The organism is Aeromonas sp. 603404 (assembly GCF_049171775.1).
Lineage (GTDB): Bacteria > Pseudomonadota > Gammaproteobacteria > Enterobacterales > Aeromonadaceae > Aeromonas > Aeromonas veronii_A.
On sequence record NZ_JAAKPE010000006.1, the window covers coordinates 114,001 to 171,671 of the forward strand.

Annotated in this window: 52 protein-coding genes (1 of these 52 running past the window's edge); 35 read left to right on the forward strand and 17 right to left on the reverse strand. The window is 60.2% G+C overall.

Features of this window, described 5'->3' with window-relative positions; all coding sequences use genetic code 11:
* The 4 genes in view from hutI to hutH are tightly spaced (at most 54 nt apart) and all read left to right on the forward strand, a layout consistent with a single transcriptional unit that may run on beyond the window.
* On the forward strand, positions 1-384 hold the 3' end of the coding sequence (gene hutI / locus G5306_RS10545; protein ID WP_421312838.1) for an imidazolonepropionase. The gene continues 852 nt to the left of window position 1, outside the view; only the last 384 of its 1,236 coding nucleotides appear in the window; its start codon lies beyond the left edge, outside the window; the stop codon is at positions 382-384.
* Positions 377-1,321 carry a formimidoylglutamase gene (gene hutG, locus G5306_RS10550; RefSeq protein ID WP_421312839.1) on the forward strand — a complete coding sequence of 315 codons (945 nt, stop codon included), beginning with the start codon at positions 377-379 and terminating at the stop codon, positions 1,319-1,321. The genes hutI and hutG overlap by 8 nt, the downstream gene beginning before the upstream one ends.
* Before the next feature lie 54 nt (positions 1,322-1,375).
* Complete coding sequence (hutU, locus tag G5306_RS10555; RefSeq protein ID WP_421312840.1) at positions 1,376-3,085, forward strand: urocanate hydratase; 1,710 nt, start codon at positions 1,376-1,378, stop codon at positions 3,083-3,085.
* 4 nt (positions 3,086-3,089) lie between these two features.
* Positions 3,090-4,622, forward strand: coding sequence for a histidine ammonia-lyase (hutH, locus tag G5306_RS10560; RefSeq protein WP_421312841.1), 1,533 nt, complete (start codon positions 3,090-3,092; stop codon positions 4,620-4,622).
* A 145-nt stretch (positions 4,623-4,767) separates the two neighbouring features.
* On the opposite strand, the gene G5306_RS10565 is transcribed toward hutH, so the two are convergent.
* Positions 4,768-5,865 carry a calcium:proton antiporter gene (locus G5306_RS10565; protein WP_266134562.1) on the reverse strand — a complete coding sequence of 366 codons (1,098 nt, stop codon included), beginning with the start codon at positions 5,863-5,865 and terminating at the stop codon, positions 4,768-4,770.
* A gap of 265 nt (positions 5,866-6,130) precedes the next feature.
* Entirely contained in the window at positions 6,131-7,660 is a 1,530-nt protein-coding gene (locus G5306_RS10570) for an EAL domain-containing protein (protein WP_421312842.1), read from the reverse strand.
* Between the two features lie 495 nt (positions 7,661-8,155).
* Between G5306_RS10570 and G5306_RS10575 the strand changes: the two genes are divergently transcribed.
* Entirely contained in the window at positions 8,156-10,084 is a 1,929-nt protein-coding gene (locus G5306_RS10575; RefSeq protein WP_421312843.1) for an EAL domain-containing protein, read from the forward strand.
* Between the two features lie 64 nt (positions 10,085-10,148).
* Here G5306_RS10575 and G5306_RS10580 read toward each other — a convergent pair whose 3' ends face one another.
* Complete coding sequence (locus tag G5306_RS10580) at positions 10,149-11,072, reverse strand: 1-aminocyclopropane-1-carboxylate deaminase/D-cysteine desulfhydrase (RefSeq protein WP_421312844.1); 924 nt, start codon at positions 11,070-11,072, stop codon at positions 10,149-10,151.
* 86 nt (positions 11,073-11,158) lie between these two features.
* On the opposite strand from G5306_RS10580, the gene G5306_RS10585 reads away from it, so the two are divergent.
* From G5306_RS10585 to G5306_RS10715, 27 genes are all read left to right on the forward strand, one after another.
* Positions 11,159-12,022 carry an MSHA biogenesis protein MshI gene (locus G5306_RS10585; protein ID WP_421208890.1) on the forward strand — a complete coding sequence of 288 codons (864 nt, stop codon included), beginning with the start codon at positions 11,159-11,161 and terminating at the stop codon, positions 12,020-12,022.
* Between the two features lie 100 nt (positions 12,023-12,122).
* The gene (locus G5306_RS10590; RefSeq protein WP_128834786.1) at positions 12,123-12,716 is read left to right on the forward strand and encodes a PilN domain-containing protein; all 594 of its coding nucleotides are present in this window, start codon (positions 12,123-12,125) and stop codon (positions 12,714-12,716) included.
* Entirely contained in the window at positions 12,716-13,363 is a 648-nt protein-coding gene (pilO, locus tag G5306_RS10595; RefSeq protein ID WP_106844135.1) for a type 4a pilus biogenesis protein PilO, read from the forward strand. The genes G5306_RS10590 and pilO overlap by 1 nt, the downstream gene beginning before the upstream one ends.
* Positions 13,356-13,685 (forward strand): SctD/MshK family protein, encoded by a 330-nt coding sequence (locus G5306_RS10600; RefSeq protein WP_421312845.1) that lies wholly within the window; start codon positions 13,356-13,358, stop codon positions 13,683-13,685. The genes pilO and G5306_RS10600 overlap by 8 nt, the downstream gene beginning before the upstream one ends.
* Positions 13,686-13,755: 70 nt before the next feature.
* Positions 13,756-15,432: a pilus (MSHA type) biogenesis protein MshL gene (gene mshL, locus G5306_RS10605; protein WP_216952745.1), complete on the forward strand. Its 1,677-nt coding sequence runs from the start codon at positions 13,756-13,758 to the stop codon at positions 15,430-15,432.
* Between the two features lie 92 nt (positions 15,433-15,524).
* Positions 15,525-16,421: an ExeA family protein gene (locus tag G5306_RS10610; protein WP_421312846.1), complete on the forward strand. Its 897-nt coding sequence runs from the start codon at positions 15,525-15,527 to the stop codon at positions 16,419-16,421.
* Positions 16,418-17,500, forward strand: coding sequence for a tetratricopeptide repeat protein (locus G5306_RS10615; RefSeq protein WP_266134568.1), 1,083 nt, complete (start codon positions 16,418-16,420; stop codon positions 17,498-17,500). The genes G5306_RS10610 and G5306_RS10615 overlap by 4 nt, the downstream gene beginning before the upstream one ends.
* Positions 17,501-17,573: 73 nt before the next feature.
* Positions 17,574-19,283 (forward strand): MSHA fimbrial ATPase MshE, encoded by a 1,710-nt coding sequence (gene mshE, locus G5306_RS10620; RefSeq protein ID WP_106844139.1) that lies wholly within the window; start codon positions 17,574-17,576, stop codon positions 19,281-19,283.
* A gap of 3 nt (positions 19,284-19,286) precedes the next feature.
* Complete coding sequence (locus tag G5306_RS10625; protein ID WP_005340027.1) at positions 19,287-20,507, forward strand: type II secretion system F family protein; 1,221 nt, start codon at positions 19,287-19,289, stop codon at positions 20,505-20,507.
* A gap of 145 nt (positions 20,508-20,652) precedes the next feature.
* Positions 20,653-21,114, forward strand: a complete 462-nt coding sequence (locus tag G5306_RS10630; RefSeq protein WP_128834793.1) for a hypothetical protein — start codon at positions 20,653-20,655, stop codon at positions 21,112-21,114.
* A gap of 77 nt (positions 21,115-21,191) precedes the next feature.
* The gene (locus tag G5306_RS10635) at positions 21,192-21,863 is read left to right on the forward strand and encodes a prepilin-type N-terminal cleavage/methylation domain-containing protein (RefSeq protein WP_106844142.1); all 672 of its coding nucleotides are present in this window, start codon (positions 21,192-21,194) and stop codon (positions 21,861-21,863) included.
* Positions 21,864-21,877: 14 nt separating this feature from the next.
* On the forward strand, positions 21,878-22,309 hold the full coding sequence (locus G5306_RS10640; protein ID WP_106844143.1) for a prepilin-type N-terminal cleavage/methylation domain-containing protein: 432 nt from the start codon (positions 21,878-21,880) through the stop codon (positions 22,307-22,309).
* Between the two features lie 58 nt (positions 22,310-22,367).
* Entirely contained in the window at positions 22,368-22,856 is a 489-nt protein-coding gene (locus G5306_RS10645; protein ID WP_128834795.1) for a type II secretion system protein, read from the forward strand.
* Positions 22,843-23,403, forward strand: coding sequence for a type II secretion system protein (locus tag G5306_RS10650; protein WP_128834797.1), 561 nt, complete (start codon positions 22,843-22,845; stop codon positions 23,401-23,403). The genes G5306_RS10645 and G5306_RS10650 overlap by 14 nt, the downstream gene beginning before the upstream one ends.
* Positions 23,403-24,332, forward strand: a complete 930-nt coding sequence (locus tag G5306_RS10655; protein WP_421205601.1) for a PilW family protein — start codon at positions 23,403-23,405, stop codon at positions 24,330-24,332. Before G5306_RS10650 ends, G5306_RS10655 begins: the two co-directional genes overlap by 1 nt.
* A 37-nt stretch (positions 24,333-24,369) precedes the next feature.
* Positions 24,370-24,795 (forward strand): MSHA biogenesis protein MshP, encoded by a 426-nt coding sequence (locus G5306_RS10660; protein ID WP_216954499.1) that lies wholly within the window; start codon positions 24,370-24,372, stop codon positions 24,793-24,795.
* Positions 24,792-28,448 carry a DUF6701 domain-containing protein gene (locus G5306_RS10665; protein ID WP_421312847.1) on the forward strand — a complete coding sequence of 1,219 codons (3,657 nt, stop codon included), beginning with the start codon at positions 24,792-24,794 and terminating at the stop codon, positions 28,446-28,448. Before G5306_RS10660 ends, G5306_RS10665 begins: the two co-directional genes overlap by 4 nt.
* Before the next feature lie 204 nt (positions 28,449-28,652).
* Positions 28,653-29,693 (forward strand): rod shape-determining protein, encoded by a 1,041-nt coding sequence (locus tag G5306_RS10670; protein WP_005340051.1) that lies wholly within the window; start codon positions 28,653-28,655, stop codon positions 29,691-29,693.
* 42 nt (positions 29,694-29,735) lie between these two features.
* Positions 29,736-30,632, forward strand: coding sequence for a rod shape-determining protein MreC (mreC, locus tag G5306_RS10675; protein WP_216952752.1), 897 nt, complete (start codon positions 29,736-29,738; stop codon positions 30,630-30,632).
* On the forward strand, positions 30,632-31,117 hold the full coding sequence (gene mreD / locus G5306_RS10680; protein WP_033112548.1) for a rod shape-determining protein MreD: 486 nt from the start codon (positions 30,632-30,634) through the stop codon (positions 31,115-31,117). Before mreC ends, mreD begins: the two co-directional genes overlap by 1 nt.
* A gap of 2 nt (positions 31,118-31,119) precedes the next feature.
* A complete protein-coding gene (locus G5306_RS10685; RefSeq protein WP_227341517.1) occupies positions 31,120-31,707 on the forward strand; it encodes a Maf family protein in 588 nt (195 codons plus the stop codon).
* A 95-nt stretch (positions 31,708-31,802) separates the two neighbouring features.
* On the forward strand, positions 31,803-33,272 hold the full coding sequence (gene rng / locus G5306_RS10690; protein ID WP_005340056.1) for a ribonuclease G: 1,470 nt from the start codon (positions 31,803-31,805) through the stop codon (positions 33,270-33,272).
* Complete coding sequence (locus tag G5306_RS10695; RefSeq protein ID WP_421312848.1) at positions 33,273-37,166, forward strand: YhdP family protein; 3,894 nt, start codon at positions 33,273-33,275, stop codon at positions 37,164-37,166.
* Between the two features lie 34 nt (positions 37,167-37,200).
* Entirely contained in the window at positions 37,201-37,521 is a 321-nt protein-coding gene (locus tag G5306_RS10700; RefSeq protein ID WP_266134575.1) for a Dabb family protein, read from the forward strand.
* A gap of 25 nt (positions 37,522-37,546) precedes the next feature.
* Entirely contained in the window at positions 37,547-38,380 is an 834-nt protein-coding gene (locus tag G5306_RS10705; RefSeq protein ID WP_421312849.1) for a carbon-nitrogen hydrolase family protein, read from the forward strand.
* A 133-nt stretch (positions 38,381-38,513) separates the two neighbouring features.
* Positions 38,514-39,962, forward strand: a complete 1,449-nt coding sequence (tldD, locus tag G5306_RS10710; protein WP_421312850.1) for a metalloprotease TldD — start codon at positions 38,514-38,516, stop codon at positions 39,960-39,962.
* Positions 39,963-39,994: 32 nt separating this feature from the next.
* Entirely contained in the window at positions 39,995-40,858 is an 864-nt protein-coding gene (locus G5306_RS10715) for an SIS domain-containing protein (protein ID WP_108588468.1), read from the forward strand.
* A gap of 68 nt (positions 40,859-40,926) precedes the next feature.
* Here G5306_RS10715 and G5306_RS10720 read toward each other — a convergent pair whose 3' ends face one another.
* The 8 genes from G5306_RS10720 to G5306_RS10755 all read right to left on the reverse strand — a co-directional run bounded on the left by G5306_RS10720 (position 40,927) and on the right by G5306_RS10755 (position 48,424).
* Positions 40,927-41,562 (reverse strand): DUF2057 family protein, encoded by a 636-nt coding sequence (locus G5306_RS10720; protein ID WP_421312851.1) that lies wholly within the window; start codon positions 41,560-41,562, stop codon positions 40,927-40,929.
* A gap of 41 nt (positions 41,563-41,603) precedes the next feature.
* Positions 41,604-42,677: a porin gene (locus G5306_RS10725; RefSeq protein ID WP_227341512.1), complete on the reverse strand. Its 1,074-nt coding sequence runs from the start codon at positions 42,675-42,677 to the stop codon at positions 41,604-41,606.
* Between the two features lie 102 nt (positions 42,678-42,779).
* Positions 42,780-44,234 (reverse strand): PTS N-acetylmuramic acid transporter subunit IIBC, encoded by a 1,455-nt coding sequence (murP, locus tag G5306_RS10730; RefSeq protein WP_421312852.1) that lies wholly within the window; start codon positions 44,232-44,234, stop codon positions 42,780-42,782.
* Positions 44,235-44,330: 96 nt separating this feature from the next.
* A complete protein-coding gene (gene murQ / locus G5306_RS10735; protein ID WP_227341511.1) occupies positions 44,331-45,227 on the reverse strand; it encodes an N-acetylmuramic acid 6-phosphate etherase in 897 nt (298 codons plus the stop codon).
* Between the two features lie 262 nt (positions 45,228-45,489).
* Positions 45,490-45,693, reverse strand: a complete 204-nt coding sequence (locus G5306_RS10740) for a hypothetical protein (protein WP_041209699.1) — start codon at positions 45,691-45,693, stop codon at positions 45,490-45,492.
* Positions 45,694-45,874: 181 nt separating this feature from the next.
* Positions 45,875-46,078, reverse strand: coding sequence for a hypothetical protein (locus G5306_RS10745; protein ID WP_216952760.1), 204 nt, complete (start codon positions 46,076-46,078; stop codon positions 45,875-45,877).
* Positions 46,079-46,237: 159 nt separating this feature from the next.
* Entirely contained in the window at positions 46,238-46,960 is a 723-nt protein-coding gene (locus tag G5306_RS10750; protein WP_421312853.1) for a MarC family NAAT transporter, read from the reverse strand.
* Between the two features lie 144 nt (positions 46,961-47,104).
* Entirely contained in the window at positions 47,105-48,424 is a 1,320-nt protein-coding gene (locus G5306_RS10755) for an MFS transporter (protein ID WP_421312854.1), read from the reverse strand.
* A gap of 166 nt (positions 48,425-48,590) precedes the next feature.
* On the opposite strand from G5306_RS10755, the gene G5306_RS10760 reads away from it, so the two are divergent.
* The gene (locus G5306_RS10760) at positions 48,591-49,271 is read left to right on the forward strand and encodes an ATP-binding protein (RefSeq protein ID WP_421172712.1); all 681 of its coding nucleotides are present in this window, start codon (positions 48,591-48,593) and stop codon (positions 49,269-49,271) included.
* On the opposite strand, the gene G5306_RS10765 is transcribed toward G5306_RS10760, so the two are convergent.
* Genes G5306_RS10765 through G5306_RS10785 form a run of 5 tightly spaced genes read right to left on the reverse strand, consistent with a single transcriptional unit; the run spans position 49,268 to position 55,754 of the window.
* Positions 49,268-50,470, reverse strand: a complete 1,203-nt coding sequence (locus G5306_RS10765; protein WP_216952761.1) for an HD-GYP domain-containing protein — start codon at positions 50,468-50,470, stop codon at positions 49,268-49,270. The genes G5306_RS10760 and G5306_RS10765 overlap by 4 nt on opposite strands.
* On the reverse strand, positions 50,409-53,075 hold the full coding sequence (locus G5306_RS10770) for a response regulator (protein ID WP_216952762.1): 2,667 nt from the start codon (positions 53,073-53,075) through the stop codon (positions 50,409-50,411). The genes G5306_RS10765 and G5306_RS10770 overlap by 62 nt, the downstream gene beginning before the upstream one ends.
* The gene (locus G5306_RS10775; RefSeq protein ID WP_216952763.1) at positions 53,076-54,140 is read right to left on the reverse strand and encodes an ATP-binding SpoIIE family protein phosphatase; all 1,065 of its coding nucleotides are present in this window, start codon (positions 54,138-54,140) and stop codon (positions 53,076-53,078) included.
* Between the two features lie 6 nt (positions 54,141-54,146).
* Positions 54,147-54,518: an anti-anti-sigma factor gene (locus G5306_RS10780; RefSeq protein WP_216954502.1), complete on the reverse strand. Its 372-nt coding sequence runs from the start codon at positions 54,516-54,518 to the stop codon at positions 54,147-54,149.
* A gap of 15 nt (positions 54,519-54,533) precedes the next feature.
* On the reverse strand, positions 54,534-55,754 hold the full coding sequence (locus G5306_RS10785; protein ID WP_216952764.1) for a PAS domain-containing protein: 1,221 nt from the start codon (positions 55,752-55,754) through the stop codon (positions 54,534-54,536).
* Positions 55,755-56,044: 290 nt separating this feature from the next.
* Between G5306_RS10785 and G5306_RS10790 the strand changes: the two genes are divergently transcribed.
* Entirely contained in the window at positions 56,045-56,191 is a 147-nt protein-coding gene (locus G5306_RS10790; RefSeq protein ID WP_302055900.1) for a hypothetical protein, read from the forward strand.
* 100 nt (positions 56,192-56,291) lie between these two features.
* Here G5306_RS10790 and G5306_RS10795 read toward each other — a convergent pair whose 3' ends face one another.
* Positions 56,292-56,555: a hypothetical protein gene (locus tag G5306_RS10795; protein WP_042658108.1), complete on the reverse strand. Its 264-nt coding sequence runs from the start codon at positions 56,553-56,555 to the stop codon at positions 56,292-56,294.
* 169 nt (positions 56,556-56,724) lie between these two features.
* On the opposite strand from G5306_RS10795, the gene G5306_RS10800 reads away from it, so the two are divergent.
* Positions 56,725-57,546 (forward strand): HDOD domain-containing protein, encoded by an 822-nt coding sequence (locus tag G5306_RS10800; RefSeq protein WP_201937502.1) that lies wholly within the window; start codon positions 56,725-56,727, stop codon positions 57,544-57,546.
* The last annotated feature ends 125 nt before the right edge of the window (positions 57,547-57,671 follow it).

Below are 57,671 nucleotides of genomic sequence, written 5' to 3' on the forward strand. Positions count from 1 at the left end.
GTGGTCGCCACCCTGCTGCCCACCGCCTTCTACTTCCTCAAAGAGACAAAGCTGCCGCCGGTCGCCGCGCTGCGCAAGGCGGGGGTAGCGATGGCGGTCTCCTCCGATATCAACCCAGGTACGGCCCCTATCGTCTCGCTGCGGATGGCGATGAACATGGCCTGCACCCTGTTTGGCCTGACCCCGCTGGAGGCCATGGTCGGGGTGACCCGTCACGCCGCCAAAGCACTTGGCGAGCAGGATCGTCTTGGTCAGCTCAGGGTCGGCATGGCGGCCGATTTCCTGATCTGGCACTGCGCCCATCCGGCCGAGCTGAGCTACATGGTCGGCGTCGATCAGCTGGCAGGCCGCATCTTCAACGGCGAGGAGACCCTCCATGGATAAGTTCAACCCGATCGACATGTCGCTCTGGCAGGGGCGGCAGGATCCGGAAGATGGCGAACTGGCCCTGCGCTGGCACGACAAGGTGCTGCCCTGGACCGCCGGAGCACAAGACTCTGCCGGTGTAGTACTGCTTGGTTTTGCCTGCGATGAAGGGGTGCGCCGCAACAAGGGGCGCATTGGTGCTGCCGGGGCGCCGCTGGCGGTGCGCAAGCTGCTGGCCAACACTGCCTGGCACCTGAACCGTCCCGTCTACGATGGCGGAGATGTGAGCTGTACCGATGGCAATCTCGACGCCGCCCACGGTCGTCTGGCCGAGCGGGTCGCTGCCGCGCTCGATTTGGGCCACTTCCCGCTGGTGCTGGGGGGCGGTCACGAGGTGGCCTTCGGCAGCTGGAGCGGCCTCAACTTGCATCTGGCGGGTCAGGGGCGAGTCGGCATTATCAATTTTGACGCCCACTTCGACCTGCGCATGAAGCAGGAGCAGGCCAGCTCTGGCACCCCCTTTTTCCAGATTGCCGAGCAGTGCGCCGCTCAGGGCACACCGTTTCACTACGCCTGCCTTGGGGTGGCCGAGACCGCCAATACCCAAGCCCTGTTTGCCCGTGCCAAGGCGCTGGGTGTGTGGCATGTGCTGGACGAGGCAATGACCCAGACCGGGTTGCCAGCCTTGCTAAGCGGGCTGGACGCCTTTATCGCCGATTGTGATCACCTCTATCTGACCATCGATCTCGACGTGCTGCCCGGCGCCGTTATGCCGGGAGTGAGCGCTCCCGCCGCTCGCGGCGTGGAGCTGGCGGTGATCGAACCGCTGATCGCCCATATCCGGGCCAGCGGCAAGCTCAGGCTCGCCGATCTGGCCGAGTACAACCCGACGCTGGATCAGGACAACCGCAGTGCCCGCGTGGCCGCGCGACTGGTTCATCTGTTGACCCGTTAACCCTTTTGGCCGCCCGTCGCCGAAGGCACCCTATTGATACAACAAGGAGTGTGTATGTCTGTGCAACAGCAGGATCCCCGTCATGATCCTAACCGCGTGATCCGTGCCCCGCGCGGCACCGAACTGACCGCCAAGAGCTGGCTCACCGAAGCGCCGCTGCGGATGCTGATGAACAACCTGGACCCCGAGGTGGCCGAGCATCCCCAGTCGCTGGTGGTCTATGGCGGCATCGGTCGCGCCGCGCGCAACTGGGCCTGCTTTGACAAGATCGTCGAGGTGCTGACCCGGCTCGAGGAGGATCAGACCCTGCTGGTGCAATCCGGCAAGCCGGTCGGGGTGTTCCAGACCCACAGGGATGCGCCGCGGGTGCTGATCGCCAACTCCAATCTGGTGCCGCACTGGGCCAACTGGGAGCACTTCAACGAGCTCGATAAGAAGGGCTTGATGATGTACGGCCAGATGACCGCGGGCTCCTGGATCTACATTGGTACCCAGGGGATCGTGCAGGGCACCTACGAGACCTTCTTTGCGGTGGCCAATCAGCACTTCAACGGCTCGCCTGCGGGCCGCTGGATCCTGACCGGTGGTCTCGGCGGCATGGGCGGCGCCCAGCCGCTGGCCGCCACCATGGCCGGCTTCTCGATGATCGCGGTGGAGTGCGACGAGACCCGCATCGATTTTCGTCTGCGCACCCGTTATGTGGACAAGAAGGCTCACAGCCTGGATGAGGCGCTGGCCATGGTCGAGGAGGCCAAGCAGAGCGGTAGCGCCATCTCCGTCGGTCTGCTCGGCAACGCCGCCGACGTGTTCGCCGAACTGGTGGCCCGTGGCATCACCCCGGACGTGGTGACCGACCAGACCTCCGCCCACGACCCGGTGCACGGCTACCTGCCGCAGGGCTGGAGCGTGGCCAAGTGGCGCGAGCTGCAGCAGAGTGCCCCGCAGGAGGTTAATCTGGCCGCTCGTCGCTCCATGGCCCGCCAGGTGGAGGCGATGCTGACCCTGCAGGAGCGCGGCGCGGCGACTCTCGATTACGGTAACAACATCCGCCAGATGGCGCTGGAGGAGGGGGTGGCGAACGCCTTCGACTTCCCCGGCTTCGTCCCCGCCTATATCCGCCCGCTGTTCTGCGAGGGGATAGGCCCGTTCCGCTGGGTGGCCCTTTCCGGCGATCCGGAAGATATCTACAAGACCGATCAGAAGGTGAAAGAGCTGATCCCCGACGATCCTCACCTGCACAACTGGCTCGACATGGCCCGCGAGCGCATCGCGTTTCAGGGGCTACCGGCTCGGATCTGCTGGGTCGGGGTCAAGGATCGGGTACGCCTCGGTCTGGCCTTCAACGAGATGGTGAAAAACGGCGAGCTGAAAGCCCCCATCGTCATCGGCCGCGACCATCTGGATTCCGGCTCGGTGGCGAGCCCGAACCGCGAGACCGAGTCGATGATGGATGGCTCCGATACCGTCTCCGACTGGCCGCTGCTCAACGCCCTGCTCAACACCGCTGGCGGCGCGACCTGGGTGTCGCTGCACCACGGCGGCGGGGTCGGAATGGGCTTCTCCCAGCACTCCGGCGTGGTGATCGTCTGCGATGGTTCCGATGACGCTGCCAAGCGCGTCGGTCGGGTGCTGCGCAACGATCCGGCCACCGGGGTGATGCGCCACGCGGATGCCGGCTACGAGATTGCCATCAACTGTGCCCATGAGGCGAAACTGGATCTGCCGATGATTGACGGCGCCAACGGTGTCAAAGGAAAGGTGTAACACCATGTTTGAATTGACTATTACTCCGGGCGAGCTGGATCTTGCCACCCTGCGCCGCGTCAGCCGCGAGCCGGTACATGTTTCACTGGATCCGGCCGCGCTGCCGGGGATCCACGCCTCAGCTGCTGTGGTTACCAAGGTGATCGAGCAGAACCGGGTGGTGTATGGCATCAACACCGGCTTTGGCCTGTTGGCCAACACCCGCATTCCGGTGGAGCAGCTGGACGAGTTGCAGCGTTCCATCGTGCTTTCCCACGCGGCAGGGATTGGCGAGTACATGGATGACGCCACCGTGCGGCTGATGATGGTGCTCAAGCTCAACTCGTTGGCGCGGGGCTTCTCCGGCATCCGGCTGACGGTGCTTGAGGCCCTGATGACCCTCATCAACGCCGAAGTCTATCCGGTGGTGCCGAAGAAGGGATCCGTCGGTGCCTCCGGCGATCTGGCGCCGCTGGCCCATATGAGCTGCCTGCTGATCGGGGAGGGCAAAGCCCGCCACAAGGGCGAGCTGATCGACGCCGCTACTGCGCTGAAAATTGCCGGGCTCGAGCCTATCGCGCTGGCACCCAAAGAAGGATTGGCCCTGCTCAACGGCACCCAGGCGAGCACCGCCTTTGCGCTGGAAGGGCTGTTCCATGCCGAGGATCTCTACGCCGGTGCCATCACCATAGGTGCCATGAGCGTGGAGGCCGCCCTTGGCAGCCGCCGGCCGTTCGATGCCCGCATCCACGAAGTGCGCGGTCAGCGTGGCCAGATCGATGCGGCCGCCTGCTATCGCCACCTGCTGGTGGATGGCAGCGAGATCGGCATGTCCCATCACAACTGCGAAAAGGTGCAGGATCCCTACTCATTGCGCTGCCAGCCGCAGGTGATGGGGGCCTGCCTGACCCAGATCCGTCAGGCCGCCGAGGTGCTGGTGTGCGAGGCCAACGCGGTCTCCGACAACCCGCTGGTGTTTGCCGATGATGAGGAGATAATCTCCGGCGGCAACTTCCACGCCGAGCCGGTGGCCTTTGCGGCCGATAATCTGGCGCTGGCCATCGCCGAGATAGGTTCCCTCTCCGAGCGGCGAATGGCACTGCTGATCGACTCGCGGATGTCCGGTCTGCCGGCGTTTCTGGTCAACAACGGCGGAGTGAATTCGGGCTTTATGATCGCTCAGGTCACCTCGGCGGCGCTCGCCTCCGAGAACAAGACCCTGGCCCATCCCGCCTCGGTGGATAGTTTGCCCACTTCCGCCAATCAGGAGGATCACGTCTCCATGGCGACCTTCGCCGGTCGTCGATTGGCTGACATGGCCGAGAATACCCGCGGCATTCTGGCAGTCGAACTGCTGGCGGCGGCACAGGGGCTCGATTTCCGCGCGCCGCTGCGCAGTACCGAGCTGATCGAGCTGGCCAAGGGACGACTGCGGGCAGAGGTAAGCTTCTACGACAAGGACAGGTACTTCGCGCCGGATATCGAAGCGGCCGCCGCCCTGCTGGGCCGTGCCAGCTACAACGACCTGATCCCGGTCGGGGTACTGCCCAGCCTGTAAGCCTTGATCCCCCTTCTCTCCTGGCGGGAGAGGGGTTGGGGATGAGGGGGAAGCCGCTTCAGTGGCGCCGGTGACCGCCGGGAGCAGATAACAAAAGACCGCCCAATCGGGCGGTCTTTGCGTTTCTGACGTTGGTTGAACGCGGTTATTCGTGTTCGAACATCAGGAACAGATAGACCACGAACAACACCAGATGGGTCGCACCATGGAGCACATTGGTGCGGCCGCTGCTGAAGGTCACTTTACAGACCATCAGGGTCGTGACCAGCAGCACCATATCGGCGGGGGAGAGGCCGAGGCGTACCTCCTGACCCAGCATGGAGCCGATAAAGAGCACGGCAGGTACGGTGAGGGCGATGGTGGCCAGCACCGAGCCGAAGTAGAGGTTCATTGCTCGCTGCAACTGGTTGTTGAAGGCGGCTTTGATGGCGCCGACTGCTTCGGGAGCCAGCACGATGCAGGCGACGATAAAGCCGCCCAGTGCGGCGGGCGCGTCCATCACATGCACCCCGTAGTTGATGGGGATGGCCAGGGTCTTGGCCAGCAGGATCACTACCAGCAGGTAGGCGAGCAGCAGGATGGTGTGATAGACGTTGCTCTGCAGCGGGCCGTGGTGCTCCTCGTAATCCTCGTGATCGCTGTCGACGAAGAAGTGGCTGTGGCTGCGGGTCTGGATCAGCAGAAAGACCCCGTAGAGCAGGATCGAGATGATGATCAGCATCCACGACATGGCGCGCGACATACTGCCGATTGCACCGCCCTCGGTGAAGTTGGGCAGCACCAGACAGAGCAGGGCCAGCGGGATGATGGCCACCAGATAGGATTTGACCCCGTCCAGATTAAAGCTCTGGGTGTGGTAGCGCCAGCCGCCAAACAGCAGGGTGAAGCCCACCAGACCGGTACTCACCAGCATCACTACTGCAAACATGGTATCGCGGGCCATGGTGGGGTTAGGCTCACCGGTCAGCATCACCGAAGAGATCATCACCACCTCCAGCGAGATGACCGAGAGGGTGAGGATCAGGGTGCCGAAGGGCTCGCCCAGCTTGATGGCGAGGGCATCGGAGTGGCGCACCACCGAGAAGATAGCCCAGGTGACGATGGCCAGTAGTGCTGCCGAAACCGGAAGATAGATCCCGAGCGGAGTTGTCTCTGTCAGCAGGTCGCTCCCGATCGTCTTGAAAAAGAGCAGGGTCAGCAGGCCGACGGGCAGGGCAATCTCTTGCCGGATAAATGTCTTCATTGGCAATGGTTCTCATCTCGGGACGGCGCTGGCCGACAGGGATTGATGGGAGGCGTGCGTGAAGGTGCTCACGGTAGCCGAATGCTTATGATAAGGGTTCCATCCTCTCAGGGGCAGATCATTTTGTTGCTGAATGTAAATGGTGGTTCAAGGGCGATGAGCCAGGTCGTGGCAGAGGCTGTGGGAGTGTCAGCCTCTGTGCAAAAGGGTGCGTGTGCTCCCGGTGGGGGGAGCCCTGCCAGCGCTGGCCTGTGCAATATCGGTGTCAGCTCTCTTGCGAATATTGTGGAGGCCACGTCTGCTGCCAGATGGCAAGATCTGCCAGCGCCATGGGCCTGCCAAAGACGTAACCCTGGATCAGATAGACGCCGTGTTGCCGCAAGTAATCAACCTGTTCCCGCGTCTCAACCCCTTCCGCAATCATCTCCATGCCTGATTCCAGGCCAAACGTGATGATGGCATCCAGCACGCTGCGTTTGAGGTCGTTGGTGCCTATGGTATCGACGAACATCTTGTCGATCTTGATCTGGCGGATCCCGAGGCTCTGCAGGTAGGCAAAACCACCGTAGCCGGTACCGAAATCATCCAGTTTGAAGTGATATCCCATCTGCTGCAACAGGGTGATCTCCTCGGTAGCGGCTTTGATGTCGAGGATCGGCTTGCGTTCTGTCAGCTCGAAGGTAAGGCGCTCGGGCGAAGGGTTATGGTGTTCACTCAACATGTTGCGCAGCAAGGGTTGTTCGATATGGGTGGCCATCAGATTGACACTGATCCACTGCTCTGGTGGCAACAGCGGCAGATCCGTGATCACCTGCTCCAGCAACTGCCTGGTGATAGGCAGGATAAGTCCCTGATCTTCAGCATATTCGATGAAAGCGCTCGGGGGGATCAGCTCGTGTCCACGTTGCCAGCGTAGCAGCGCCTCAAAACCGGCAACCTGCCAGGTTCGAAGATCCACCACGGGTTGATAGAAGGGGATGAACTCCTGGCGCACCAATCCGGCCTGCAATAGCCCCTTGAGCGAGCGGCGATAGTTTCGCAGCGACCAGTAAGCGGTCACCAGCAGCAGGCCCAGGATAGTGCCGCTCCAGAGTGCGATTCGTCTGACTTGCTCGCGAGCATACAGGTCCAGTGCAGAACCGGCCCAGATGGTTTGTCGGGTCAGTTTGTCCTGATCAAAGAAGCTCAGGCTGCGGCTGCCCTCTTCCAGCTTGATGGTCCGGTCACCGCGCGGGAAGCGGGGGGTCATCGCTGCGGGATCCCGCTGGCTGAACTCCAGATAGAAACAGTCACTGCAGGGGAGCTGTAGCAGATCGTGGCTCCAGCTGTTATCGAGCACCCAGTAGGCAATGTTGCCGCCGTTTTTGTAGTAGGCAACCATCTCCTGTTCCGTATTGAAACTGGCCGTTGTAGCAGTCAGCCCCAGTTTGTCGGGGAGGGTGCCATCCTGGTTGGCGTTTTTGATGAGCGAAATACCCACACCCAGGCTTGAGCAGCTTTTCCCTGATGCCAGTTCCAGCCCCTGCAGACGAATATGGGTGTTGTAAAAGCGGGGATCCCGCAGCAGTGCCATGTCGTTGGCACCACAATCGAAATCAAACAGCGTCAGCTGCTCGCTCATGGCCTTGTCCAGCGTGTGATGGCGTATCGCCATGGCTCGCTTTATCTCGGCCACCTTCTGCTCAAGCAGGTGGTTGGCCATCGGTTTTGTTAGCCACAGACCGACGGACTGGCTTGCCAGGATGGGCAAGAGCAGTAGCAGTACAGTGATCCAGAGGGGGGGGATGCGTAACAAGGGCGCCTGCCAGTTTCACGAGACACAAATGGGTCAAGCCATCATAGTGCATTAGTACAATCAATTTGAGATCTACTTGTCACACTTATTGGATGATTTTTTAAATGTATGATTTTAAATGTTTTTATTATTAACCTTGAAAAGATTCAATCGCTGACCTGTCATAAATGACAATTGCTCAACTTATCCGAACTGCTTTAGAGTACCCCTGCGGTTTGACTCACCGTGTGTTCAATACTCCTGTATCTGTTTTTTGTCAGTAGCACAGAGTGTTAGTTTTGATATGAGTGTTCCTTTTGGTCCCTTTTGAGGGACCATTTTTCTGTCTGCTATCTTCCCCTGCTCCACCTGTGTACCTTCCTTGGTATTCTCCCGCTGCTTTGGGTATGCTGCCCCGCTTAAATTACAGAAGCGGGATCCCCGTCCATAGTGATGGCCACAGCGCCACTGCTACCATGAACTCCAATGGATGATGCCGGGCACACGGAAAGGCACATGAAACTCACAACACATCTTGTCTCGTTTATTACCTTGTGCGTGATCGCTGCCATGGCGACCGTGCTGATTGGCGGGGTGTTCAGCTTTCGCGAGCTGGGCATGGAGTTGCAGCAAAAGAAGGTCGATGCGCTGGTCGAGGTGATCGACAAGCAACTCGACGTTGCTCACGGTATGGAGGATATGAGCCGCTGGTTGCCCACCTTGCTGCGGGCGGCTCATGTGGTGGAGCTGGAGGTGCGCCAGAATGACCAGCGGGTCTACTGGTTCCGTGACGTACAGCGTCCGGTTGATGAACCGCTGCTGGTGCCATACAGCCATCCGCTGCCCCATCAGGCTGGCATGCAGGCCAGCTTCAAGCTGGAGCGCCCCTTCAAGGAGGCGGAGTACTCCATCAAGGCGATGTCGGGCATCTCGTTCGGGATCTTCATCGTGGTGTTCGGTCTCTGGTACTCCATCCGCTGGTTGCGTCAGCAGTTGCGCGGCGCCGAGCTGCTGGGCATTCGCGCCCAGCTGATCCTCGATGACAAGCTCTCCAAACTAAGCCATGACCCCGCCGAAGAGTGGCCGGTGGCCGCCAGTCAGGCCCTCGATCATCTGCTCGCCGAGCTGGCGGATGCCCGCAAGGAGCGCAGCCGCTTCGACAACTTCATTCGCAGCAACGCCTTCGTCGACAAGATGACCGGCATCGGCAACCGCCTCTTCTTCGATAACCGGCTCGAGAGCGCTATCATGGAGGCGAGCGTGATGAGTGGCGGTGTCTTGCTGATTGAACTCGCCTGTCTGGAAGAGCTGGAAGCGGAGCAGTTCGAGCTGCAGGGGCATGATCTGCTGCTGGAGGCGAGCGCCGTGATCAGTGCTTTTGTGCGCAAGCATAACGGTGCCTTGCAGGCTCGTTATGCCGGACATGTCTTTGCGGTATTGTTGCCCAACATGTCGGAGAGCGAGATGGTGGACAGTGCCAGCCAGCTGCTCAAGAGTCTGCAACGGCTACACTGGCCGCAGCAGGTCAATCCGGAGACGGCCATCTATATCGGGGCTGTCTGCTACCAGGCGCAAGACACTCTGCTCAAGGTGCAGGAGGAGGCCGAGCTGGCCCTCAAGAGTGCACGTCTGCAGGGGCACAACGGCTGGTTCCTCTACGAGAAGCAGCTGGACGAGGAGCAGAGCAGCAAGGGGACGGTGCGCTGGCGCACCCTCATCAGTCGCCGTCTTGAAGAGCAGGGGATCGATTTTTATACCCAACCGGTCCAGCAGGATCGGGATCAGGTGGTACTGCAGCAGGATCTGCTCACCTATATCCACGATGAGCAGGGGCGGGAACTGCAAGCTGGGATCTTTATGCCAATGGCGGAGAAGGTGGGCCTGCTGCTGCAACTGGATCGGCTGGTGGCGGAGCAAACGCTGGTGTTGCTGCGCCAGCGTTCCGAGCAGAGCTGTCCCATCACTCTGACCCTGAGTGCCCAGAGTCTGCTCAACCGCGAGTTCCAGCGCTGGCTCTTCTTCGCCCTGTTCCAGCTGCCGCGCAGCACCAACGAGCGGTTGATCCTCCAGCTCTCGGAGGCTCAGGTAACACGCCACTTCGAAGCACTCAAGCGGCCGCTGCGCTCCCTGCGGATGCTGGGCTGCCAGCTGGCCATCGATCATGCTGGCCAGGATGTGGTGAGCACCCAGTACATCAAGGAGTTCGAGATCAACTTCCTCAAGCTGCACCCCAGCCTGGTGCGGGAGATTCACGCCCGACAGGTGAACCAGATGGCGGTCCGCAGTCTGGTGGGGGGCTGCGCCAATACCCGTACCCGGGTGCTGGCGGTGGGGGTAGAGAGTGGCGATGAGTGGAAGATGCTGCGCCACCTCGGGGTGCATGCCGGGCAGGGGCCCTGGTTTGCCGAACCACGCCGGTTGGTGCTGGAGCCGGGTGGTGATTGAGATAAATGAGAGAGGGTCGTCGTGGGGCGACCCTCTCTCGTTTTCGGTTGCCGTCAGGCGGGGCTCACAGTCGCCCCTGCTCCCGCAGTCCGGCCAATCCCTGCATGCCGCCGGTATGGATAAAGACAATCTTGCTGCCGGGGGCGATGCGGCCCGCAGCCAGCTCGCGAAACAGCCCCCACATCGCCTTGCCGCTGTAGATGGGCTCCAAAGGCAGACCTGTTTCGGCGCTGAAATCTTGAACCCACTGCCAGAGGGCCGGGCTGAATTTGGCGTAGCCACCATCGTGGTGATCGAGTGCGACCCGCCAGCCGGGGATGCTGGCGGCAGCGGGATGGAGGCGACACACCTCGTCAGCGATAAAGCCGCCTCCTTTCAGTACCGCAATGGCGAGGATCTGCTCCCGGTCCTGTTTGCCAGCGATTAGGCCCACCAGGGTGCCGCCGCTGGCACAGGGCAGTACCCAGAGATCCGGCGAGAAGGGTACCTCGCCGACCAGTTCGGCAACCCCGGGGATAGCCAGCGGGCTGCTGCCCCCTTCCGGCACGATCAGGGTATCGGGTGCATCGAATTGGGCCAGCCAGTCGGGATCCTGGCGACGGCGGTAACTCTGGCGGTCGACGAAAACGAGATCCATACCCCAGCGTCTGGCATCCCTCAGGGTGGTATTGCTGACGGCATCAGATTCGCCCCGTATGATACCGGTAGTTCGAAGGCCAGATTGGCACCCTGCTGCTGCCAGTGCATGGATGTGATTGGAGTAGGCGCCGCCAAACGAGAGTAGATGCCGTTTGCCGTGCTCTCTGGCATGAAGCAGGTGGTATTTGAGCTTGCGCCACTTGTTGCCGGAGATGGTCGGATGGATCAGATCATCCCGCTTGCACCAGAGTTCGACGCCGTAGCGGGTCAGCAACGGGTGGTGGAGGGGGTGCAGGGGGGAGGGCAGGATAGCTGACCCCTCTGGCTCGGCTGGAAGGCTGGCTTGCAATGGTGAGTCCGTCTTTTATATAGAGGCTAATCTGCTGTTTATGTTAATATTTCATACATTTAATCACTATTGATGGGCGGGCTTACATGAAAAAACTGTTCAGACGGTCGACGCCAAGCCGCCAGGTCGGGCTCTTGTTGGCCAATGACAGGATCATGCTGGCTGCAGTGGGCAATCCCCCCGTCTTCGCGATGCGCACCATCAACGGCCCACAGGAGTGGGCTGTGGCCATGAACGAGCTGTTCAGCCGTTATGGGCTGGCCAAGTCTAAAGTGCGGGTAGCCCTCGCCGCCAGCCTTTATCAACAGATCCAGATCGACAAGCCTGCCGTGCCTGACGCCGAGATGGCGGGGGCGCTCCCCTGGGCCATCAAGGACTATGTCAGCGAACCCGTGCTGCAACTGGCGATGGATTATGTGGACTTGCCCACCCCGCCTGCCGGTCGTCCGCGCATCAATGTGATCTGCCTGCCCAAGAGCCGGGTGCAACAGCTGGCCGATGCCATCAACGGCATCGCCACCCTGCAATCCATCATCAGCGACGAGCTGGCGCTCACCTCTCTCTATGAAGCGGATGACACTGTGCGCATGCTGCTGTGGCAGCCCAAGGGGCAGGATCTGCAACTGCTGGTCTTCCATCAGGGGGGGCTCTGCTTCTCCCGCCAGCTGCGCGGTTTCACCAGCCTGACCGGCGAACATGAGCCTGACGCCATGCTGCTCGATTCACTGGCGCTGGAGATCCAGCGCTCCCTCGACTATCTGGCGGGCCAGCTCAAATTGCCCGAGCTGGGGCAGATGCAGTTTGCCGTCGCTTCGCCCTTTATCGGTACCCTGGTGCGTCACATGGAGCAGACCTTCGGCTTTGCCGTCTCCGCCATGGCCAACAAGGCGGTGCTGGCCGGCGTCGAATACCTCTCGGCTTATGCTGCCGCATTGGGGGATGATCAATGAGAGTGTTATTCCCCCTTGCTGCCATGGTCAACAAGACAATGTTGCTGGCTGGCGTCGAATACCTTTCTGCCTACGCAGCCGCCATCGGGGAGGATGCGTGATGAAACGTCAGATAAACCTCTATGGTGCCGAGTTTCGTCCCAAGCGGCAGTGGGCCAGCCTCAATCAGATGGCGTTGGTATGGGGTGTTGCGCTGTTGCTGATCCTGCTGACGGCTATCGGTTACAGCTGGCAGCAGCAACAGGTCAGCCGGGCGCTAGCGCAACGCACCGCCGAGCTGGAGCTCAAGCGCAGCGAGGCCAGACGCCTCGATGCCGAGCTTGCGCGCCATCAGGCGGATCCCCGGCTGCAACAGCAACTGGTCAATAAACGGGATGAGCTGACCGCCAAGCAGGGGCTGATGCGTCAGCTCGGTAGCCTGTCTCTGCAAAAATCCCAGGGCTATGCCAGCGTGATGGCGGATCTCTCCCGCATTCGCAGCAGCAACCTCTCGTTGCAGCGCATCGAGATCAACGAAGGGCGGATCAACCTCTCCGGTTTTGCCGGACGCAGTCAGGATGTGCCGGCCTGGGTCAACCGCTTCAAGCAGACCCCGAGTCTGGTAGGCAAGGAGTTTGGTGAACTGACCCTCGGCCGTGACGAGGAGGGTCGTCTGACCTTCCAGTTGAGCGGCATCGCGCGGGAGAAACCCTGATGAACCTGAAAGCACAATGGCAGGCGTGGGGCCAGCGTATCGCCCGGTTGAGCCAGCGGGAGCGGGTGTTGATCCTGCTTACCGGTCTGGTTTTGCTGGGCGCTGGCAGCATCTACGGTTGGCTCGATGGCGCCGATACCCGCCTGCAGCAGGATCGCATGGCCCTGAGCGCCGCCGAGCGCGACCTCGAAATCATGGAGCTGGAGAACCTCGGCAAACAGGCTCGGCTCAAGCGGGATCCCAATCAGGGCGTTCGCGACCAGCTGGCGCAGGTCGAAGCGGATCTGGCCCGGATCGACGATGAGCTGAAGGCCCAGACCGTCGATCTGATCCCGGCGCACGAGATGCCGCAGGTGCTGGAGGCGCTGCTCTCCCGCTCCGCCAACCTTCACATGCTGGCGCTCAGTTCGCTGGAGCCGACCCCGCTGATGGCGGGAGAACAGAAGGTCAATCTCTACAAACATGGTATCCGGCTTCAGCTTGAAGGCGGCTATTTCGATGTTTATCAATATCTCAAAGCGCTGGAAGCCTTGCCGCGCCACTTCTACTGGAAGCAGTTCGACTACCGGGTCAAATCCTATCCCGGCGCGGTGGTGGAGATGGAGATCTACACCCTGAGTACCAGCAAGGAGTTTATCCGTGGCTAGAGTGCTTGCGTTGTGCTGTTGCCTGTTCAGCGTGCTGGTAAAGGCGGAGCAGGTCGAGGTATTGCAGGATCCCACCGCACCGCTGGCGGATGTGGCGATTGGCGCCCGTGCGACCGGCGAGAGCAACACCGGTTTACCGAAGCTGCAGAGTGTGGTGCTGGGCAATGGCCCGGCGCTGGCGGTGCTCAATGGCAAGAGTTATCGGGTCGGGCAACAGGTGGATGGCTATACGCTGGTGGCCATCACGGCAGATGCCGTGGTGCTGGAAAAGGCGGGCAAACGCCACGCGGTCACACTCTTTGCCAGCAAGATCCGGGTTTGAGTCGTGCTTGCCTTTCGAGAGGTGGAGCGGCTTTATCGAGTTTAATTGCAAGTCAGGGTGCTCTAATTACATGAAAAAACACCGTCTCTGTCTGATCACCATGGCCATGATGGCCGCAGGCTGTACCACGTATCAGCACCCCGAGCCGACCCAGGCCAAGGATGCTCTCAAACAGGCCATGAACGAACAGCAGAAGCAGGCTGCCCCGCTGACCGCCTTGCCCAAATCGGTGCAGAGTGAATTGCTGCAGCTGAACCGGCCGCAGATGCCGGTCGGCATGCCGGAGAAGCGGCTGCGCATCGCGGCTCACGACGTGGAGGCGGTGGAGTTTTTCGGTTCCCTGTTCAAGGGCTCCCGCTACAGCGTGGCGGTTCATCCCGGGGTGGCCGGGCTGGTCTCGGTCGAGCTCAAGGATGTGACCCTGCCGGAGGTGCTGGCGGTGGTAGGTGACATGTATGGCTTCGACGTGCAGCGCAAGGGCAATGTCTTCCACATCTATCCGGCGGGTCTGCGCACCGAAACCATTCCGGTCAACTATCTGATGATGTCCCGCCGTGGCCTATCCCGCACCTCGGTCAGCACCGGCGGGGTGACTGCCAATGACAACAACAATGGCAGCAATAACAGCAGTTTCGACAGCGCGTCCAACAACAGCGGCAGCAACAGCTCCTCCAGCAACAACTCGAGCGGTGACAACAGCAACGGTACCCGGATCGAGACTGACACCAACAGCGACTACTGGACCGATCTGCGCGACTCCCTGCAGACCCTGATTGGCACGGGTGATGGTCGCGCCGTGATTACCAGCCCGCAGGCGGGTCTGGTCACTATTCGCGCCTATCCGAAGGAGCTCAAGGCGGTACGTGAATTCCTCAATCAATCCGAGAGTCACCTCAAGCGCCAGGTGGTGCTGGAGGCGCGGATCATCGAAGTCGCCCTCAACGAAGGGTATGAGCAGGGGGTTGACTGGAGCGGTCTCTCCGCCAGTTGGGATGGCGGCAAGGGTATTACCGGCGGCCAGTCACTTGCCAAGACCCAGCTGCCCACCACCCCCAACCAGATCTTCAGTGCGCTGGGCGGCGGCGCCGGTTTCACGATCTCTGATGGCAACTTCGAGGTGGCGGTCAACCTGCTCAAGACCCAGGGCGATGTGAATACCCTCTCCAGCCCGAGGGTCACTGCGACCAACAACCAGAAGGCGGTGATCAAGGTGGGGACGGACGAATATTTCGTCACCAATGCCTCGACCACTACGGTGACCTCGACCGGCACGGCCGAACCTATCGTGACCCCCAATGTGGAGCTGACCCCCTTCTTCTCCGGTATTGCGCTGGACGTAACGCCGCAAATCGATGAAGAGGGCAAGGTGCTGCTCCATATCCACCCTTCCGTTATCGACACAGAAGAGCAGAAGAAGACCATCAACGTCGGTACCGCCAAACCGCTGGAGCTGCCGCTCGCCAAGAGCTCGATCCGCGAGTCCGATACCGTGGTGCAGGCCAATAACGGCGACATTATCGTCATCGGTGGTCTGATGAAGACCGACAAGCAGGAGATCGTCAGCAAGGTGCCGCTGCTGGGAGATATTCCCTGGGTGGGCGAAGCCTTTACCAATCGTCGCGAGAGCACCAAGAAGGTGGAGCTGGTGATCATGCTCAAACCGACCGTGGTGGAGAAAGATACCTGGCAAAACGAGCTGCAGCGTTCCGCAGATCTGCTCGACAAGTGGTATCCGGCGAAGGGGTAAGCCATGAGCTGGCGATTGGCATCTTTCCATTCCGCCGTACTGCGGGCCGAGGCTCGCGGTCGCAGGTTCCCCGTACTGGCTGGTGAGCGCCCATGTACCTGAGCCACTTCGGCCTGCAGGAGGCGCCGTTCGGCCTCACCCCCAATACCGGCTTCTACTACGGCCTGCCCCCTCACGAGGAGGCGCAACAGGTGCTCAATTGGGCGCTGGCGCAAGGGGAGGGATTTATCAAGGTGACCGGCGAGGTGGGTACCGGCAAGACCCTGCTCTGCCGAAAACTGCTGAGCGAGCTGGGCTCGGAAGAGTTCCCGGTGCGGCTCGCCTGGTTGCCCAATCCCCACCTCAGCCCGGCCGAGCTGCGCACAGCGCTGGCGCTGGAACTGGGGTTGTCGGTGCGGGAGCAGAGTGAGCTGGATCTTACCGATCGCATCCATCGTCACCTGATCAGCCTGCACCAGCAGGGCAGTCGGGTGGTGGTGCTGATCGATGAGGCCCAGGCGCTGCCTGACGAGACTCTGGAGGCGATTCGCCTGTTTGGCAATCTCGAGACCGAATCGAGCAAGCTGCTGCAGATTGTGCTGTTCGGCCAGCCGGAGCTGGATATCAGACTGGCCAGGCCCCACCTGCGCCAACTGCGCCAGCGGATCGGCTTTTCATACTGCCTGCGCCCGCTGCGCTTTGACGAGACCCGCGCCTATCTGGAGCACAGATTGCAGGTCTCCGGCTACCGCGGGGCACCACTGTTTGCCGGCCGCGCCATGCGGATGCTGTGGCGGGCCTCGCGAGGGATCCCGAGACTTATCAACATCCTGGCGCACAAGTGCCTGATGCTGGCCTACGGTCAGGGGAGGCGCCGGATCGATAGCCGTCTGGTGAGGCTCGCCATTCGCGATACCGACGATGCCAGCCGCTTTGCGCCATTGCGCTGGTGGCCCCTGTTACTGTTACTGTTGCTGGGGTGCGCCCTGGCTTATGGAGTCTGGCCATGAGCGTTATCAACCAGATGCTGAAAGATCTGGATCGGCGCCAGCAAGGCGCCGAGGGAACTGCCGTCTATATTGCCCCTGCGCGCCAGCAGGGGTGGTGGATGTTGCTGCTGACCCTGATCTGTGGTCTGGCATTGGGGATCCTCGGTTGGCGCACCTGGATCTACTGGCAGCAGACACACCCTGTCGTCGCCGCCAGCGAAGTGGTGGTTCCCGATGTGGTGACACGGGCCGCCGAGCCAGTCAATCCGCCCGAGCCGGTCGCAGTGGCCGCTGCGCTGCCGTTGCCGGGTGGGGATGAGAGAGTGGCTGATACCGCTGGCGGGCAGGTAGAGGGAGAGATGGCCGATGGTGCCCCCTTTGATGCCTCCAGCGATGTTGACGATTCGGAGCCGACCGATGAAGAGCTGCAGCCCGAGCTCTACGCCGAACTGGCGGCAGAGCAGCAGGCTGTCGCCAGCGCCCCGCGTAAACCGGGCATATTGAAGATCGAGACGGTCGAGCTGTCGGCCAAGGAGCTGGCGGCACTGGCGGAGCGCAAGGCGACGACCGCCATGGCCAAGGGAAGCCTGCGGGATGCGCAGGACAACTACTATCAGGTGCTGGCCCACGACCCCTATAACCAGGGGGCGCGCGAGCAACTGGCGGGGTTGCTCTACGGCGAGGGGCGCCTGACCGAGGCGCGCCAGCTGCTGGAGGAGGGGATCCGGCTCGATCCCCAACAGGCCGATTTTCGTCTGCTGCTGGCCCGTCTTGCCATCAACGAGGGGCAGCAACAGCAGGCGCTTGGCTGGTTGTCCGGTTATCAACCTGATCTTGCCAGCAACCTGGACTATTACGCCACTTGGGCGGGTCTGACCCAGGAGCTGGGTCAAAATGCCGATGCGGCGGCGCTCTATGTGAAGCTGCTGCGCCAGCAGCCGGATCAGGGCCGCTGGTGGCTTGGTCTCGGTGTCGCCGAGGATGGTCAGGGGCACAGCCAGCGGGCACTCGATGCCTATCGCAACGCCCTGCTGCACGGCAATCTCGGCGAGGCGTCGACCAACTGGCTGGAACAACGAATTGGCCAACTAACCCCTTGATAAACGCAGATTCGATGAGCGAAGCCTCATCGGATGCGGCAACGGGTGTGAAGTAACAGATATCGGAGCAAACATGGCACAACCCAGACTGAAAATGCGCCTCGGCGACCTGCTGGTTCAGGAGCAGATCATCTCTGATGATCAGTTGCAGCTTGCCCTGCAGCAGCAGCGTCAGACCGGACGCAAACTGGGCACCACTCTGATTGACCTCGGCTTTATCAGCGAGGTACAGCTGCTGCAGTTCCTCGCTCGCCAGCTGGATGTACCCTTCTTCGATCTCAATAACCTCACCATCGATGCCGCCGCGGTGCCGCTGCTGCCCGAAGTGCAGGCGCGCCGTTATCGGGCGCTGGCGGTCAACCTTACCGACGACAAGGTGACGGTAGCCATGTCGGATCCGGCGGACTTGAGTGCGCTGGATGCCATTGCTGCCTTGCTGAGCCCGCGGGAGATGGTGCTGGCGGTCGCGCGGGAAGGGCAGTTGCTGGACTATTTTGACCGCCTCTATCGCCGCACCCGCGAGATTGAGAGCTTCGCCGAACAGCTGCAGGAGGAGTATCAGGACTCCGGCTTCGAGTTGGGTTCAGGTAATCTGGGGGCCAATGACGAGGGGGAGGCGACGGTGGCCAAGCTGCTGCGCTCCCTGTTCGAGGATGCGGTGCAGGTGGGAGCGTCGGATATCCACATCGAGCCGGACGAGAAGGTGCTGCGCATTCGCCAGCGGATCGACGGCATCCTCCACGAGAATATCCTCAACGAGGTGCGCATCGCCCAGGCGCTGGTGCTGCGTCTCAAGCTGGTGGCCGGGCTCGATATCTCCGAGAAGCGCTTGCCGCAGGATGGCCGTTTCAACATGAAGGTGCGCGGCCGTGATGTGGATGTGCGGATGTCCACCATGCCGGTGCAGTATGGCGAGTCTGTGGTGATGCGTCTGCTGGATCAATCCTCCGGCATCCTGTCGCTGACCGAGACCGGCATGCCGCCGGAGATCCTGACCCGTTTCCGTCGTCAGCTCAAACGCCCGCACGGCATGATCCTGGTGACCGGCCCCACCGGTAGCGGCAAGACCACCACCCTCTATGGCGCTCTCTCCGAGCTCAACCAGTCCAGCAACAAGATCATCACGGTCGAAGATCCGGTGGAGTATCGTTTGCCCCGTATCAGCCAGGTGCAGGTCAATCCCAAGATCGGTCTCACCTTTTCCCACGTGTTGCGTTCTACCCTGCGTCAGGATCCGGACATCCTGCTGGTGGGTGAGATGCGTGACAACGAGACGGTGGAGATCGGCCTGCGTGGCGCCATCACCGGTCACCTGGTGCTGACCACCCTGCACACCAACGATGCGGTGACCAGTGCCTTGCGCCTTATCGACATGGGGGCGCCCGGCTATCTGGTGGCGAGTGCCCTGCGGGCTGTGGTCGCCCAGCGGCTGGTGCGGCGGGTATGTGAGCACTGCGTCGAGGAGAAGGCGCCCGACGAAGGGCAGGCCACCTGGCTCACCGTGCTTTCCGGCGAGGCGCCTGGCCAGCATACCTATCACAAGGGCCGGGGTTGCCAGAGCTGCAACTTTACCGGTTATTCCGGCCGGATCGGGGTCTACGAGCTACTGGAGCTGGATCAGCCGATGATGGATGCCCTGCGCCGCAACGATGCGGAAGGGTTCGCCAAGGCGGCCCGTCAACACGAACACTACCGGCCGCTGGCCCTCACTGCCCTCGATTATGCCCGTCAGGGGATCACCTCGGTGGATGAGGTGTTGCGACTGGCCGAGGATTTGGGGTAAGCGATGGCTAACTTTGCTTACAAGGGGCGTGACAGCCAGGGCAACGCCACCAGTGGCGTGGTCGAAGCGGCCAACGAGATGGCGGCCGCCGAGCAGCTGATGCGCCGTGGTGTGATGCCCACCGAGCTCAAACCGGGCAAGGCCAAGTCCGCCGCCATCGACTGGTCACTGTTGCTGGAAGGTGGCGTCAAGCTGGATGAGCTGGTGATCTTCAGCCGCCAGATGTATGCCCTGACCCGGGCCGGGATCCCGATCCTGCGTGCCATCGCCGGGTTGGAGGAGAGTACCCACAGCAAGCCGCTCAAGCGGGCGCTTCACTCGCTGGGGGAAGATCTTGGCAACGGTCGCCCGCTCTCCAGCTCGATGCAGGCGCACCCCAAGGTATTCAGCAGCCTGTTCGTCGCCATCATCCATGTGGGTGAGAACACAGGTCAGCTGGAAGAGTCCTTTTTGCAGCTCGCCAACTATTTCGAGCTGGAGCTGGAGACTCGCAAGCGGATCAAGACCGCGATGCGCTACCCCAGCTTCGTGATGATCGCCATCGGTATCGCCATGGTGATCCTCAATATCATGGTGATCCCGGTGTTTGCCGGCATGTTCGCCAAATTCGGGGTGGAGTTGCCGCTGGCGACCCGCATTCTGCTCGCCACCTCGCACTTTTTTGTCAACTACTGGTGGCTGCTGCTCGCTATTCTGGCGGGGATGGTGTTCGGTTGGCGCCGCTGGGTCGCCACCACCAAGGGCAAGCTGACCTGGCACCGCTGGCAGCTCAAGTTGCCGATCGTCGGCACCATCATAGAGCGCTCCCTGCTGGCCCGTTTTGCCCGCAGTTTTTCCATGATGCTCAAGGCAGGGGTGCCGCTGAACACCGCGCTGACCCTGGTGGCCGATGCGGTGGATAACGCCTATATGGCGGGGCGGGTACGGGATATGCGCGCCGGTATCGAGCGGGGCGAGAGCCTGCTTCGCACCGCCAGCAGCAGCGGCCTGTTCACCCCGCTGGTGATGCAGATGATCGCCGTGGGTGAGGAGACCGGTCAGGTCGATGACCTGCTGCACGAAGCGGCCGAGTATTACGAGCGCGAGGTGGATTATGACCTCAAGAGTCTCACCGCCCGCATCGAGCCGATCCTGATCGGGATCGTGGCAGTAATGGTGTTGATCCTGGCGCTGGGTATCTTCACGCCTATGTGGGACATGATGAGGGCCGTAAGAGGCAAGTAACCCCGTATCTTCACGCCAGAATGGTGGGACATGATGCGAGCGGGATGTGAGTGGTTCGTAGCAAGTAACTCGGCATCTTCACACCTGAGTGGCTGGGCATGATGAGCGTCGTAAGAGGCAATAGGGCGAGGGAGTCGAGGAGTGGATGAACAGACAGACACAACAGGATGATCGCTGGCTGGCCGGATATCGGCGGATCGCCGTGATAATCCTGCTGATGGTGATCGTCACGACCCTGGTGCGCAGCTATCAGATCAACCGGGAGGAGGCGCAACAGCTTTCGCTCACCCTGCTGGGAGAGCAATTTGCGGAGCGGGCACAGCGTTTGCACGGGATCTGGCTGAATGAACGGCGCCCCGACACCCTGCATAGCGCGGGTCATGGTTGGCAATTTGATGAGCGTGGCTGGCCACTCGGACTGTTGCCCCTGCAATCACCATCAGAAAATTGTCGTCAGTTGTGGCTGGCGTTGGTGGGAGAGACGGAGGGGGGCATGCCACCCTTGCAGTTTCTGGCCCGCCCCGATGGCAGCGGGTGCGAGATGGGGTGGGATGGTTATTGGCTGGTTTATCTGTTTTCCGACGGGCGAGTGATTAAAAAGCCTTGAATGAGGCTAATCATATGACCCAACTACATGATTTTTTTAGGTCTGCATGAAATAATATCGGCCATTACCAAGGGAGCATGAAAATGAAACCAATGGCACCATCAATGCCAAATAACGGGATGACAAGAGTGACCGCCGGCTTCTCCCTGATTGAGCTGGTGATCGTTATCGTGATCCTGGGGATCCTGGCGGTAACAGCATTGCCCCGTTTTCTGGATGTAACCGACGAGGCGAAAAAGGCCAGCGTCGAGGGCGTCTCGGGTGGTTTTGCAACAGGAGTGTCGCTAGTGCGGGCCCAGTGGGAAGCGGAAGGGCGCGCCAAACAGGATAGCCTCAATACCGTGCTCTATGACGGCAGCCGCTTCTATCTGACCACGCCGACCGATGCCCAGATCAGCAACGGCGAGTTGTCTCCCGGCTATCCCATGGATACTGCGGCTAGCGGCAATCCGGATGTGGATCCGGCCAATCTGAGCGCAGAGCGTTGTCTCAAGATTTGGGAGGGGTTGCTGCAAAACCCGCCCAAGGCTACGGCCAACTTCAATGAAGTACGCGGTAGCGGCAATGACCTGAAATACTATGCCACTGTGAGCAGTAATGGACTGGATTCGGTCTGTCGTTACTATCTGGTCAATAGTTTGAGTAAGGGCAGCGATGGCAAGTATCAGGATCCGCAAGGCAGTACTGATGCATTCATGAGTTTCAGTTACCGTCCGGCGTCCGGTCAGGTGACTACCAACATCAATTGACAGAGGAAAGTGAAATGAAAAAACAGGCGGGTTTTACCCTGATCGAACTGGTTATCGTGATCATTATTCTGGGGATTCTGGCGGTCACCGCTGCACCCAAGTTCCTGAATCTGCAGGATGATGCGCGTAAAGCAGCTGCTGATGGGGTCAAAGCATCACTACAGAGTGCGGCTCAGATGATTTACAGTAAGGCGGCTATCCAAGGTATTGAAAACTCTTCTTCGGCAGTCTCTGTTGCTGGCACTACCGTCGATGCCAAGTATGGCTATCCGACAGTAGGTACCATTGCAAACGCCGTTACTTTAGATGGGTGGGATGAAGTATCTGCATCCAAAGGGACCTTCAAGCCCAAGGCGGCTGGCAATAACGCTAATTGCCAAGTTAAATACAATGAGGCCACTTCAGCCGCTGCATTCAGTGTTGATGTGACAGGTTGTAGCAACTGATTGAATTATCAAGCGAGGCTTTGGCCTCGCTTTCTTCTTTCCCCCTATGAGAAAAACCATGCCTGCAACCAAGGGCTTTACCCTGATTGAACTGGTTGTGGTGATCCTGTTACTCGGGATTCTCGCCGCCTTTGTCGTGCCCAAATGGCTGGGCAAAGGCGGCGTTGAAACTCAAACTGTGCGTGATGAACTGCTGACCCGTCTGCGGTTGGTACAGACCGTCAATATGCATGAGCCTGCCAACCGCTGTACCCTGCTGGTGGTCGCCTCTCCCCGTTTTGCCCACCGTACTTATGCGGCGTGTCCCGCCAGCGATGATCTGGGCAGTGGTTGGACCGATAACCTGCGCACCCGTGGTCGGCTGGTGACCGCCTCTGACGGAATCACGCTTTCCCTGAACAGCAACAGAAGCTTCGTACTCCGCTTCGATCAGATGGGCAGACCGCTAGGCAGCTGTGCCAACGGTTGTACCTTGCTGGTGAGTGATGGTCGCGAAACCAGCCGCATCCAGATTGAGTCTGAGGGGTATATCCATGAGATCCCTTAAGCGCGGCTTTACCCTGATTGAGCTGATTGTCGGCATAGTGCTGCTGGCGGTGGCCTTGACCGGCATATTGGGGTTACTCATCAATCAGGCGCCCCGGGCGGTGGATCCGGTACAGCAGGTGCGTGCCGCCCAGCTGGCCCAGCGCCTCTCCGGCGAGATCCTGCAAAAGTCGTTTGATGAACATTCGGATCATAATGGTGGCCGTTATCGTTGTGGCGAGCAGGTGGCGGGGGTGAACATAGCTCCCTGCTCCGGCAGTTATGGCCCCGATGGTGAGCCGGCTCCCTACGCCTATAACGATGTGGATGACTTCGATACTGCGGGAAACTGGCGGGATGCCAGCTGGTTTACCCAGACGGCGGCGGGGATCAGCGGCGAGGAGTATCGCAACTATCAGGTCAGGATTGCGGTCAGCGCCGTCGATTTTAGCGATGGCACCTTCAAGAGTTGTACCGCGCCCTGTTCTGTGGGCAAGCGGATTGATCTGCAGATCAAGCTGCCGGATGAGAGCGTACTCGACTTCTCCTTCTACCGGGGGAACTACTGATGAATCGTTCCGCTGTCGGGTGTTGCCTGCCTGTCCGAAAGTCCGCTCCTGTAACCACTTCCGGCCTCCGATTATGTCTGGCGGCTAGTCGAACTTACCGTAAACCTGGGGGTAACAGTGGCTTTACCCTGGTCGAGCTGGTGATGGTGATCCTGCTGCTGGGCATCATGGCGACATTTACCAGCCAGTTTATCGGCATCGGCAGCCAGATCTATGGTGATGCCAGCAGTCGTGAGCAGTTGATGAGCGATGCCCGCTTCGCCATGGAACGGCTTAATCGCGAACTGCGCGATGCGGTGCCGGGATCGGAGCGGATCGAGACGCTTGATGGTACCTGGGTTGACTCGGGGGCTTGCCTGCGGTTCTGGCCTATCAGCACCTCCAGCCGCTATCTGGCGCTTAACCGTGCCATGTCGGGGAGCACGGCCACCCTTGAGCTGGTGATGGCGACCCCGGCTTCTGCTGCCAGCCCGTCGAGTGCAGATCCGTTAGCCGTCGGCAAAGGTGACTGGATGATCGTTTTCCCGGTACCTGACCCAAGTGCAGGGTCGCTGCTGAGCAATTGTGAATATGGCCGCTGTGTGGCCAGGGTTGCTGATGTGCTGGCGCCCGTCTCCGGCGCACAAACGATCCGCTATACCAATAGCGAGAGTCTGGCTGGCCTCTCTCCCGGTAGCCGTGTCTACTTTGCCAATCAACAGGTACGTTATTGCGTTGATGGGGGCACCCTCACTCGTGCCAGTGCCGCAATCGGTGCTCCTTTACCTGCGCAAGGCGTGCTGATGGCAGAGTCGCTCCGCGCTGGCGGTTTCTATCGGGAAACATCGGCATTCAACGCGGAAGGGGAGTTTGGCATGCGGTTCTTGTTCGAACGCAAGGGGGAGTCGGTCACCTTCAGCCACAAGATCGAGGTGTTCAATGTCCCGTGATGCACTCCCGGCAGGACGGATGCGTGGTAGCGCCCTGATGATCGCCCTGTTTGTGATCGTGGTGATGGCGCTGCTGGCGGCCGCCATGGGCCGTTTTCTGGTCGACAGTAGCGAGAAAAATACCGTGGAGGTACGCAGTGTGCGTGCTCTGCTGGCCGCCCAGAGCGGGCTGGAGATTGCTCTGTATCAGCTGTTTCCGAACCGGCCTGCTGCGCCATCTCCCCAGGATCGTTGTGACTGGATCAGCCCGACCCCCTCGTTCACCGGCGTTACCGGTCTGGTGCAGTGCCAAGTTGCTGTGCGTTGCACTCAGGTTCCGGTGACCTATAACGGTGCCGTGACTAATGGCTATCGTCTCGAGAGTGTCGGAACCTGTGGTTCCTCTGAACTGGATAGTGCGAGTCCCGATTTTGCCGTGAGCAGAACTCTGATGCTTGAAGCGTATGACGGAGGCGGACAATGAAATGGGTATGGGCGCTTGCCCTCTTTACTGGCCATGTCTGGGCCTTCGACCCTATCGACACAGGCACGCTCTTTCCGGATGTGGTGCAAGGGCATCATGGCAACAACAATAACGTTTGCCATCAGATTAGCGGCTACCAGCTTAGCCAACTCAACAACGCCAAGATCAACGGTTCCGGCGGTTTGCCTCTCAACTTCTGCTCCATCCAGCCGGATCAGAACAATACGCCGCGCTGCGATGATGGTACTGGCGGCTACATGGTTTGTAGCGTTACTGGCAAAGATATCCGCGGGCTGTCCCTGAGCGGGAATAATGCTTTTCCCGCCATCACCTCCAATTCGACCCAGCTCTGTTCGTTCGGTGCGCAAACGGCTTCCAGTACCTCTTATGGTGCGATGACGGTAGAAAACTGCACTATGACGTTCCCCAGCCGCAGCACCTACCTGATCAAGACGCTGACAGTGCGCAACAACGCGATCCTGGTGCTGGGGGAGGGGGATTACTTCATCGACAAGCTGATTCTGGACAGCGGTACCATCCGTCTCTCAGGCAGTGGCACCACCCGGATTTTCGTCAATCAGGATGTCAAGCTGGTCAATACGGTCAATATCAATGCCAATAATCAGGGCAGTCTCATCTGGGTTAACTATAACGACATGGTGATCGACAACCGCACCACGTTTTATGGTTATCTCTATGCCGATGGGAAGCTCACCATGAACAATAATGCCACCGTCTATGGCAGGGTGACGGCCCGCTATCTGGCCATGGATGCCCAGTCCAGCATCAATGAAGCGGTACTTCCGCCGATGCTGACCTGTTTTGTCGACGGTTTCGAAAGCAGCCAGATCAACCCCGACAGTTGGGTCGTGGCTCAGCGCAACAACAGCACATTGCCATCGGTGCAGAATGGTCGCCTGCGTCTCACCCAGAACGTCACCAACCAGGCCACGTCGGCCACTTTCCAGCGCCTCTTCCCCGGGGCTGGTAACCTGGTGACGGTCGAGTTCGATCAATACGCCTACAAGACTTCCGGCACAAGCGGGGCGGATGGCATGGCGGTGGTGCTCTCGGATGCCACCCTGACGCCACAACCAGGTGCGTTTGGTGGCCCCCTAGGATACGGTTTCAAGACCGGGATCAGTGGTTTTGCGGGCGGCTGGCTTGGTGTCGGGATCGACGAATACGGCAACTACGCCAATGAGGGGGGGTCTTATAATATCGGCTCCCGACCGCAGGCCGTATCTATTCGCGGATCCGGCTCCGGTACCTCCGGTTACCGCTACCTGGCCGGAACCGCCAGCAATCTCAACCCGACCGTCGACAGCGGTACCAACAGCAATCGCCCCCACCGCTATCGCATTACGGTCGACTCTCGCACGGCGGGCAACTCGGTGGCCACCGTCGAACGGGATAGCGGTGACGGGTTTCGTACGCTCGTTGGTCCAATCAACATGACGAGCCAGACCGGCCAAGCGACAGTACCGGGCAACTTCCTGCTGTCATTGACTGGGTCCACCGGGTCGGTGACCAACTTCCACGAGATCGATAACGTGCGGATCTGTGCGCTGCGTTCCAGTCCAGTGGGCACCCAGATCGATCATTTCGAATTCGATCACAGCGGCAATGCGCTGACCTGCAACCCTGAAACCCTGACCATTCGGGCCTGTGCCAATGCCGACTGCAGCCTGTTGGTGACCGAGCCCGTGACTGCCACCCTGCAACCCGTAACGAGTAGCAGCGGTGGTTGGGTGGGAGGCAATCAAGTGAGCTTCAGCGGAGGAACCACCACGCTGGCGCTGCGACAGAATACCGCCGGTACGGTGACCGTCGGGGTCAGCGGCTCGACGCCCTCGACCAAACCGTTGAGTACCACCCTGTGCCGGGTTGGCGGTGGCGCCAAGAGTGCGGCTGCCTGTACGCTCACCTTTGCCGACAGCGGATTTATCTTCGACGTGCCCGACACCTACTCGAACCAGCCGCAGACGGTGACCATCAAGGCGGTCAAGAAGAGCGACGTGACCAGGCAGTGCGTGCCGGGGTTTGCCAACCAGAGCAAGAGCGTCAAGTTCTGGGGTAGCTATATCACCCCCACCAGTAACCCCTATAACAGCCAGATGAGCGTCAACAGCAGTACGATTGGTGCCAGTCAGGGCGCTGCAACGCCGCTCTCCCTCGCATTCGATGCTCAGGGGCAGTCGACCATAACGGTTAAGTACCCGGACGCGGGCAAGGTGCAACTGGATGCCCGTTATGATGGTACCGGCAGTGAAGCCGGTCTGGTGATGCTCGGCGCGGATCAGTTTGTAGCGCGTCCGGTGGGCTTGTGCATTACCCCTCCGCAAGGGGTATGCGCGGCAGGTGACAGCAGTTGCCCGGTATTCAAAAAAGCGGGGGAGACGTTTCAGGTAGATATCAAGGCGATGGCCTGGGAGTCGGCTAATGATGGGGATATCTGCGCAGGAAATCAGACTACGCCCAACTTTGTGCTGAGTGGCATTGGCTTGGGTAGCACCTTGGTGGCACCAAGCCCCGGCTCCAATGCCGTATTGGGTACTTCTACTTACAACCACGTGGCAGCGACCAACAGTGTCAATAGCCTTAGCCAGACTGTGAGCGAGGTGGGAGTGTTCCGGATGACGGCGACGCCACCAGCCAATGGCTACTTCAATTACACCATCCCATCAGCCCAGAGCCAGCCGGTGGGGCGTTTTATTCCTGCCGACTTCAATCTGGTCAGCGGTGATATCGTGCCGGCCTGCAATGCGTTCTCCTACATGGGCCAGCCCTTTGGCGTTGCGCTGGATGTGCAGGCTCGTAACACGACGGGTGTACAGACCCTGAATTATACGGGGCCCTTTGCCAAGGGAAGTGCTTTTATCTCGGTTGCCAATAACCAGGATGGTAAATCCCTGTCGAACCGCTTGCGCAGTTTGCAGCCGTTGCCATGGCTAAATGGCCGGGCGACTTTGACTGCCGGTAGCAGCGAGTTTGTGCGCCTCTCTGACACGCAACCGGATGGTCCCTACAACTCTTTGCTGTTTGGCCTTTATATGAGGGATAACGATGGCGACAGAACGCTGATTGCCAGCCCGAATTTCAATGATGCCGTAGTGGGTAACTGCAGTGGCCGCGGTTGTAATGCCCGTTTAATCGACAGTGTGCCAATGAAAGCCTATTTCGGCCGCCTGCAGGCGGGCACGGAGGCAGGCCTGGCCTCGGCGCCGCTGGCCATTCCGCAGCAGATGCAATATTACGAAGCGGGCAACTGGTTGTTGAACAAGGAAGATCAATGTACCCAGCTCTCTTTGGCCAATCAGGGGTTCACTTTCCTCAACCCGAGTCACACCTTTGATGGGGCCAGCCGTGACCTGGAGCTGGGGGCGGGTCGCAAGATAAAGCTGGGGTTGGGCAGTTCGGCACCGGGTGGGGAGGCTGCACTGGCGAAAGACGGGGAGATCCTGTTCCACTTTGCCAAGCCGGACATCTCGGTGCGCATCCCCTACAAGGTCGAATTGGCAAAACAGCCGTCGCAGCCACTCTGGTTGTCTGACCCAACGAGTGCCAATGACGGCAACCTGCAAGGTGAGGCCATTTTCGGCTCCAGCCGGGGTAATGACAGAATTATTTATCGGCGCGAAGTATTGCACTGAATGATGTGAAAGGAGGAATGGCTCAACAGCATCCCCCTAAATCCTTGTTTATTAGTGTTTGCAAGCGTGTGCGAGTGAGTGATGACTCGCATTTTTGTCGCGCCTGATTGATTGGCGACAGTTTGAGCGCTTGCCCATTGGGGTGGGCATTGGTAAAGTTAGCCGGTTTTCTGCACCTCCAAATTCTTAGGATTTCCCGTAGCCATGTTCAAAAAGCTCAGAGGCGTCTTTTCCAACGATCTGTCGATCGATTTGGGAACTGCCAACACCCTGATCTATGTAAAAGATCAAGGGATCGTCCTTAACGAACCCTCAGTTGTCGCCATTCGCCAAGAGCGCGGGAACGCCAAATCGGTCGCTGCTGTCGGTCATGCCGCTAAGCAGATGCTGGGCCGAACCCCGGGCAACATTTCCGCAATCCGCCCGATGAAAGATGGCGTGATCGCCGATTTCTACGTGACCGAGAAGATGCTGCAGCACTTCATCAAGCAGGTTCACGACAACAACTATTTCCGCCCCAGCCCGCGCGTGCTGGTGTGTGTACCGTGCGGTTCAACCCAGGTTGAGCGTCGCGCCATCAAGGAATCCGCACTGGGTGCCGGTGCCCGTGAGGTCTACCTGATCGACGAGCCTATGGCCGCTGCCATCGGTGCCGGCCTGCCGGTCTCCGAAGCGACCGGTTCCATGGTCGTGGATATCGGTGGTGGTACCACTGAAGTGGCCATCATCTCCCTGAACGGTGTGGTCTACTCCCAGTCTGTCCGTATCGGTGGCGACAAGTTTGACGAAGCGATCATCAGCTACGTCCGTCGCAACTACGGCAGCCTGATCGGTGAAGCTACTGCCGAGCGCATCAAGCACGAGATCGGCTCCGCCTACCCGGGCGAAGAGGTGCGCGAGATTGAAGTACGTGGTCGCAACCTGGCTGAAGGTGTGCCGCGCAGCTTTACCCTCAACTCCAACGAGATCCTGGAAGCGCTGCAAGAGCCGCTGTCCGGTATCGTGGCTGCCGTGATGGTTGCGCTGGAACAGTCTCCGCCGGAACTGGCATCCGACATCTCCGAGCGCGGCATGGTGCTAACCGGTGGTGGTGCGCTGCTGAAAGATATCGACCGTCTGCTGATGGAAGAGACCGGTATCCCCGTCGTCGTTGCCGAAGATCCCCTCACCTGTGTGGCCCGTGGCGGCGGCAAGGCGCTGGAGCTGATCGATATGCACGGTGGCGATCTGTTCCACTACGAATAAGACCCAAAGCCGGCCAGCGTGCCGGCTCTTTTTTGACGACCCATGAAACCCATTTTTGGTAGAGGCCCTTCGCTTCAGTTACGGTTGTTTCTCGCCGTCATCATCTCCATTGCTGCCATCGTCGCGGATTCTCGCTTCGGTGTGTTTACCCATGTCCGCGTCTACCTCAGTTCGTTAGTCAGTCCGTTGCAGTACATGGCCAATGCGCCCGGCACCCTGCTCGACACCATGTCGACCCAGGTGCAGACCCGCGCCGATCTCATCGAGCAGACCAAGCAGCAGGAGCAGCAACTGTTCACCCTGCGCGCCCGCCTGCTCAAAATGGATCAGCTGGAGCACGAGAACCAGCGGCTGCGTGAGCTGCTCGGTTCGCCGGTGCACAAAGAGTCCCGCAAGATGGTAGCCGAGCTGCTGTCGGTGGACTCCGACCCCTTCAGCCATCAGGTGCTGATCAACAAGGGGGCACTGGATGGCGTCTACAACGGTCAGGCAGTGATCAACGATCAGGGTGTGATTGGTCAGGTGCTCCATGTGGGCTCCACCACCAGTCGCGTCCTGCTGATCACCGATTCCAGCCACGGCATTCCGGTGCGGGTGCTGCGCAACGATTTGCGTGCCATCGCTTCCGGCAGTGGCGAGCTCGACAAGCTGGAGCTGCGCAACCTGCCGCGCAACACCGATATTCAGGTGGGTGATCTGCTGGTCACCTCCGGTCTTGGTGGCCGCTTCCCGGAAGGTTATCCGGTGGCAACCGTGACCCGTTCCGAGTATGTGGAGGGCAAGCCCTTCGCCCAGATCGAGGCCAAACCGCTGGTCGAGCTGGATCGGTTGCGCTATCTGCTGCTGCTGTGGACCGACAAGAAGCCCGAGGTAAATGACAAGGATGGCGAACGCCCGGCCCCCGCTGCCGCTGCGTCCGCCGCAGGAGCCACTCGCTGATGCTGCAACCCGCCAGTGGCAGGATCTGGATCTGGATCTCGATCCTGCTGGCTTTAAGCCTGTCGATCCTGCCGCTTCCCTTTGAATTTGATCCATTCCGTCCGGACTGGCTGGCCATGGTGCTCATTTACTGGGCACTGGCGTTGCCGCACCGGACCAACGTCGGTACCGCCTGGGTGGCCGGTCTGCTGCTGGATGTGCTGCTTGGCAGCACCCTCGGCGTGCGCGCCATGGCGATGGCCATTACCACCTATCTGGCGGCCTTCCAGTTCCAGAAGATCCGCAACTTCTCCCTCTGGCAGCAGGCGCTGATCATCGGCTGCCTCTCGCTGGTGGGCAAACTGACGGTCTTCTGGGCCGAGCACCTGTTTAGCCGGGCCAGCCTCAACTTCGCCTACTTTTGGTCGACGTTGACGACGATGCTAATATGGCCCTGGGTGTTTCTGGTGTTGCGCAAAGTGCGGCGCCGCTTCAATATCAGGTAAATATGAGCAAAAACAACGAACTGCAACTCTATCTCGCCTCGGGTTCTCCCCGTCGTCGCGAACTGCTGACCCAGCTTGGCTATCGTTTTGATGTGCTGAAACTGGATGTACCGGAGCAACGGGAAGAGGGGGAGAAGCCGCAAGATTATGTCTGTCGTCTCGCTCGCGACAAGGCGATGGCGGGTGTGGCGTGTGCGCCGACAGCGTTGCCGGTGCTGGGGGCCGACACCATAGTGGTGCTGGGGGATAGGGTGCTGGAAAAACCGTCCGATCTGCTCGATGCCAAGGATATGCTGGAGGCGCTCTCCGGCAAGGTGCATCAGGTGATGACCGCGGTGGCGCTGGCCAGCCCCGAGCGTTGTGACGTGCGACTGGTCACCACCAACGTGGCGTTTCGCAAGCTGGACGAGGCCGAGATCGAGGCTTACTGGCAAACCGGCGAGCCCTGTGACAAGGCCGGGGCCTACGGCATTCAGGGTATTGCCGGCAAGTTTGTCAGCCGTATCGAAGGGAGCTACAGCGCCGTGGTCGGCCTGCCGCTGCTGGAGACGGATCTATTGATCAAGCAGCATCTGGAACAACACAAGTAATTTTCCGTCAGCTGTGCTCTGCTGCGTTCTTCCTTGCGCGCGTTGTACCGGATTGGCTGTATAAGAATTCAAAACTGGAACAGGCAAGGTTAGTTATGTCGGTAGAACTGCTGGTTAACGTTACCCCCTCCGAAACCCGGGTCGCTCTGGTCGAAAACGGTCTGCTGCAGGAAGTGCATGTAGAGCGTCAGGCCAAACGCGGCATTGTCGGCAACATCTACAAAGGCAAGATAAGCCGGGTGCTCCCTGGCATGCAGGCAGCCTTCGTCGATATCGGCATGGACAAGGCGGCCTTTTTGCACGCCTCCGATATTGTGCCCCATACCGAGTGTGTGGCGGTGAAGGAGAAGGAGCAGTTCCAGGTCGGCAACATCGCCGAGCTGGTGCGTCAGGGGCAGGACATCATGGTGCAGGTGGTGAAAGACCCGCTGGGTACCAAGGGTGCCCGTCTCACCACCGATATCACCTTGCCTTCCCGCTATCTGGTCTTTATGCCGGGCAGCGCTCACGTCGGCGTCTCCCAGCGAATCGAGTCCGAAGCGGAGCGGGAACGCCTCAAGCGCACCGTGGCCGGTTATGTGGATGAGCTGGGTGGCTACATCATCCGCACCGCCGCCGAAGGGGTGGGGGAGCAGGAGCTGGAGCAGGATGCTGCCTTCCTCAAACGGCTGTGGCGCAAGATCCTCGAGCGCAAGCAGAAGTATCCCCCCTGCAAGATCCTCTACGAGGATCCCAGTCTGGCCTTTCGGGTGGTGCGCGACTTCGTCGGTGCCGAGCTCGACAAGATCCGCGTTGATTCCCGCCAGAGCTTCGATCAGCTCAAGCGCTTCACCGAAGAGTACGTGCCTGAGCTGGCCAGCAAGCTGGAGTACTACCCCGGCGAGTCGCCCATCTTCGATCTCTACGACGTGGAGAACGAGATCCAGCGGGCGCTGGAGCGCAAGGTGGAGCTGAAATCCGGCGGCTACCTCATCATCGACCAGACCGAAGCCATGACCACGGTGGATATCAACACCGGCGCCTTTGTCGGCCATCGTAATCTGGAAGAGACCATCTTCAATACCAACGTCGAGGCGACGGCAGCCATCGCTCGTCATCTGCGCCTGCGCAACCTCGGTGGCATCATCATCATCGACTTCATCGACATGCAGTCGGAAGATCACCGCCGCCGGGTGCTGCACAGTCTGGAGCAGGCGCTGTCCAAGGATCGCGCCAAGACCAACGTCAACGGTTTCTCCCAGCTGGGCCTGGTGGAGATGACCCGCAAGCGCACCCGAGAGAGTCTGGAGCATGTGCTCTGCTCCGAGTGCCCCGAGTGCAAGGGACGCGGCCGGGTCAAGACGGTGGAGTCGGTCTGCTTCGAGATCCTGCGGGAGATCATCCGGGTCAACCGTGCCTACGATGCAGATCAGTTCACCGTCTACGCAGCCCCTGCCGTAGCCGACTATCTCCATGGCGAGGAGTCCCACAGTCTTGCGGAGCTGGAAGTGTTTATCGGCAAGCAGGTGCGGGTGGTGAGCGAGCCTCTCTGCGGCCAGGAGCAGTTCGACGTGGTGATGATGTAATTGGTCTATCGCTGGCTGAGTCGGGGCTGGTTAGCCCTGGGGGTCCTGTTCGTACTGCTGGCCATGCTGGTCACCCTGGTGCGGGTCGGGGGCCCTTTGCTGAATCAGTATCGAGAGAGCCTTATCCACACTCTGCTCGGCGATTCGCAAATCAAGGTCAGCGTCGATCAAATTGGACTGAGCTGGACACAGTCAGGCCCGGCCCTCGAACTGCAACAGCTCGCCGTTGCCCCCGACTCCAAACGCTATACCGTCAAGCTCGGCAAGGCCTGGGTGCATCTCGACTTCTGGCGCACTATTAACGAGCTAAAGCCGGTGTTTGGCGAGCTGATCCTCAGCGATGGCGATATCACCCTCGACTTGCGCCAACCGGCTGACGACAGCCCTTCCGGCGATCCCCAGCAGGGCGCCCTGCTGCGCTTTCTGCTGACCCAGCTCTCCACCTTTGACATCCATAACACCCGGCTCAATGTCACCACCGCACTGGGCGACATGCGAGCACTCGATATTGCCCAACTGCGCTGGCAGAATCGTGGCAAGCGCCATCAGGGGGTCGGTAAGGCCTATCTCATCAACGGGGTAGGCGAGAGCACCCTGGACCTGATACTCGATGTAGATACGCCACAAGATCGGCTCGATCGCCTCAAGGGGCAGCTCTATCTGGGTGCCCGCCAGCTCGATATTACCCCGACCCTCGCCAGGATCCATGCGGGCGAACCCAAGGTTGCCGGTCAGCTCGACTTCCAGCTCTGGAGCGAGTTTGACAGTGGCAAGCTGGGCAATACCCTGCTGGCGTTTGGCAACAACTACCTGATCTGGAAGGATCCCAAGAAAGGGGAGATGCACCGCTTCGGTCTCGATGGTGGCAAGATCCAGCTGCGCCGTGACGGCACTGACTGGCAACTGGCTAGCCACAACGTCACCTTCAAGCTGGATGGCAAACCCTGGTTGCAGAGCCGCTTGCAACTGGAACGGATCGGGGATCGGGTGCAGGGCTATCTGCCCAGTATTGAGTTCGACAAGATCACCCAGATCAGTCAGCTGGTCTCGGCGCTCTACCCCACACTCTGCGAGACCCTGCGCCAGACCAATCCGCAGGGGGCGGTGCAGGATCTGACGCTGCTGGCCAATGCCGACTGGCAGGATCTCTCCTTCAGTGGCCGCTTCAGCAAGGTGCGCCTCAAGGCCTGGCAAGATATACCCGGAATGCAGGATCTCAACGGCGAGTTCTGGCTTACCCCGACCGGCGGTAGCGCCAGATTGGCGCTGGCGAATGACAAGGTGGATCCCGCCCGTCACTTCAAGATGCCGATCCCGGTCGACAACTTCTCGGCCCGCCTCGACTGGTGGCGCGAGGAACAGGGCTGGGTGCTCTACGGGCAGGATATCGCGCTGGATAACCCGGATCTGACCCTGGCCAGCCGTTTCCGCCTCGATCTGTTCGAGCACCCTTTCCTCGCCCTGACCGGCCGCATCGATGTGAAGAATGCGGGCCATGCGGATCGCTACTTCCCGCTGCAGGCGATGGACAAGGGGCTGGTGGATTACCTGAGTGGCGCCATCAAGGGAGGCAAGGCCAAGGGGGCCGACCTGCTCTGGTATGGGGAGTTTCGGGATTTCCCCTACGACAATGGCAAGGGCATCTTCCAGGTGGCGGTGCCGCTGGAGCAGGCCACCTACGAGTTCTTCCCCGGTTGGCAACCGCTTACCGATCTGCAGATCGATCTCTTGTTCCAGAATGCCGGTCTCGATATGCGCAGCCGATCCACCAAACTCGGCAAGGCGAGCTCCGACTCGGTGCATGCCTGGATCCCGGATCTCTCCCCCGGCGCCCACCTCTATGTGGATGCCAAGGTGCAGGGGGAGGGCAAGGCCATCAGCGACTACCTGCAGGACTCCCCGCTGGGCAGTTCGGTAGGTCAGGCGCTGCGGGAGATCGAGATCCGCGGCCCGATGGCAGGATCGGTCAAGCTCGATATTCCTCTCGATGGCGAGAGCGAGGTGAAGGCGAGTGGCGATGCCACCTTCAGCAACAACAAGGTGCGGGTCGCCAGTCTGGATCTGCCGCTGGAGAAGGTCGAGGGGCGCCTCGAATATGACAACGAACAGACCCGTTTCAGTAACCTCAAGGCGAGTTTGTGGAACCAGCCGCTGACCCTCGACTATCAGGGGCGCCAGCATCCGGATCACTATCAGGTCGACCTCGATTTCAAGGGGCAGTGGGATAGCCGCCGCCAACCCGCCGCCATCTCCTCGTACGGTATCCTCAACGGCCGCAGCAACTGGGGCGGCAAGCTCGGGTTGACCTTGCCCGAGAGCAAGCCATTCAGCTTCCAGCTGGCGCTCGACTCCAACCTGCAGGGGATGGGGCTGGATCTGCCGCTGCCGCTGGCCAAGAGCAGCGCCAGCCGGCTGCCGCTCAAGGTGATCGCCCGTGGCCGGGATGGCAGCGCCGACATTCGCGCCGTGCTTGGGGCTGATGTGGATATGCAGACCCGACTGGTTTACGGCGAAGGGGTGCCTTATCTCAGCCGGGTGCGGGTCGATGTGGGACAGCCGGGTGCCCGGGTGCTGCGCGATGCCCCCATGCTGCTTGCCATCAACCAGCAGGAGGCTGACGTTGGCAGCTGGCTGGCACGACTCAAGCAGTGGCTGCCAGCGCAGAACCAGACCGGCAATGCGGTGGTTGGACCGGCCTTCTTGCCGCAGGAGTGGTGGGTGGATGGGCAGCTGGCTCGCGCCTATATCGGCAGTGCCACCCTCAAGGCGGTACGTTTCACCGTGGGGCCGACCAATCAGGCGACCGAGGTGATGATCGACAGCCCCGACGTGATGGGGGTGATCCGCCAGCCCGCAGTAGCCAATCGCCCGGTAGACGCCAAGTTTGCCCGCATCTTCTGGTCCGGCAAGAGTTCGGATCTCAGTCCGGATCCCGATGCCAGGCAGGATAACGCCATCATGGCCTCCATCCCCTGGCTGACATTCAGCTGCGTCGATTGCCGCTTTGGCGCATTGCCGCTCGGCGAAGTGAAAGGGGAGCTGGTGCCCGGCGCCAACAAGGTGACCCTCAAGGGACTGGATATGCGGCTGGCAGGTAGTCAGCTCACCGGCAGCGTCGACTGGCTGGCCGATGGCAATCGGATGGAGACCCGCGCCCGTGGCAAGCTGACTAGCAACAACAGCGAGCTGCTGCTCAAGCGGCTCGGCTACACCTCCCCCATCGGCGATGCCCCCGGCTCCCTCGCTTTTGATCTGAACTGGCAGGATGTGCCCTATCGCCCGAGCCTGCCGACTCTGGGGGGCAGTGCCAACTATCAGCTGGAGGGCGGCACCCTGCGCGAGGTCAACGACAAGGGAGCACGGCTGCTCTCCCTGCTCAGTCTCGACTCCCTGCTGCGCAAGCTGCGCCTCGATTTTCGCGATGTGTTCGACAAGGGTTTCTACTTCGAATCCATGTCTGCTTCTGCCACCATCAAGCAGGGGCAGGTCAGCAACAATGATTTCTATATGAAGGGGGCGGCAGGCAATCTGCGCGGCGAGGGGATCGCCGATTTGGTGCGCTGGCGGCTCGACTACGAGCTGAGCTTTTCCCCGAATCTGGGTGGCACCCTGCCGGTGGTGGCGGCCTTTTCCATCACGCCGATCACGGGTCTCTATGTGCTGGCCCTCTCCAAACTGCTGGAGCCGGTGGTGGATGTGGTGACCCGCATCGATTTTCGCATCTCGGGCCCGCTCGACGCACCCAAGCTGATCGAGGCGGGACGAGATCGCGCGCGCATCAAGCTCAACCAGCAGCAGAAAGAGGCGGTTGACGCCGTTGCCCCCGGCCTGCCGACCCAAGAGGTGACCCCTTTCCTGCTGAGCCCTAAACACGCGGGGCCCGCTCAGCGCTGAACGAGCGGCCCGGCACCATCACAAGGAGTGAGCCATGATCCGACATATCCTGCTGATCGCCTTCAAGCCGGGCACCCAGCCTGCCCAGATAGATGCGGTGCGTACCGCCTTTCTCGCCATTCCCCATCAGGTCAGCGGCGTGACCGCCATGGAGTGGGGGGAGAATGACAGCCCGGAGGGGAGGGATGATGGCTTTACCCACAGCGTGCTGATGACCTTCGCCGACGAAGCAGCCCGCCAGCGCTATCTGCCCCATCCGGATCACGATGCCCTCAAGGCCATCTTCCGCCCGGTGCTGGAGCGCATCATAGTGCTGGATTACACCCTGCAGGCGGGGGATGCTGTCACCGTCTGATGGCCCAAGCGACAAGGAGAACGTCATGTGGTTAGCCGCAATACAGCTGGTATCTGGCCGTCACTGGCAGGATAACCGGGAGCAGATCGCCGCCGAGCTGGCAGCCTTGCCAAAAGAGCGGCCGCTGCTGGTGCTGCTGCCGGAGAACTTTGCCCTGTTTGGCGAACGACAGGGCTATCTGGATGGTGCCGAGGCAATCGGCTCCGATCCCAGCGCCACTCTGAGCGGAGCAACGCCCATTCAACAACAACTGGCCGAATGGGCCCGCGATTATGGCATCTGGCTGGTGGCTGGGGCTATGCCGACCACCATCGCAGGTTCTGACCATATCCACACCAGCTCGCTGGTGTTTGACCCAAGTGGTGAGCTTAGGGGCCACTACCACAAGATCCACCTGTTCGACGTGGATGTGGCGGACAATCACGGTCGCTATCGGGAGTCGGAAACTTTCAGTGCTGGTCAGGACTGCGTGCTGGTGGACTCCCCCTTTGGTCCCCTCGGCCTCTCGATCTGTTATGATTTGCGCTTTCCCGAGCTCTACCGCCAGTTGGCCCGTGCCGGTGCCCGCGTGCTGCTGGTGCCTGCCGCCTTTACCGCCGTGACAGGCGAGGCGCACTGGGAGCCGCTGCTGCGGGCTCGCGCCATCGAAAACCAGTGCTACGTAGTCGCGGCCAATCAGGGCGGCACTCACGAAACGGGGCGCCAGACCTGGGGCCACAGCATGGTGATCGACCCCTGGGGCCGGGTGCTGGCCAGCAAAGAGTCCGGGCGCGGCACAGTGCTGGCGAAGATGGAGCCCGGGCTTATCGACGAATTGAAACGCACCATGCCAGTGCTGCAACACGCCCGTTTGCTCTGATGGTGTGGTGAAAAATTGAAACGCAGCCGTTTGCCCGTGCTGGAGCATGCCCGTTTGTTGTGATGGTGTGGCTTGTTGCCAACCCGTCGGCAAGACGATTTAAAACAGCTCGTTACGAGAGTGGAGAAGAAGATTGAGTCTATTGAGCCAGGTTAGTGCCTCCCTGTTGGCCCCGAACGACCTCGACGAAGGGCGCCTGCAGCAGCTGCTCTGCAGCCTGATGAGCCATCAGGTGGAGTTCGGCGATCTCTATTTCCAGCGCAGCTGGCACGAGTCCTGGATGCTGGAAGATGGCATCGTCAAGGATGGCAGCTACAACATCGATCAGGGGGTCGGGGTGCGCGCCGTCAGCGGCGAGAAGACCGGTTTCGCCTACTCGGACGAGCTGAGCCTGCTGGCGTTGCAACAGTCGGTGACTGCCGCTCGCGGCATCGCCGCAGCAGGTGCTCACGGCAAGGTGAAGGCGTGGACTCGCACCGAAGCGAACCTGCTCTATCCGGCCATGGATCCGCTGCAGACCCTCGACAAGCACCAGAAGATCGCCCTACTGGAGCAGATGGACAAGTTCGCCAGAAGTCTGGACCCCGCCATCAATCAGGTGATGGCCTCCATCAGCGGCGTCTACGAAGAGGTGCTGGTTGCTGCGACAGACGGTACCCTGGCTGCCGATATTCGCCCGCTGGTGCGGCTGTCTGTGACCGTGATTGCCGAGAAGGGCGATCGCCGCGAGCGTGGCAGTGCAGGTGGCGGCGGCCGCTTTGGTTACGACTGGTTCCTCGAACTGGACGGACTGGAGAGCCGCGCCTTTGGCTATGTGCGTGAAGCGGTGCGTCAGGCGCTGGTCAATCTGGAAGCCATCGACGCGCCAGCCGGCACCATGCCGGTGGTGTTGGGCTCCGGCTGGCCCGGCGTGCTGCTGCACGAGGCGGTGGGTCATGGTCTGGAGGGGGATTTCAACCGCAAGGGATCTTCCGCATTTGCTGGCCGCATCGGCGAGCAGGTGGCCTCCAAGCACTGCACCATCGTCGATGATGGCACCCTGCCGGGTCGGCGCGGCTCCGTCTCCATTGATGACGAGGGCACACCGGGTGGCTACAACGTGCTGATCGAGAACGGTATCCTCAAGGGGTATTTGCAGGACAAACAGAACGCCCGCCTGATGGGGGTGCCACTCACCGGCAACGGGCGCCGCGAATCCTACGCTGCCATGCCGATGCCGCGCATGACCAACACCTACATGCTGGCGGGCCAGTATGATCCGGCCGAGATCATCGCCTCGGTGAAGAAGGGCATTTATGCCCCCAACTTCGGCGGCGGTCAGGTGGACATCACCTCCGGCAAGTTCGTCTTCTCCGCCTCCGAGGCTTACCTCATCGAGGATGGCAAGATCACCGCTCCCATCAAGGGCGCAACCCTGATCGGCAACGGCCCCGAAGCGATGAGCCAGGTCTCCATGGTGGGCAGCGATCTTGCGCTGGATCGTGGGGTTGGCATCTGCGGCAAGGAGGGGCAGAGCGTACCGGTCGGTGTCGGCCAACCCACCCTCAAACTGGATCAGCTCACCGTGGGTGGCACCCAGTAAGCCTCGACGCAGAACAAGAACAGAGAGAAACCATGCTTACCCTGTCGAAAATATCCAATATCAGGAGCCAGCTCTCCCCCAGCGAGCTCAAGATTGCCGATTACATCCTCTCCTGTCCGGAACAGGTGACCCACTTCTCCTCTCAGGAGCTGGCCCAGCAGGCGGAGGTGAGCCAGTCGAGCATAGTGAAGTTCACCCAGAAGATCGGGTTCAAGGGCTTCACCGCCTTCAAGCTGGCGGTCAGCGAGGATCTGGGGCGCAAGCATGCCATCAAGACCGACAATGTCGGTGATCTCTACAATGGCATCGGGCGAGACGATGATCTGGAGACCATGGCCAAGAAGCTGGCGCAGGAGAAGATCAATTCTATTATCGAGACCACTCAGGCTCTCGACAGTGCTCTGCTGAAGCAGGTACTCGACACCATAGATGGCGCCGGGCGGGTACAGCTGGTGGGGATTGGCGGTTCTGCACTGACCGCCAAGGATCTCTGGTACAAGTTGCTCAAAATTGGCGTAACTACCCTGTTTGCCCAGGATAGCCATGTGCAGATCTCCATCGCCCAGACCCTGGGACCGGGTGATGTGCAGCTGGTCATCTCCTATTCTGGCGCCAGCCGTGATGTGCTGGCGGCGGCCGAGCTGGCCAAGCGCAATGGTGCCACCCTGATTGCCGTGACTTCGTTCCGGCAAACCCAGTTGCGCCAGATGGCCGACATGGTGCTGGATACGGTGGCGGAGGAGAACGAACTGCGTATATCTTCCATCTCCTCCCGTACCGCCCAGAACACCATTACCGACATCCTGTTCCTCGGCCTAGTGCAGCGCAGAGACGAGCGAGCCTGGGCCCTGATTGACGGTACCCGGGATGCCATCGACCGACTCAACAAGGAGTGATGACTGCTCTCCCGCAGCATCATCCGTACAACAAAAAACCACCTGAACAGGTGGTTTTTTGTTGTCTGCTAGAGGTCAAGGGCCCAGCGGATAAAGTCTTTACGCCGCTTGGCATCGGCCGCCAGATAGAGTTCCCGCAGGGTGGCATCCGCCTGCTCCGGCGTAAGTGCCGAAGCTGTATGAGCGGTAGTTGCGGCTTGTGTTGCGAAAATGGGGGCCGGACTCACTGTTGGCGTATGGCTTGCCAGCAGGGCCTGGTAATCGGTGCCCAGACTATCCTGGTTGCGTGGCAGGGCTTGTAGTGCCAGCGGTTGTGAGGTGCCCTTGTCGTCACTCAGCAGCAGGGCCGGGCTGGCGGCAAACTGGCGGATAGCCGAGGAGCTGGTCAGCACCGGGGTGGTCAGTTGCAGCGTCCCTTGTGATGGTGCTGTAAGGGTGAGCAGCAGAGGAGCCGAGGTCACGCGTCCCTGGCTCTCGTTGGTGGAGCGAGGGTCACTTGGGCTGTCAAAGCGGACCAGCAGTCGGGACTCTCCCGCCGGGAGCTCAATGATCCGGGTGAAGGCCGAGGGTTTGCCCTGTGGCGAGGCGAGCAGGGTGAGGGTATCGGCCAGCTCCAGTCGGGCGGCCGTGGCCGGTACGCTGAGCAGCAGGGCAAACAGGGGGGATAATAGTAGGGGAGAGAGCAGGGAGGATCGTGCCATCATAAGACTCCATGAAGGAGCCGGCCCGCAGGCCGGCAACCAGATCAGAATTCGTAGCGCAGGCCGAGGTGGTAGAAGCTCTCGCTGTTGCTGCTGCCACCAAAGCTGGTGATGGTGCTACCAGCCAGACCATCTTCACCATTGCGGATCACATAGGCGCTGTAGAGGGAAGATCGCGGGGTGAGCTTGTATTGCAGCTCCAGCGTAGTATCGCGCAGTGCCATCTGGTCGCCACCCTCGTTGACGAGGTGACGATAGCCTGCGCGGGCCGCCCACTTCTGGTTGATGTCATACACCGCGGTCAGTTCCCACACCTTGTCTTCACTGTCGGCACGGCCATCGCGATAGGTCACCTGATCCTTGCTATAGAGGGCACCCAACATCAGAGGGCCGAGATAGTAGCGGGTACCGATCCCTGCGAAGCGATACTCATCGGCATTGGGATCGACCTTGCTGCCACTGCTCTGGGCTGCTTTGGTCTGCTGATACGCCACGACCGGAGCCAGTTTGCCTGCATTGCCCAGATCGAAGGTGTAGCGCAGGGCGCCGTTGTAACCGTAATCAAGATCCGAGGTGCCGTTACCAAGGATGTAGGCGAGCGAGAGATCCAGATTGCCGAGGGTGTTCTGGTACTGCAGAGTGCCATCCTGACGGAACACCTGCACGGCGGTGGAGTCCACCTTGCTGGCCTGACGGGCCATGGATACATCGGAGGCGGCAAATACATCACCGATATCGGTGAACATGATGAGGCCGGAAGAGACGCGCCCGCCGGTCACCTTGCCCCACTGGCCACCGTCGATCCCGGCCCAGACGTAACGGGCAGTGAGGTCGCTGCTGTTCTTCTGCACGTTGTTGGCGTATTCGGCTGCATTGACCTGATATTGCGCCATGCCGATCACTGCGACATCGTCATTGACGGTCTGACGGGCGGTAAAGCCGATACGGCCATCGAAGTCACCCTGATCATTGCCGCTCTTCTTGTCGGAAATATTGAAGCCAAGACGGCCGTAGAGGTCGACGTTGGAGCCATCGTCAGCCTGATAGATGACGGCCGCATGAGCGGAACCTGTGCCGAGCAGTGCGGGAAGAACCAGAGCAAGCATGGATTTTTTCATTTTTTATCGTTCCTGTACGGGCTCTGTGCCAGAGCCGGGATGAGTTTGGCCATGACCCCGATTGCTCGGGGCCAGACCTTGGCTAGAAATCCGGAGGAGGGATTAACTCAGATCGACGTTCTTGCAGCCGAACATCAGGGTGAAGAGATAGCCGCCGAGGTAGGCGACGGCGAGGCCGACCGCATAGACCATCATGCCGGGGAAGATCCCCTGGGCGGAGGTCATCAGCGGCAGGGCGACGATACCGGATGGTCCAAAGACGGTGTTGAGGCCGACCGGCAGACCCAGCCAGGAGATCAGGCCAACCACGAAGCCCCCCAGCGAACCACCGCAGCAGGCCGTGATAAAGGGTTTGACCCGCGGCAGGGTGACGCCGTAGATGAGCGGCTCACCGACCCCCAGAATGCCCGGAATGATGGTGCCCTTCACCTGAGTGCGCAGTAGGGAATCCTTGCCTGCCCGGCTGTAGAGCGCCAGCGCAGCCCCTACCTGTCCGGCACCGGCCAGCGCCAGGATAGGAAACAGGGAGTTGAAGCCCTGGGCATCCATCAGCGCAAAGTAGACGGGAACGAACCCCTGGTGGATGCCGAACATCACCGAGATGAGGAACAGGCCAGCCAGAATAGCGGTACCGAACGGGTTGCCATTGAGGTTGATGAAGAGCCAGGACATGCCGTTATAGAGCTGCACGCCGAGGGGCATGATCAGGATAAAGGTGACGGCTCCCATGATCAGCAGGGTGATGCAGGAAGTGAGGATCATATCCAGACTGTCCGGCATGTAGCGGCGAACCTGGCGCTCAACTGAGGCGCCTATGATGCAGGCGATCAGCACGCCGATGATGTTGCCGCGGGGATCGATCTGATGGCCGAAGAAGTCGGTGATACCGGAGTAGATGCCGCTGCTGGCCTGAGGGTCATAACCCATGACAAACAGAGAGGCGATGATGGCACCGTTGACGCCGGAGCCACCAAACGCCTTCTGGGCGTTGTAGCCGATCAGTATGCTGAGGAAGCTGAACAATCCCTTGCTGAAGAGCTTCATGTAGCCGACAAATTCGGCCAGCATGCCCCCTGTCTGCTGTCCTTCCAGCAGCAGGGTTTGCTCGATCAGGGTGGCGCAGCCGAGCAGCAGACCCGCAGCGATAAAACCGGGGATCAGCGGTGTGAAAATGGTGGCAAACTTGGCCAGGAAGCGGTGCGCCGCACTGCTCTGTTTCTGCTTCAGCGCCTGTTTGTTGGCGGCGGCGATGTCGACAAGATCCGCTGATTGCGGGCGAGGGGCGGTCAGTGTTTCCGCGTCTGCATTCAGCATGCCATTCATCATTTCGCAGGCGGTCTGGGCTTTGCCCGGACCAAGCACGATCTGGAACTGGTTGTCGCTTTCAATCACCCCCATCACCCCGGCGATCCGTTTGATGGTATCGCGATCGGCATGCAGGCTGTCCGCCAGGCTCAGCCGCAAGCGGGTCATGCAGTGGCCACAGTTGGTGATGTTATCCCGGCCGCCGATGGCCTGGATGATCTGGCCAATCATGGAATCAGTTATTTTTGCCATAAAGAACCCGGTCAGTCTGATGTGAGGGGGCGGATGCCCCCGCTTATGTTGTTATCCTGTCGCCATTGCTGGCGCGGCCAATGTGCGGTCGGCCGATTAATCTGTGCATTTGCTGATAAAGCCGCCGCTGCTTTTCAGCCGCTCTCGTGCTTCGCTGGCGGAGATATTGGCCAGGATCATCACAATGGCGGTCTTGCAATGGTTATCTGCGGCAGCAAGAGCCTGCTCGGCCGTGCCACGATCACATTCGGTTGCTTCCATGACGATGCGCTTCTGGCGCTCCACCAGTTTGGCGTTGGTCGCCTCCACATCCACCATCAGATTGCCGTAGACCTTGCCGGTACGGATCATGGCGCCGGTCGAGAGCATATTGAGGATCAGCTTCTGGGCTGTGCCCGCTTTCATGCGGGAGGAGCCGGTCACAATCTCGGGGCCGACCACGGCGACCATGCTGATGTCGGCCGCTTTGGCGAGCGGGCTGCCCGGGTTGCAGCTGATGCTGCACACTGTGGCACCCAGGCTCCTGGCATATTGCATGGCGCCCAGCACATAGGGGGTTCGCCCGCTGGCTGCGATACCCACCAGCACGTCGTGGGCACTGAAGTGGATATTTTTAAGATCGTTGGCACCGAGTTCTGCATCGTCTTCGGCATTCTCCACCGCCTGCAGTATGGCCTTGTGGCCCCCGGCAATCAGGCCGATGACCAGCTCGGCAGAGACCCCGTAGGTGGGCGGGCATTCGCTGGCGTCCAGGATGCCGAGGCGCCCGGAGGTGCCAGCCCCGATGTAGATCAGGCGGCCGCCTTTGCCAAATGCGGCTGCAATAGCATCGACCGCCTTGGCGATCTCGGGCAGCAGTTGGCCTACAGCCACTGCAACGTGTTGATCTTCTTGATTGATGATCCGCAGCATATCCAGCGTCGGGAGCTGATCGATCTCGATGCTGGCTGGATTGCGGGTTTCGGTAATCATGCTTGATAGGTCAATGGTCATCGCTTCCTCTACTTCAGGTCGTCGCCATTCCCGGCGTAAATCATTCTTCTCGATGCGGGTCATCATGCTCGATTTTTGATTTTTATTATGAGACTGGTGTCGCATAATTAATTATTCCAATTATTTTCTTTTTAAAGGAGGTAAAATTCCATCAGAGGAGCATAGAGAGAAGAGGGGGTGACAGGGGGATTGGCTAGCCTGCTTGATGGGCATGCAACAAAAAGCCCCGGTCAGTAGGCCGGGGCTTGCAGAATCATCGGTGTTAATTGACCGAGATGGCGCGGGCGTCGATGAAGTAACGGGCTTTGCCCTGTTTGTCGATCTGGATTTTGGCGAGCAGCCTCTCTTGCTGCCTGTGTTCCCACAGTTGTTCTATGTTGGCAAGAGCTGGATTGGCTATGCCGAGCACATTCAGGTATTCGTGAAACAGGCTATGACTGCCGATTTCGGTCAGCATCTTGGTCATATGGGCACTCTTCTGGAACAAGGGGGGCAGATACAAGATAGCCATGTCGAGCTGAATGAGCGCTGTACAAAAAACAAACAGAGCTTCTGGCAACAGCAGAGATAATGCGGGTCAGCGAGTGCGGGATCGCAGACAACAAAAAGCCCCGTTCGGTGGAGCGGGGCTGGCTGGTTATTCGGTATCAGTTGATGGATATGGCGCGAGCATCGATGAAGTAACGGGCATTGCCCTGCTTATCGATCTGGATTTTGGCGACCAGCTGCTCCCGCTTTTTATATTCCCAGTGTTGCTCAATCTTGGCGAGGGATGGGCTCGCAATCCCAACCACGTTCAGGTACTCGTGAAACAGGCTATGGCTCCCTATTTCGGTCAGTATCTTCTCCATCTGCATACTCTCCTGAAGTTGAGTGGGTATTCATCAACAAACCTATCAGCGTCCGTCTGAATAAAGTCTGTATAAAAAACAAACTAACCCATTTTTGTGTCAATAACATGATCAGGAACAAGATCAGTGCAGATCGTCAGGGACTTTTTGATACCGTTTTCAATCAGGGCTGACGGGCTTTTGCGGCAACTGATCAAACGCGCCGGAAGCCTGCGGTAGCGCCGGTGCGGTTTGCACGGCCTGGCCACCGTGGAAGACCGGATCCTGTGCCACTTCCTTGATGCCGTTGATGCAAAACTGCATACCCATGCAGACCAGCAGGAAGCCCATGATGCGGGTCATGGCATCGATGCCGGTGGCGCCAAGGATCTTGCAGACCGGATCCGCCAGCTTCAATACTCCCCAGCTGATCAGGCTCATCAGGGCAAACGCAGTGACCATGGCGCCATAGATGGTGAGGCGGTTGTACTCGTCAGGCAGCTCGGCAATCTGGGCTGCCCCGCTTATTACCAGCGCCATGGTGCCCGGCCCGCACATGCTGGGCATGGTGAGTGGTACGAAGGCGATGCTCTGGTTGATATCGACCCCGCTCTGCTGGCTGGGGGCGGGGAACAGCATGCGAAAGCCGATAAAGCCGATGATGAGCCCCCCGGCCAGGCGCAAACCCGGAATGGAGATACCGAACAGATCCAGAATCGAGGATCCGATAAAGAAAGTGATGCAGAGGGTGCAGAACAGATAGATGGCCGCCATATTGACCTGACGTCGCACATGTTCGCGCGACATCCCCTTGCTCAGCCCCAGCAGCAGGGTGGCCGTGGTAGGCGGATTGACCATGGGCAGCAACGCCAGCAAAGCGAGAAATACGACCTGAAAGAACATGTTGAGCCTCGGATAGCAGGGATGAATGGGAATACCTTGATCCAGGTGGTCACCTGACTCAAGAGGGAGGCTATCTTATGCTGGCGAAACTGAACATAAGCAGTACAAAAAAGCCCCGGCAGATACCGGGGCTTGTTGTTCGGGTCAGGCCGCTTGCGGTGCTTGCTGCTGCCGGATGGCCCGTTGCTGGAACCAGAGCCAAAGACCGATGGCGAAACCCAGCACCGACAGGCTCACCACATAGTGGGAGGGGGCCAGCATGTCGCTCTTCATCCATAGGGTCACCGCCATCGGGGTGAGGCCGCCGAAGATGGCGTAGGCCACGTTGTAGGAGAATGACAGACCGGAGAAACGCACCACCGGCGGGAAGGCGTTGACCATCACGTAAGGCACGGCGCCGACAATCCCGACCGCAAAGCCTGCCAGCATGTAGAGCGGCACCAGCTGGCTCGTACCGGCCGCCAGACCGTGATAGAAGGCGTAGCTGGAGCCCGCCAGCAGCAGGGAGCCGAACATGAAGGTGAGACCGCTGCCCAGCAGGTCGATCAGTCGACCATAAACGATGCAGCCGAGGGTCAGGGCCACGATCGCCAGCGAGTTGGCGGTCAGGGCGTCCGCCGGGCTGATGCCATAGACCTTCTGCAGATAGGTCGGGGTCATCAGGATCACCACCACGATACCGGCGGAGAGCAGCCAGGTGAGCAGCATGGAGACCACCACGCTGCTCTTGTGGTTGCGCAGCACCGACTTGAGGGGCAGCTCGTCAGCCAGGGTCTTGTTGGCCTTCATCTCGGCGAAAACCGGGGTCTCGTGCAACCAGCGACGCAGGTACATGGCGACGATGCCGAAGATACCGCCCAGCAGGAAGGGCACTCGCCAGCCCCAGTCACTCACTTCGGCCGGGGTCAGGCTCTTGTTGACCGCAGTGGCGATGAAGGAGCCGAGCAGGATGCCGGCCGTCAATCCCGCCGTGAGCGTACCGCAGGCGACCCCGACCCGACGGGCAGGAACGTGCTCGGCGACAAATACCCAGGCGCCCGGCACTTCACCGCCGATGGCGGCGCCTTGCAGGATCCGCAATCCCAGCAGGGCGATGGGGGCGCCGATGCCGAGCACTGCATAGGTGGGTAGCAGACCGATCAACAGGGTCGGCAGCGCCATCATGATGATGCTGAGGGTGAACATCCGCTTGCGACCGATGAGATCGCCAAAGTGGGCCATAATGATGCCGCCGAGCGGGCGGGCCAGATAACCGGCGGCGAAGATGCCGAAGGTCTGGAACTGGCGCAACCACTCGGGAATATCTGCCGGGAAGAACAGCTCGCCGATGACCACGGCGAAAAAGACGAAGATGATGAAGTCGTAAAACTCCAGCGCACCGCCGAGGGCAGCCAGACTCAGGGTTTTGTAATCCTGTCGATTGAGGGGGCGGGCGTGATCGTGTTGTTGTGTGGTCGTGGTCATATCCGTATGTTTCCCATCGGTTTTTTTAGTTATTGTCACCCCGTGCAAGGGGCATATACAGGTGATCGAGAGTATGCTGCCTGCCTCTTGTGTGTAAATCGCGCAATTCGCAACACTGTCTTGCATCTTTTTGGGGCAATCCGAATGCCCCGCTGGCGGAGGAATGATGGAAAAGAAACGGGTACTGCTCTCCTGGAGCAGCGGCAAGGATTGCGCATGGGCTCTGCATCAGTTGCGGCAGGATCCCGCCATCGAGGTGGTGGGGCTGTTTACCACCCTCAATCAGGCATTCGAGCGGGTGGCGATGCACGGGGTGCGCAAGCAGCTGTTGACCGAACAGGCCGCCTGCGTCGGGCTGCCCCTCATCACCATCGATCTGCCCTGGCCCTGCAGCAACGAGGATTACGCCCGCATCATGACCGGCTTTATCGCCGATGTGGTGGCACAGGGGATCCGCCATATGGCCTTTGGCGACTTGTTCCTTGAGGATGTGCGCGCCTACCGTGAAAAGCAGCTGGCAGGCACCGGCATCGAACCACTGTTCCCGCTGTGGGGCAGCAATACCCGTGAACTGGCGTCGCAGATGGTGGCCGCTGGGTTGAAGGCGCGGATCAGTGCTCTCGACCCGAACAAGTTGGATGCCAGCCTGGGTGGCCACGATTTTGACGAGGCACTGCTGGCGGCGCAGCCGGCGGGGGTCGATCCGTGCGGCGAGAACGGCGAGTTTCACACTCTGGCCTATGATGGCCCCATGTTTCTGCGCCCGCTGGCGATCTGCACGGGGAAGACGGTGGAGCGCGATGGTTTCATTTTCACTGACTTGTTGCCTGCTGATTCCAGCACCTAGTCGAGTTTGGCCTCCTGATCGCTCTTGTCGTCGTTGTAGCGCAGCGCGATCTCGTGAAATTGCACGTGGATGTGAGCGAAGGCATCCGTGATGTCGGGATCAAAATGGTTGCCCCTTCCCGCCAAAATGATGGGCACCACCTCTGCATGGGTCATGGCTGCCTTGTAACACCGCTTGCTGATCAAGGCATCGTACACATCTGCTAGCGCCATCAGTCGGGCCGAGAGGGGAATCTCATCTCCTATCAGACCGTAGGGGTAGCCGGTGCCATCCCACTTCTCGTGGTGGTAGCAGGCGATCTCCTTGGCCAGTCTCAGAAATTCCACCTCTACCCCCAGTGCCTCCTCGGCGTGGACTATGGCCTCCTTGCCAAGGGTGGAGTGGTGCTTCATCTGGGCGAACTCATCTTCATCGAGTTTGCCAGGTTTGAGCAGGATCCGGTCCGGTACGCCGACTTTGCCGATATCGTGCAGGGGGGCCGACTTGAACAGCAGCTCTATTGTCTTGGGGGTCAGCTCGGCACGAAAGCGAGGGTGCTCGCAGAGAGTTTCCGCCAATAGCTTCACATAATGCTGGGTGCGCAGAATGTGGTTGCCGGTCTCGTTGTCCCGGGTTTCGGCCAGAGAGGCGAGGGAGTGGATGGTGATGTTCTGGATCAGCTCGTTTTCTCGGGTGCGTCGTTCCACCTCCTGCTCCAGATAGGCATTTTGGTCATGTAGCAGATCCCGTGCCGCCTTCAGCTCAAGGTGGTTTCTGACGCGGGCCAGCACGATGGCGGGGGAGATCGGCTTGTGAATATAGTCCACGGCGCCGAGAGCCAGTCCATGTGCCTCGGCGCTCTCCTCTACCTTGGCAGTCAGAAAAATCACCGGAATATGCCGTGCCTGCGGCATCTCCTGCAGTGCCTGCATCACCTGATAACCATCCATCCCGGGCATCACGACATCAAGCAGGATCAAATCTACCCGGGAGTCTGATGACAGTATCTCCAGTGCCCGCTGGCCACTGATGGCGACCTTGACCCGGTATTGTGGGCTGAGCAAGGCGCTGAGCAATGAGAGGTTTTCAGGGGTGTCATCGACCACCAGCAGGGTGGGCTTGGTATCGGGATCCAGCAGGTTGAGCATGGTGGTGCCCTCACTCTTGGTTGAACAGATCGGGCCTGAGGGCCCGGACTCGTTGCAGATGTGCAAGTGCATCCGTAAAACGGAAGCCGGTAATGGCGTCAGCCATCCTGGATGCCGTCTCTCCCAGCACTCTCGTCAGCTGCTGCTGATGCTGCTGGAACAGGGTCAGAGCTCCGGCATCATCTTCCGCCAGCAGCCGGATCAGCTGCGCCAGCAGGGGCGCCAGGTCGACTTGTTCTTGCTCCGGCAGGTCGGCTGTGGTCTGGGTGGGTAGCAGGGCCTGTAGGCCATCGCTCAGTTGCTGCTGCATCTGCAGCCCCTGTTCCGCCAGTGGAAGCAGGCTGGTGGTGTCATCCCCCCGGGAGAGTGCACTCTCCAGCCTGGCCGAGATACCCCGCAGTGGTTCGGCGCCCAGAGTGGCGGTAATCCCCTTGAGGGTATGGGCCTGACGATGGGCCTCCTCCCGGTCGTTCTTCTGCAGGGCGGCGATCAGGCTCTGCATGGGCCGGGTGCCCTGTTGGGCAAATCGTTGCAGCAGATCCTGATACCACCCCCAGTTGTACATCAGCCGTTGCAGGGCGGCTTCGGCATTGAGTCCGAGCGCTCTTAACTGAGGCTGCAATGGCTGGTGCTGTGGTGAAGGTGCGCTCTTGGGTATTGCATCGGTTTCAACGCTGAAGGCAGGGGCCCAGCACTGCAGTGCGGCATAAAGCTTGTCGGGGTCGATGGGCTTGGCGATGTGGTCATCCATACCGGCCGCCAGACAGCGTTCCCGGTCACCGGCCATGACATTGGCCGTCATGGCGAGGATCGGAGTGTGGTGCCCTTCGCTCTCTTGCTGGCGCAACTGACGGGTGGCAGTCAGTCCATCCATCACCGGCATCTGCATGTCCATCAGGATCAGGTCGTATGGTTGTTGCGCAGCCATTTCCAGAGCAATGGCACCATTGGCAGCAATGCTGACGTCGATGCCCGCCGCTCGCAGCAGTTCCATGGCCACCTGCTGATTCAGCTCGTTGTCTTCTGCCAGCAGTATACGGAGTCCCTCGAAGCGATAGTTGTGGGTAGGCTGGGTGGGCTTCAAGGCAGTCGCCGTGGTTTGCTGGCCGAACAGCCCAATGATGGTATCAAACAACACAGAGGCACAGACTGGTTTGACCAGCACCCTATCAAAGCCGGCGGCCTCTGCTTCGCGAAAAATCTCTTCCCGCCCATAACCTGTCACCATGACCCGATAAAGCCGCTTGCCAAGGCCGCGGGCGATGAGGCGGCGCCCCGTCTCTATGCCATCCAGCCCGGGCATGTGCCAATCCAGCAGCACCACCTCGTAGGCGTTACCTTCCTGCTCGGCACAGGCGATCATCTGCAGCCCTTGCTGACCCGATTCGGCGGTGTCGACCACGAAACTCATGCTGCGCAGCAGGGCAGCCAGTATGGTGCGGGCGCTGGCACTGTCGTCGACCACCAGTATGCGGCGGCCACGCAGATCCAGACTTGGCAGATAGCGTGAGCGGTATCTGCCGCGGCCGAGTCGGGCAGTAAACCAGAAAGTGCTTCCCTTGCCCGGTTCGCTCTGCACGCCGACCTCCCCTCCCATCAGTGCCGCCAGTTCGCGGGAGATGGCGAGCCCGAGGCCGGTGCCGCCGTATTTGCGGGTGGTGGAGCTGTCCGCCTGCTGGAAAGACTGGAACAGCCGTTGCTGCTGCTCCTGGCTCATGCCGATCCCCGTGTCCTGCACCGAGCAGTGCAACAGCACCTCTTGCGGTCGTTTCTCCAGACAAGTGACCTTGACCAGTATCTCCCCCTGCTCGGTGAATTTGACTGCGTTGTTGGCGTAGTTGATCAGGATCTGGCCGAGCCGCAGGGGATCGCCATAGAGCAGGGTGTCTAGCTGGTGATCGACCTCGAACAGCAGTTCTATGCCTTTGGCTTCGGCCTTCTCGCCCACCAGGGTTGCCAGATTTTCCAGCACATGGTCGAGATCGAACTCGATCTGCTCCAGATCCAGCTTGCCCGCCTCGATCTTGGAGAAGTCGAGGATATCGTTGATGATGCCGAGCAGGTGATGGGCCGAGCGCTGGATCTTGCCCAGATAATCAGCCTGCTGCGAGTCGAGGCGTGTTTGCAGGGCGAGGTGGGCCATACCCAGAATGGCGTTCATCGGGGTGCGGATTTCATGGCTCATGTTGGCGAGAAAATCGCTTTTGGCCCGGGTTGCGCTTTCTGCCAGCTCATAGGCCTGCTCCAGCTCCTGATTCTTGGTCTGCATCACGGCGAACAGCTCATCCCGGGTCGGTTCAGCGAACTGCTGCTGCATCTGCAACAGCAGAGCGTCATCGGGCCAGTGTGGCAGGTGGCATACCAGAGCGATGGCGGTGTCAGCATGAGGAACCAGCCGGATGCTGCCATGGGTTGCACCGGGTGCGTTGTGCTGCAGTGGCTCGTCGGCCGAGAGGGAGACCCACAGCTCCCGCGTATTGCTCTCCAGCCAAAGCTGGAGTTGCAGTGAGTCGATGGTTGCCGTCAGCTGGCGCACCAGCTCCGAGGTGGTACCCGCCAGCGGCGCCACGAAGGTGGGGCTCTTGTCGATGCAGGTGAGCACCTGGATCACCTTGCGTCTGGCGGTGAGGGCTGCCGTCGGGCCAGAGAGCCTGATATCACCGATCAGCTGCCGCATCTAGCGCTCCTTCTCTGGTTGTACCCGCAGCACAATACAGCTCGCATCGTCGGTGCTGCGCCCACTATGGTCTATGACTTGACGGGCCAGAATGACGGGATCAGCCCCCAGATCCAGTGCGCCGTCACGCAGGTTGAGTGACTCGCTGATGCCATCCGAATAGAGCATCAGCACATCCCCCGGCTTGATGGGCTGCCGTTGCAGCAAGGGGGTGGGGAAGCGCTCCCCCAGCACCCCATCACGGGAGATACCGCGCCAGAGGTCATGGCCGCGCAGACAGATGCGGGTGTTGCCGATGCCGGCGTAGCTCAGTTCACCCCGTTCACTGTTGACCAGGGCTATGCCAGCGGCCGCTCCCCGGGTACCGATGCAGTGTTGGTGCAACAGCTGCAGCAGAGGTGCCGGCTCCTGTTCAGGGGTGTTTTGCAGCGCCTCTTGCAGTATCAGTGCCAGCTTGTTGGCCGAGGAGCCGTGGCCGCTGACATCGATCAGTACCAGCAAGACGCCGTCGGATGTGGGCCGGATAAAGACCAGATCGCCGGAGACCTTTTCCGGATAACAGGGTCTGTTTTCGCTAGCCCAAACCAGTGTCAGACCTGCCTGCCCCCATTGTTGGGTGGGCGTGATGAGACGTGGGACCGAGGGTACAGAACCCAGCCATTTGCGCGCCTGCACCAGGGTGCCCCCTTCCGGCGGTGTGCTGATGGTGAGCTCTGACATCATGCGCCGCACGCCGGGCAGTCCCAGTCCCAGGGTGCCGGAAGTGCTGTAGTGATCCTGCAGGGCCTGATAGACATCCGATATGCCGGGCCCTTTGTCACGGGCGATGATGTCGATGCAGGATCTCCCCTTCGGGTGATGGAGCATCAGGGTGATCTCCCCCTGCCCGGCGTATTTCAGGATATTGCTGCCAAGTTCGGAGACCACGGTGGAGAGCATGGCGCGATCCACGTCGGATAGGTTGGCGATAAATGGGAGCCGACGAACCGACATCACAGCCAGGTGCAGATCGATATCGTGGCGTAGCGGATAGCTGGCCTCCCGGGTCGCATGCTCTTGTATCATGGCGGTTTACTCCTCGCCCTGGAGGCGGCTGACATGGGCAAAAGCGTCGTCCATGTCGATGAAGCAGCGCAGTGGCCCGGGCTGTGCCTCGGCTAGCGCCAGAAATGCGGCGATCCCGGCATTTAGCCCTACCAGCAGGCAGGTGGCACCCAACAGACGGCACACCTCGGCAAGTTTGCAAACCTGTCTGAATTCATGGTGATCCAGTAGCATGACGCCGGAGAAGTCGAGCAAGACTGCATGGTGACGCCCGTGTACCAGTCGCTGGGAGAGGGCCTGCATCAGCATCTGCATGCCGTCGTCTCCGAGATCGGGGCGCATGCTGACTACTATGCAGTCGGCCATATCGGCGATGCCAAGATCGTTGTTGAGCTGCATGGTCATTGCCGCGACCTAGAGGGCTGAGCCAACCCGTTTGAGCGCTATTTCGAAGGCGTCTCTCAGGGTCGCTGTGGTACGGACGTCACCGACCGACACCCCCAGCTCCACCATGGTACGGGCAATGGCGGGGGAGACTCCCGAGATGATGGCTTCACAGCCCATAAACTGGGTCGCCTTGGTGATCTTGATCAGCTGGTTGGCGACGCCAGTGTCCACGGTGGCGACTCCGGCAATATCCAGCACAAAGACCCGGGCGCGGGTTTCGGCAATCTTGGTGAGCGACTTGTTCATCACGTCGGCAGTGCGCATGGAGTCGATGATCCCAACCAGTGGCAGCAGCAGGATCCCGTCCCAGATAGGGGTGACAGGGGTCGACATCTCTTGCAGAGACTTGTGCAGCTCCTCGCGCACTCTGGCGGCCTCTTCCGCTTCCACCATCGCCTGTTTGAGCTGGCGGTGCTGCTCCACCTGCGCCGTGATGTCGGTGGCAAACTTGACGATTTTACTGGGCTTGCCGTTCAGATCCAGCACGGGGTTGTAGGAGCCCTGGATCCATACCTCCTGTCCCTGCTTGTTCAGGCGGCAGAATTCGCCAGCCAGAAACTCGCCCCGGCGCAGCGTGTCCCAGAAGGCGAGGTAATCCGCCGACTGGGCGTAGTCTGGGTCAACCAGCAGCCTGTGGTGTTGCCCTTTCAGCTCTTCCAGCTGGTAACCCACTATGTCGAGAAAGCGTGGATTGGCATCCAGTATGGTGCCCTCCAGCGAAAACTCGACCTTGCCCATGACCCGGCTCAGCGCATTGAGCTGGCCCTCGAAGCTGGCCGTGAGCTGCTTCTGCCCGGTCAGATCCATGGCGTACAGAGTCATACGAGATAGTTGTCCATTGTCATCCAGAACCGGGCTGCAGGCTCCACGGATCCAGACATCCCGTCCCGGCTTGTCCAGCAGGTGAAGCTCGTCCTCCTGCGAGGAGCCGCTGCGCAGTGCGGCCTGAAAGGTGTCATGTGTGGCGGATTGCACCTGGTCCGGGGAGAGCAGCATGCCGTAGTGCTTGCCGGAGAGCTCATCTAGCGTGTAGCCCATGAGGCTCAGAAATCGCGGGTTGGCATCAAGGATCTGCCCCTCTGGCGAGAGTTCGAGCCGTACCAGCACCTGATCGAGGGTGTCTATCCCGGCATGATGAGTGGAAGGGGCCGAACCTGTGGTATTGGAAGAGGAAGTGTGCGCGTCCATGGCATCTCCAGAGAGAGTCGTTGATTTTGATATCAATAGCGGGTGTTAAGCAGTTATAGCCCACTCTGGCTCTTCCAGCCGATATCTAGGGTCAAAACAGGCTTGTCATATCCTGGTTGGTGGAGGCTTATCCCGGGCGGATAAAATGGGGGGCTAGCCACCAAGACCGAGACCGTGAGCCAGATCCTGCAGCAGACCATGAATATTCCGGCCGACCAGCTCAATCCGGTGATCTTCGCCGGTGGCCAGCGGGGCAGAACACCAAGGTGCAGTGGCTCAAGGATAAGCCGATGACGCTCTTCTACGGTGATATCAAGGCGGCGCAGGAGGTCGGCATTCGCGGCATTCGGCTGCTGCGGGCCGCCAACTCCAGCTATCGACCACTGCCGTTGGCAGGGGCGCTGGGGGAAGAGGTGGTCATCAACTCCCAGTTCTGATCCGGAGCGGATCCATACAACAAGGGCGGGGCCATTGGCGCCCGCCCTTCTGTTTTGAAGGAGTCATGCAAAGGCGTAGCGCCTTGGTCAGCTCCGGTTATCAGTCAGCCCACGGCATCTCGGGCAGGCTGTCGAGGAATTCGCCGTAGCGGGTCAGATTGAAGGGGCCCTGATCGGCCTCCATCGCCATCAGCTCGGCCCCTAGGGCGCAGGCGATATATTGCAACGCCTCTTCCCGCGGGGTGCCCTTCATCACCAGCCGCATCAGGGTCGCCTTCACATGGGGAGGGTGACCATCGTTGAGCTGGTTCTCCACCATCTCCAGCAGCGTCTCTTCGTCAAAAAATTCCTGAGTGTCGTTCATGGGATATCCGCAACAGTGAATGTGGCGGCCAGTATAGCCTGAATGTGACTAACACCTTGAATGGCCAGCGAATAAACAATCCGATGAGGAGGCCATTTGTTACCCATAATTAGGAAGAGTTTGCCAAGGCAAACAGGTTGGAACACAGATAACATGGATGGATACGCCTATGCCCACGATAGATTCCCTGCTGGCCGAGCCCAAGCTACTGCCCCAGATCCCGGAAGTGATGCGCGATTTGATCCAGACCTTCAATGAAAAGGATCCGGATCTGCTGAAGATCAGCAAGTTGATCAACAAGGACCCTGTCATCTCCGCCAAGTTGCTGCGGCTGGCCAACTCGGCCAAATTCGGCAGCAGTCGTCAGATCGGCACCGTCAATGAAGCCGCGGTGCGGCTTGGACTGGCGATGGTGCGCAACATGGTGCTGGCCTGCGGGCTCACCGAATCGGTCAAGGCCGTGCCCGGCATTGATCTCAAACATTTCTGGGGCTGCGTCTTCAACGTGGCTGAACTGGCCCGCCGTCTGGCGGTGAAGAAAGGGATGAAGGGAGATGAGGTTTTTACCTGCGCTCTGCTGCACGATCTTGGCCGGCTGGTGATGCACGTGGGGCTGCCTGAAAACACTGTCCACCACATTCACGATCTGGAGCTGCACAAGGGGCGGGCCAAGGCAGAAGAGCTGGTGGTTGGCTTCAACTATGCCCAGGTCGGGGCGGCCATGGCTCGTTACTGGAAGTTTCCCGATACCATCAGCAATGCGGTGGAGTATCACTACAATCCCATGCTGGCCAAGGTATTTTCCGCCGAGGCCGGGTTGATCCATCTGGCCATTGTGCTGGCGGCCCAGTCCGATGTGGGGGAAGAGGCGCCCCCTGAGTGGCCCCACAAGGTGGCAGATGCGTTGGGGCTGAGCTGGGCCGATTGCGCTGCCCAGTTCACTGCGCTGCGCGAGCAGGGCAACGGCTATGCCGGACTGCTGGCCGCCTGAGCCCGTTTCTCCCATCTCGTCAGGGGTCGCACTGCGGCCCCTTTTGTATGAGTGATGGTGCCACAGGCTTGCCAGCCCGGGAGTGACGGGGCACTCTTTGCCCTTCACTTTCCGTTTGAGAGCCC

Coding starts and splice junctions, on each gene's coding strand:
- G5306_RS10670 (WP_005340051.1), top strand. CDS start 28,653: ATGTTCAAAAAGCTCAGAGGCGTCTTTTCCAACGATCTGTCGATCGAT.
- G5306_RS10795 (WP_042658108.1), bottom strand. CDS start 56,555: ATGAACGACACTCAGGAATTTTTTGACGAAGAGACGCTGCTGGAGATG.
- G5306_RS10785 (WP_216952764.1), bottom strand. CDS start 55,754: ATGGACGCGCACACTTCCTCTTCCAATACCACAGGTTCGGCCCCTTCC.
- G5306_RS10715 (WP_108588468.1), top strand. CDS start 39,995: ATGCTTACCCTGTCGAAAATATCCAATATCAGGAGCCAGCTCTCCCCC.
- G5306_RS10700 (WP_266134575.1), top strand. CDS start 37,201: ATGATCCGACATATCCTGCTGATCGCCTTCAAGCCGGGCACCCAGCCT.
- G5306_RS10725 (WP_227341512.1), bottom strand. CDS start 42,677: ATGAAAAAATCCATGCTTGCTCTGGTTCTTCCCGCACTGCTCGGCACA.
- G5306_RS10565 (WP_266134562.1), bottom strand. CDS start 5,865: ATGAAGACATTTATCCGGCAAGAGATTGCCCTGCCCGTCGGCCTGCTG.
- G5306_RS10635 (WP_106844142.1), top strand. CDS start 21,192: ATGAAAATGAAACCAATGGCACCATCAATGCCAAATAACGGGATGACA.
- mshE (WP_106844139.1), top strand. CDS start 17,574: ATGGCACAACCCAGACTGAAAATGCGCCTCGGCGACCTGCTGGTTCAG.
- murQ (WP_227341511.1), bottom strand. CDS start 45,227: ATGACCATTGACCTATCAAGCATGATTACCGAAACCCGCAATCCAGCC.
- G5306_RS10705 (WP_421312849.1), top strand. CDS start 37,547: ATGTGGTTAGCCGCAATACAGCTGGTATCTGGCCGTCACTGGCAGGAT.
- G5306_RS10665 (WP_421312847.1), top strand. CDS start 24,792: ATGAAATGGGTATGGGCGCTTGCCCTCTTTACTGGCCATGTCTGGGCC.
- mreC (WP_216952752.1), top strand. CDS start 29,736: ATGAAACCCATTTTTGGTAGAGGCCCTTCGCTTCAGTTACGGTTGTTT.
- G5306_RS10640 (WP_106844143.1), top strand. CDS start 21,878: ATGAAAAAACAGGCGGGTTTTACCCTGATCGAACTGGTTATCGTGATC.
- hutG (WP_421312839.1), top strand. CDS start 377: ATGGATAAGTTCAACCCGATCGACATGTCGCTCTGGCAGGGGCGGCAG.
- G5306_RS10755 (WP_421312854.1), bottom strand. CDS start 48,424: ATGACCACGACCACACAACAACACGATCACGCCCGCCCCCTCAATCGA.
- G5306_RS10645 (WP_128834795.1), top strand. CDS start 22,368: ATGCCTGCAACCAAGGGCTTTACCCTGATTGAACTGGTTGTGGTGATC.
- G5306_RS10650 (WP_128834797.1), top strand. CDS start 22,843: ATGAGATCCCTTAAGCGCGGCTTTACCCTGATTGAGCTGATTGTCGGC.
- rng (WP_005340056.1), top strand. CDS start 31,803: ATGTCGGTAGAACTGCTGGTTAACGTTACCCCCTCCGAAACCCGGGTC.
- G5306_RS10575 (WP_421312843.1), top strand. CDS start 8,156: ATGAAACTCACAACACATCTTGTCTCGTTTATTACCTTGTGCGTGATC.
- G5306_RS10800 (WP_201937502.1), top strand. CDS start 56,725: ATGCCCACGATAGATTCCCTGCTGGCCGAGCCCAAGCTACTGCCCCAG.
- G5306_RS10750 (WP_421312853.1), bottom strand. CDS start 46,960: ATGTTCTTTCAGGTCGTATTTCTCGCTTTGCTGGCGTTGCTGCCCATG.
- mshL (WP_216952745.1), top strand. CDS start 13,756: ATGAAAAAACACCGTCTCTGTCTGATCACCATGGCCATGATGGCCGCA.
- G5306_RS10615 (WP_266134568.1), top strand. CDS start 16,418: ATGAGCGTTATCAACCAGATGCTGAAAGATCTGGATCGGCGCCAGCAA.
- G5306_RS10745 (WP_216952760.1), bottom strand. CDS start 46,078: ATGGAGAAGATACTGACCGAAATAGGGAGCCATAGCCTGTTTCACGAG.
- G5306_RS10660 (WP_216954499.1), top strand. CDS start 24,370: ATGATCGCCCTGTTTGTGATCGTGGTGATGGCGCTGCTGGCGGCCGCC.
- pilO (WP_106844135.1), top strand. CDS start 12,716: ATGAACCTGAAAGCACAATGGCAGGCGTGGGGCCAGCGTATCGCCCGG.
- G5306_RS10590 (WP_128834786.1), top strand. CDS start 12,123: ATGAAACGTCAGATAAACCTCTATGGTGCCGAGTTTCGTCCCAAGCGG.
- G5306_RS10770 (WP_216952762.1), bottom strand. CDS start 53,075: ATGCGGCAGCTGATCGGTGATATCAGGCTCTCTGGCCCGACGGCAGCC.
- mreD (WP_033112548.1), top strand. CDS start 30,632: ATGCTGCAACCCGCCAGTGGCAGGATCTGGATCTGGATCTCGATCCTG.
- G5306_RS10775 (WP_216952763.1), bottom strand. CDS start 54,140: ATGATACAAGAGCATGCGACCCGGGAGGCCAGCTATCCGCTACGCCAC.
- G5306_RS10685 (WP_227341517.1), top strand. CDS start 31,120: ATGAGCAAAAACAACGAACTGCAACTCTATCTCGCCTCGGGTTCTCCC.
- G5306_RS10740 (WP_041209699.1), bottom strand. CDS start 45,693: ATGACCAAGATGCTGACCGAAATCGGCAGTCATAGCCTGTTTCACGAA.
- G5306_RS10610 (WP_421312846.1), top strand. CDS start 15,525: ATGTACCTGAGCCACTTCGGCCTGCAGGAGGCGCCGTTCGGCCTCACC.
- G5306_RS10630 (WP_128834793.1), top strand. CDS start 20,653: ATGAACAGACAGACACAACAGGATGATCGCTGGCTGGCCGGATATCGG.
- G5306_RS10790 (WP_302055900.1), top strand. CDS start 56,045: ATGACGCTCTTCTACGGTGATATCAAGGCGGCGCAGGAGGTCGGCATT.
- G5306_RS10720 (WP_421312851.1), bottom strand. CDS start 41,562: ATGATGGCACGATCCTCCCTGCTCTCTCCCCTACTATTATCCCCCCTG.
- G5306_RS10655 (WP_421205601.1), top strand. CDS start 23,403: ATGAATCGTTCCGCTGTCGGGTGTTGCCTGCCTGTCCGAAAGTCCGCT.
- hutU (WP_421312840.1), top strand. CDS start 1,376: ATGTCTGTGCAACAGCAGGATCCCCGTCATGATCCTAACCGCGTGATC.
- G5306_RS10585 (WP_421208890.1), top strand. CDS start 11,159: ATGAAAAAACTGTTCAGACGGTCGACGCCAAGCCGCCAGGTCGGGCTC.
- G5306_RS10760 (WP_421172712.1), top strand. CDS start 48,591: ATGGAAAAGAAACGGGTACTGCTCTCCTGGAGCAGCGGCAAGGATTGC.
- G5306_RS10765 (WP_216952761.1), bottom strand. CDS start 50,470: ATGCACTTGCACATCTGCAACGAGTCCGGGCCCTCAGGCCCGATCTGT.
- G5306_RS10625 (WP_005340027.1), top strand. CDS start 19,287: ATGGCTAACTTTGCTTACAAGGGGCGTGACAGCCAGGGCAACGCCACC.
- murP (WP_421312852.1), bottom strand. CDS start 44,234: ATGGCAAAAATAACTGATTCCATGATTGGCCAGATCATCCAGGCCATC.
- hutH (WP_421312841.1), top strand. CDS start 3,090: ATGTTTGAATTGACTATTACTCCGGGCGAGCTGGATCTTGCCACCCTG.
- G5306_RS10780 (WP_216954502.1), bottom strand. CDS start 54,518: ATGCAGCTCAACAACGATCTTGGCATCGCCGATATGGCCGACTGCATA.